Source organism: Salinibacterium sp. NK8237, assembly GCF_015864955.1.
Taxonomy (GTDB): domain Bacteria; phylum Actinomycetota; class Actinomycetes; order Actinomycetales; family Microbacteriaceae; genus Rhodoglobus.
In genome coordinates, this window is record NZ_JADYWE010000001.1 from 1366168 (window position 1) to 1423227 (window position 57060).

The following is a 57060-nucleotide window of genomic DNA, read 5'->3' on the forward strand; positions in this document are numbered from 1 at the left end:
AACTACGACCTTGCCGGTCGTGGTGTCACCGAGTTGGGTGATGAGTTCTTCAGCCTGAGACTGTCCAGATCCTCGGAGGTCCTGGCCCACGAAGCCCATTTGTTGGGAGTCGGGGTTGTCCGTGTTGAAGGAAATGATCGGGATTCCTGCAGCAAAAGCCTGCGCGATCACAGGCTTGAGTGCATCACTCGACGCCGAGGAGACAGCAAGACCGTCAATAGCCTCTTGCTGAATGAGCGTCTGAAGTTCAGAGACCTGTTTTGCTGCATCGCCTCCGGTGGGTCCGACAAGCTGCACATCAACGCCGAGGTCGCTACCTGCACGCTCCATACCTTCGCTGATCGGAGTTGCAAATGCCAACGACGGGTCGTGGTAGCTGAGCTTGATACGCAGCTCGTCACCATTGTCGATTCGTTCTTGAATGTAACCGGCAAGTTCGAAACTGCCGTCTGCGCTCGCGCCATCGTTGGCTGCGGTGATTGCTCCGCAGCCGCTGAGTGCGAGTGCAGCAGTGGCAACGACGGCGCCTGCTGTGAGTAGGCGGTGAGCCTTAGTGCGAATGGACATCAATACTCCTTTGGTTGTGTCCTGATGGATTTCTTGCTGTTGCGCCGAGCGCAGGTGGTAAGCCGCTCAGCTAGGGGAAGACGCGATATTTCACGCCTTGGTTTTACGTTTGCGCTGCCAGGTATCGGCAGCGACTGCTGCGACGATCACGAGACCGGTGACGACGGTCTGCCAGAACGACGAGATGCCATTGATATTGAGGATGTTCTGCAGCAGTCCGATGAAACTGACACCGATGATGGTGCCCCACATCGTTCCGGAACCACCGAAGAGTGCAGCACCACCGATAATCACGGCCGAAATCACCGTGAGTTCGAGCCCGGTTCCCGTAACCCCCTGGACATAGGAGAGGAACGAGAGGCCGAGCACTCCAGCAATCGCGGCAGTGAGACCCGAGAGCACGAAGGCAGTGAGCTTGACTGATTTCACATTGATACCGACGAGGCGAGCAGCTTCTTGGTTGCCCCCGACCGCGTACGTGTTGAAACCGAGGCGTGACCGCGACAGCAGAATGACTCCCACAGCAGCGATAGCAGCGAAGATCAACAGCTGCATGGGAACCACTCCGAAGAGTCGTCCCTGACCCAGCAGCGAAAACTCGGTAACGCCGGGCAGTTTCGCGCTCAATGAAATGGGGGCGCCATCCGAAATCAACAGCGTCACTCCTCGGAACACGCTCAGGCTTCCGAGCGTCACGATAAATGACGGCACACCAAGCAACACGACGGCGAGACCGTTGAGCAGACCAGCGAACGCTCCAACGGCAAGGCCGATCAAGGACGCCACCGGCCAGCTCATTCCCGCCACAATCGCCATACCCGTTGAGACAGCGGCTAGCGCGTAAATTGAACCCACCGAAAGGTCAATCTCGCCGTTCACGATGACGAACGTTGCGCCAATCGCCATGATTCCGATTTGGGAAATCTGCTGCCCGACAGACAGCAGGTTTCCGGACTGCGCAAAGTTCGGGGAGAGCACTGTGCCGAGGATGAAGAGCAGCACGAGCGCGGCGAAGACTCCGGATTCTCTCGCGTGGAGGAGCTTTCGAAAGTCGAAGCGTGCTCGTGGCGCGCTCAGTGTCGATGTGGTCATCGGGTCGATCCAATCGTTGAATCCAGCTGGCTACGTGTGGGAAGTGAGGGAATGACACCCGCGATGGTGACTGCGTGGGCGCCTGCGTCCGCAGCAAAAGCAGCAGCTTCGGAAAGCACACGGCCTTCAGCAAGAGCTACAGCGAGCGCCGCGGTGAATGAGTCGCCCGCACCGGTGGTGTCGACGACGTTTTCCACAGTGCGTGCCGCAATCTCGATGGTCCCGTCGGCATCGGAGGCAAGCGCCCCAGCACCACCGCGGGTGAGAATCGCGACGCCCCCCGTTCGCTGGCGCAGCGCGTTCACGAGTTCTTCGTCCGTGAGCCCGTGATCGGGAGCGAGACCCAACAGCACGGGAGCTTCGGTCTGATTCGGAGTGATGATGTCAATGAGCGGCCAGAACGCATCCGGGAGCTTTTGGGCTGGTGCCGGGTTGAGAAGCGTGCGGGTCCCTGTTTCGCGCCCGATGCGCAAAGCCGCTTCCACAGCCGACAACGGGATCTCCATCGAGATCACCACAATGTCGGAATCAGCGATCGCTGTTCGGAAGGGTTCGACCGAACTCTCATCGAGTTCGTCGAGTGCGCCGGGAGCGATGGAGATGCAGTTTTCGCCAGAGGGATCAACGAGGATGAAGCCAACCATCGTTGCCCCCGATGCGGTGATCACGTGATCTGCGTTCACCCCTTCTGCACGCCAGAGCGAACGAGCCGAAGCACCGAACGCGTCGTCGCCGATGGCGGTGAGGAATGCTACCTCTGCGCCAAGTCTCGCTGCGCCGATGGCCTGGTTCGACCCTTTTCCGCCGGGGCCTTCGTCGAATGTTCCGCCGGAGACGGTCTCGCCGGGGGCGGGAACTCTCGGGACACGCATCGTCAGACCGACGCCGTAGCTACCGACAACTGAAATCTTCATTGATTTAGACCGTACTTCTATGTACCTAGACAACTATGAACATGACGAGCATAGGGTCGCGCTACTGCGGAAGTCAATCCAGCGATCACAATCGATAGGAAGAGATAGTTTCCTCAGTATTCGCAGGCACACCAAGGAAGCCCGGAACCGGGCTGGCCCGACACTCAGACCATCGATCCGCGCACGAAAAAGCCCCACATCACAAGGATGCGGGGCTTTTGCTGGCGGTACCGGTGGGATTTGAACCCACGGTGCGCTTTCACGCACACAACTTTTCGAGAGTTGCACCTTCGGCCGCTCGGACACGGTACCGGGAGAGAGTTTAGTACAGATATCGACGGCGTGCGTTCACGGGTTCCGGCGCATCCAATCGAGGCAGTGCACGAGCAGGGCGCTCGCCACGCAGAATGCGCCAGCGATGATGCACAGCGGTGACGCAGTTTGGGCGAGGTTGAACAACTGCCAGCTGTTTTCGTCGATCGTTCCGCGACCATAAAGTCCCTTGAACGACCACCACAGCCCTCCGACTCCGCTTGCCATGAGGACACCACCAACCGACCACAGAACGTAGATCCAGGGATTGCGAGCGAGACTTGTTGGCGTGCTCGTGACTTCCGGGCCCTCGACGACAGCCGCGCCATCCAGATACTGCGTCTGGGGCGTCGTGGGATCGGAGACGGGCATGGGTGCGACTGCGGATGGGGGTGCAGAGAGTGACGGGCCGCGTTCATCACGCGCGACCTGCGGCGGTGCCGGGGCTACGGAGGTAGCGACGGGCTGGCGGTAACTATCAACTGTCCGTGCGGTGCGAGTGCTCTCTTCTCTCGGGCCACCCTCACCTGCCGCATAACCCCGTTGAAAAACGGGGTCGAATCGGGGGTCAATGCTTTTGTCTGTCGCCACGGTGCTCCCTTGTTCGCCCTCTCATCGTAGGCAGAAAGCATCCAAAAGTCGCGCTTTCCTCATCAATCAATTATCCGGAGCGCTGTTCCGCTCGCGGCGCTGTTCCGCTCGCGGCGCTGTTCCGCTCGCGGCGCTGTTCCGCTACCGGCACTGATCCGCTCGAGGCACTGTTCCGCTCGGGGAGAACACCCACCTGAGCCCATACCCCCCTAGGTATGCTGGGTTGATGAGCTCTTCCCCCACGCACCGCACACGCCGCATCCTCGTTATCGGTGGAGTCGCCGCCGGAATGTCCTTCGCCACGCGCATGCGTCGTCGCGATGAGCACGCCGAGATCGTCATCTTTGAACGCAGCGGTCACGTGTCGTTCGCCAACTGCGGGCTTGCGTACTATCTCGGCGGTGTCATCACCGACCGCGACGAGCTGCTGCTGCAGACTCCCGCAGGCCTCGGCAGCCGCTTCGGCCTCGACGTGCGCGTCAACCACAACGTCACCGCCATCGACCCGACCCAACGCAGCATCACCGTGCACAACCACGTCGACGACACCATCAGCACCGAAAGCTACGACGAGCTCGTGATCGCGACCGGCGCGAGCGCAGTCATTCCTGCCATCCCTGGCAGTGAGCGGATGCTCGTGCTGCGCAATATCGAAGACGTCGACCTGCTCCAGTCCTCCCTCGACGCCCTCGACCCGGCGACCGCGAACGTTGTCGTTTTGGGTGCCGGCTACATCGGCATCGAGATGGCCGAAAATCTTGCCAAGCGCGGCCTCAAGGTCACTCTCGCGCAACGCCCCGCGCATGTGCTCGGAACCTTCGACGCCGAAATGGTCACCCCGATCGAAGCCCACCTTCGCGAGAACGGCGTTGCCCTCCACCTCGCGACGGAAGCGATCGCGATGGATGACACCTCCGTCCAGCTCAGCGACGGCTCCAGCGTTGCCGCAGACCTCGTCGTCGCGGCTGTTGGTGTGCGACCCGACAACGGGCTCGCCGTGCACGCTGGCCTCGCTACCGGGCCAACGGGCGGCATCCGGGTCAGTGCTGGGTATCAGACCAGCGCACCCCACATCTATGCGATCGGCGACGTCGCCGAGAAGGTCGGGGCGATCAGCGGCGAGCACGAACTCGTTGCGCTTGCGGGGCCAGCCAACCGTGACGGCCGCTACCTTGCCGACACGCTCGCCGGGGATCACGTGCACTCGAAGCCCGCACTCGGCACCGCCATTGTCGGCGTTTTCGATCTCACCGCCGCCAGCCTCGGTTCGACCGAGCGCGCGCTGCGTGCTGCCGGTCGCGACATTCGCGTGATCCACACCCACCCGGTGTCTCACGCTGGCTATTACCCCGGCGCCCAGTCGCTGTCACTCAAGCTCATCGTCGACGCCGCCACCGATCTCATCCTCGGCGCCCAAGCCGTCGGGCGCGAAGGTGTCGACAAGCGAATGGATGTGATTGCGACCGCCACGAGCGTCGGCCTCACTGCAAGTGCTCTCGCCGACCTCGAGCTCTCCTATGCGCCGCAGTATGGCTCAGCCAAAGACCCCATCAACCACCTCGGCTACGTCGCCAAAAACCTGCGAGACAACCTCAGCGCCTCGATTCAGTGGCACGAGATCGATGCCGAACTGGAGGCGGGCACGCTGCTGGTGGATGTTCGCACCCCCGCCGAATTCGAAAGCGGCGCCATCCCGCACGCCGTCAACATTCCGCTCGACGATTTGCGCAGCCGCTTCGGCGAGCTCGACGACCGCCGCGTGATCGTGCACTGCCAGGTCGGACAGCGCGGCCACACCGCCGTGCGCATCCTCACCCAGCACGGAATCGACGCCGTCAATCTCGATGGCGGCTACCGCACATGGCTCGCGGCCAACGCCTAATCAACCACTCGCTCATATTCAGCTGACCACTTCACCCCAAGGAATCCCCATGAACACCGTTACACCTCAGACCCTCTCCGAACTCACCAACCCCGTCGTCGTTGACGTGCGCGAACCCGGCGAATACGTTTCGGGGCATGCGCCTGCGGCCGCGAGTATTCCGCTCGGGGAACTCGTTGCTCGTGTCGAAGAACTCGACCGTGACGAGACCGTCTACGTCATCTGCGAGAGCGGTGGACGCAGCGCTCAGGCCGTCGAATGGCTCAACACTCAAGGCTTCGACGCTGTCAACGTCGAGGGCGGAACTTCCGCCTGGCGTACTGCCGGCCTGCCCGTCACGAAAGGCAACTAGTCATGACCGCCTCTGAAGTTGCTACCTCTGAAGTCGCCACCTCCGCGGATGCCGCTACCGGGCACGACCCCGAAGCCATGCGCAAGGTCATGAACCGCCTCAAGCGCGCCGAAGGTCAGCTGCACGCCCTCATCCAGTCGATGGGAGCCGACTCGAACTGCAAAGACGTTGTCACGCAACTCGCTGCCGTCAGCAAGGCACTCGATCGCGCCGGTTTCATGATCATCGCGAACGCCCTGCAATCATGCTCGACGGATGATGCGGATGGCGAGGGCAACCACGATGGAATGTCCCATGCTGACATCGAGAAGCTCTTCCTCACTCTCGCCTAACAGTGTCGGTCGTGCCGCCTAGGGTTGAAGCATGGCCCGAGCTGTAAGTAATTTTCGCTGCACTGAGTGCGGCTGGACGAGCATTAAATGGGTGGGCCGCTGCGGCGAATGCCAGCAGTGGGGCACCGTGACGGATGCTGGCGCAGCAACAGGCATCACCAAGCGCGTGGCCACCGTTGCCGTCTCTAACACGAGCGGCGCACGCTCCATCACCGAGATCGGTGCCGAGTCCGTTGCGCACTGGCCGAGCGGCATCGCCGAGTTCGACCGCGTGCTCGGCGGCGGCGTCGTGCCCGGCGCTGCCATTCTGTTGAGCGGCGAACCCGGCGTCGGCAAGTCAACGCTGCTACTCGAGGTGGCGTCGCGGGCTGCGGCATCCGGTCAGCGTGTTCTGTATGTCACGGCCGAAGAGTCGGTGAGCCAAGTTCGCTTGCGCGCCGAACGCACCAACGCCCTGCACCCGTCGCTGTTCTTGGCCGCCGAGACCGATCTCGGCACGATCCTCGGTCAGATCGATCACGTCAAGCCACAACTAGTGATCGTCGACTCCGTGCAAACGGTCGCCTCTGCCGCAACCGAGGGCATCGCGGGCGGGCCGTCGCAAGTGCGCGAAGTTGCGTCCACTCTCATCCGGGTCAGCAAAGACCAGAACCTGCCCATCCTCCTTGTGGGTCACGTCACTAAAGACGGCACCATTGCGGGCCCACGCCTGCTCGAACACCTCGTGGATGTCGTGCTCCAGTTCGAAGGCGACCGCCAGACGGCGCTGCGCTTTGTCCGCGCCCACAAGAACCGTTTTGGCTCCACCGAAGAAGTCGGTTGCTTCGAGATGACCGGCGAAGGCATCGCCGAGGTTTCCGACCCCAGCGGCCTCTTCCTTTCCCACGCCCGCCAACCCGTGAGTGGCACGTGCGTCACGATCGCCCTCGAAGGTCGGCGTGCTCTGCCCGTTGAGGTGCAGGCGCTGATCGTGAAATCTCAGGCTCCCCAACCGCGCCGCGTCGTCAACGGCGTCGATGCCTCACGAGTGGCCATGCTGCTCGCGGTGCTTGAGCGGCGAGCGGGAATCCCTCTGTCTACCTTCGATGTGTACGTGTCGACCGTGGGCGGCATCCGCGTCACGGAGCCCGGCGCCGACCTCGCGATCGCGCTCGCCATCGCCAGCGCGTATAAGGACAAAGCGTTCTCCGCCACCATGGCCGTCGTCGGCGAGATCAGTCTGGCTGGCGAGATTCGACCGGCATCATCCGCGAAGCAGCGACTGGCAGAAGCAGCACGCCTCGGTTTCGACACCATCATCGATGCCGACGCTGCCCACGTGCGTGAAGCCCTCCGCCTGGCCTTTGCTGGCGCGACCGACGAGCGCGTGCAGATCCCCGAGTTCTAACCACTCGGTTTCGCGCAACTCCCCCGAGAACGAAGCAACGGCGGCTCATCCGAAGATGAGCCGCCGTTGCACTGCTAGGTGGTGAAATGTTGGCTAGCCGAACAGGGTCCAGAGACCCCAGTCCTCTACGCGCCAGCTGATCCAGCCGTTCTCACGCTGCAAGCTGACCAGAATCGAATCGCTCTCACCGCTTGCTGGCTTCACTGCGCGACACGTGAACGTGTCACCGATGAGGACCGGCGGAGTAGAGGGGCACGAAAGCTGAATGTCCGCTCCGAGAGTTGCGGCTTGAGCCTGAATCGAATTTTCAATCTGGTTGCTGAAGGTCTGCGGGATCAAGGAGATGAGCAGTCCGGGAAGAATCAACATTCCGATAACCAGCGACATCATCGAGCCAGTCCAGGTCGCGATTGGTGCGATGCCCTTACCGGTCTCTTTCATGGTGCGAAGGCCGCGAATCACGAGGTAAACAGGTGCAGTGAGGAATGCCCACGCTGCGCTTGCAGGTTCTTCGTGTCCCCACACCTGCAAGAGCAGGTTGTCGTAGGCAGCAAGGCCGAGCACAACAATATAAGGAGCAATCCAGACGACAAGGAGCAGCGGCAAGTTGCTGCCAAGGCCTGCGCCCGCAATCAAGAACATGCTGGTCAAAAGTTGAATCACCGGCAGGATCGCGATGAGCCACACAGCCGCGTTGTAGGTGCGGTGTTGGCGAATCTCGCGCTCAGGCGCAGCTTCTTCTTCGGCGTACGAGCTGAGAGTGGATGCACCGGGCATCGAGTTCGCGTGAGCATTAGCCGACTTCGGCAGCAGCATCGGCTCATCGGCCTGCTGCGCGTCGTCAATGGGTGCCTCGAGTTCACGCAGGGTCATCGCGAGAAGCGGCTGAGCGCTTAGCTCGTCGTGAACCGGAGCAGTCTCGGGCTCGGGCTCGCTGCGCGTCTCCGTTGTGAGGAAGTCGTCGGTGTCGTGGCGTTCGCGATCGCGCTGTTCACGCCGCGACGGAAGCTCATCGACATCATCGTCATAGTCGTCGTCGGCGAACGCAAGCTTCGTCGTCGGCTGCACAACAATAGGGGCACGTGCATCTGAGGTGTGCTCGGTCCAGGCCTGGGCATCCCACCAGCGCAACTGGGGCAAGCCCAGTGGATCTGGGTACCATCCGGCTGGCACACCGAAACTGTTGTCTTCCACGTTGAACAGAGTAACCGTCACAGAGTCGGGATAGAAAGACCTGTTTATAACATTGATGTCGGCGTGAGTCTGGATGTAACCCTAAAGAGTGCCGAAAATGGCCTTAAATGGTCTATTTTCGACCATTTGTCCCCTGAACTGGGTCAGACGCCCGATTTCTCCTGAAGGGCAAAAATCTTTCCACAGGGCGTCAGAGAGAGGGCTACCTAGGAAAGGGTGAGGGCATCGAGAATGTCATCGGGCTCTGCTTGCATCGCGTGGGGGCCAGCGACGTCGAACCAGACCGACTCCAGAACGCCTCGATTGGTCTCCAAAAAGGTGCGCAAGTCATCCGCGCGATAGGCGACGACCTGATGGTCGGTCTCCTCGGGCAGCATCGCAACGTATGCCTCGACCGACGAGAACAGCAACAGCATGTACTTGTCAGCTTCTCCGCGACGAAAGACACGCACTTGCGCTTCGTTCTCGTTCGACGCGCTGCCGTCAGAGGCGGCGCCGTCACTGGCAGTATCCGTGAGCAGCGGCACCATCACGCGGTCGTTACGCAGCGCCAGAGCCACTGCTACCGGGTCGCCAGCTTCCAGAGCTTGAGCGAGCAAGGGCGAGCTGAAGTCGGCACTCTGCGCCGAGGAGGATGAAGAATCCATAACCAATCCGGGTTAGTTCAAAATGAACTGTTTGGTGCTCTCCGACGTGATGTCGCCAACAGAGACCTCGAGGTGATAGCTGGCACCGTCCGCAGTGACAACGGGGCGGTCTGACTCGCATGTGTCTGTGGCCGACCGGGTGCGGTCCCACTCAATTGAGCTCGACTGCACGGAGACGCCAGGCTGCAACGTAATGGTGGCCGGCTCGCCTTCGGTCTGACAGTGCTGCGAGTTCCAGATTTCGTCACTGCCGCTGGTAACCACGAACTGTTGGATGTCGCTTCCGGCTTCGACAACACAGGGTTCCGTCATCGTGCTCTTGATTGAGAATGACAGCTGCGGGTTCTGGTCCTCGCTGTAGCTCGAATCATCGGTGATTGCTTCGAGCGTGAGCTTGGCCGGATCGCAGATGAGCGAGCCAGACGCATCAGTGGCAGCTGGCGTGCTGGATTCCGCGGCCGAGGGATCCGTTTCAGATGCCGATGGCGAGGTGGTTGCGGTATCCGACGAGGCTTTAGGTCCGAAGACAATCAGAAGAATGATGGCGATCACGGCAAGGAGTCCTAGCCCGACGATCAAGCGTCGGCGCCAATAGACGCTGCTTGACTGCGGGCCGACAGGCTTCCTAAACGTCGACATACCGCAAGGCTAAACGTCTGAGGCCGCTAAAGACGCTTCAGCATGCGCGTGTTGCCGAGGGTATTGGGTTTTACACGGGAAAGATCAAGGAATTCGGCGATACCTTCGTCGGGCGAGAGCGCCAGCTGTGCAAACACCGTGGGATCCACGAGATCTTCTTCGACTGGCTCGAAGCCGTGCCGGGCAAAGAACGCGGTCTCAAACGTGAGACAAAACAGGCGCTCGAGGCCGAGCGTCTTGGCGTCCCGCTCGATCTGGTCGAGCAACGCATGGCCGACACCGGTGCCCAACCATTCGGATGCGACAGCAAGCGTTCGCACCTCGGCAAGGTCGTGCCACATCACGTGCAGAGCACCGCATCCGATGACCTCGCCGTCAGCCGATACCGCAACGCGAAACTCTTGCACCGCTTCGTAGAACACCACGAGATCTTTGCCGAGCAGGATGCGCTGATTCACGAGCGGCTCCACGAGCCTCTGGATGACCCGTACGTCGGATGTCGTCGCCGGGCGGATAGTGAATGTGGTCACGCGCTAACGCTACAGCTCAGGGCCGCGCACACCCCGCACTCGCGTGCGGGTTTCGCCGAACGTCCGCCGACCGTCTGCTGGTCGGCTGCTGACCACGTTGGGCGTGCGCGTTAACGACGAAGTGGCTGGGCCGACACCTCGCGGTGCGGCCCAGCCACTTATCGTCTGCGGTGAGGTTTAGGCCTCGACCTCAGCCGGCTCCTTTTCGGGGAGACCGGGCTGGCGGCTTGTGACGAACACGAACTTGTTGTCAACGAAGTCAACGTGAACGTGGTCGCCCGCGTTGAGTTCACCGTGAAGGATCTTCTCGCTGAGCGCGTCTTCGACTTCGTGCTGCACTGCGCGGCGAAGCGGTCGTGCACCGAGGGTGGGGTCGAACCCAACTTCGATGAGACGCTCCTTGGCAGGAACAGTGATCTCGACGGTGAGGTCGCGATCCATCATGCGCTCAGAGAGACGCTTGATGAAGAGGTCAACAATCTGCAACAGTTCTGGCTTGCTCAGCTGAGGGAAGACGATGGTCTCGTCAACACGGTTGAGGAACTCAGGCTTGAAGTGCTTCTTGAGTTCTTCAACAACCTTGCCGCGCATGCGGTCGTAGCTTGTTGCCGAGTCACCTTCCACCTGGAAGCCCATGGGGCCAGCGGTGATGTCCTTCGTGCCGAGGTTGGTGGTCATGATGATGACGGTGTTCTTGAAGTCCACCACGCGACCCTGGCCATCGGTCAAGCGACCCTCTTCGAGGATCTGCAGGAGCGAGTTGAAGATATCGGGGTGAGCCTTCTCGATCTCGTCGAACAGCACAACGCTGAACGGCTTGCGGCGCACCTTCTCGGTGAGCTGGCCACCCTCTTCGAATCCTACGAATCCGGGAGGGGCACCAAACAGTCGCGAAACGGTGTGCTTCTCGCCGTATTCACTCATGTCGAGCGAGATCATGGCCGACTCATCGTCGAATAGGAACTCGGCAAGAGCCTTCGCGAGCTCGGTCTTACCCACACCGGTCGGACCGGCGAAGATGAACGAACCACTCGGACGGTTGGGGTCCTTGAGGCCTGCACGCGTGCGGCGGATGGTCTTGGAGAGAACCGAGATGGCTTCTTCTTGACCAATGACGCGCATGTGGAGCGCCTTCTCCATGAAGATAAGGCGGCTGGACTCTTCTTCGGTGAGCTTGAAGACGGGGATGCCGGTTGCTGCTGCCAGAACTTCGGCAATCAGACCTTCATCCACGATTCCGCTCGCGCCGACGTCGCCAGACTTCCACTGCTTCTCGAGGCGCAGGCGCTCTCCGAGCAGCTTCTTCTCTTCGTCGCGCAGGCTAGCGGCCTTCTCGAAGTCTTGATCCTCGATAGCGCCTTCCTTACGCGAGCGAACGTCGGCGATCTTGTCGTCGAATTCGCGCAGCTCAGGAGGTGCCGACAGGATCGACAGACGCAGACGCGCGCCAGCTTCGTCGAGCAGGTCGATGGCCTTGTCTGGCAGGAAACGGTCGGCGACGTAACGGTCGGCGAGGTTCGCTGCGGCAACAATGGCACCGTCGGTGATGGATACCTTGTGGAACGACTCGTACTTGTCGCGCAGTCCCTTGAGGATGTTGATGGTGTGCGGCAGGTTAGGTTCGTGCACCTGCACGGACTGGAAGCGGCGCTCAAGCGCGGCATCCTTCTCAAAGTGCTTGCGGTATTCGTCGAGGGTCGTCGCACCAATGGTCTGGAGCTCGCCACGAGCCAGAAGCGGCTTGAGGATGGAGGCTGCATCGATGGCACCTTCAGCAGCGCCGGCACCGACGAGGCTGTGGATCTCGTCGATGAAGACGATGATGTCTCCGCGGGTGCGGATCTCCTTGGTTACCTTCTTGAGGCGCTCTTCGAAGTCACCGCGGTAACGGCTACCGGCGATGAGGCTTCCGAGGTCGAGTGAGTAGAGCTGCTTGTCTTTCAGCGTCTCGGGAACGTCGCCAGCAACGATCGCATTGGCGAGGCCTTCAACAACAGCAGTCTTACCGACACCGGGTTCACCGATGAGTACGGGGTTGTTCTTGGTGCGGCGGGAGAGGATCTGCATAACGCGTTCCATCTCCTTCTCGCGACCAATAACGGGGTCGAGCTTGCCATCGCGAGCCGCCTGAGTGAGGTTGCGGCCGAACTGGTCAAGAACCTGCGATCCCTTGTCGGGCGCAGACTCGTTGCCACCAACGGCAACCGCCTCTTTGCCCTGGAAGCTACCGAGGAGCTGGATGACCTGCTGGCGAACCTTGTTGAGGTCAGCGCCGAGCTTCACGAGCACCTGAGCGGCAACGCCTTCACCCTCGCGGATGAGGCCCAACAGGATGTGCTCGGTGCCGATGTAGTTGTGGCCGAGCTGCAGCGCTTCGCGCAGGCTCAGTTCAAGTACCTTCTTGGCACGCGGCGTAAAGGGGATGTGGCCGGTCGGCTGCTGCTGACCCTGGCCAATAATGTCTTGCACTTGCTCGCGCACGGAGTCGAGCGAAATACCCAAAGACTCAAGCGCCTTTGCGGCAACGCCTTCACCCTCGTGGATGAGGCCAAGCAAAATGTGCTCTGTGCCGATGTAGTTGTGGTTGAGCATCTTGGCCTCTTCTTGGGCCAAAACGACTACACGACGGGCGCGGTCGGTAAATCTCTCAAACATCTCTTCACTCCTTAGATACCGCTACAGATTCGGTACCGATGTAAAGAGACTAACCAGAGAAATCACGAAATAGGCCCCTGTTCGCCCTAGGCGTGACTGTGCACGGCTAGCGCTAAGAAACGCGCAGACCAGCTCCCGACGTTCAGCGCGAAGGCGTGGGCTAGCGGCTAGTAGTAGTCGGGGGCGCAGAACCCGGGAGCGATGTCTTCCACCGACGCAACGCCGCTCACGGACAGTGCATCGAAGAGTAATTGGTCGTCTGCGGTCTGCTCGATCGTTCCGTCACACGGAGAGACATGAAATTGAAATTCGCGTTCGAAAGAGAAGTACCGAAAATCAAACCCGGTCAGAGTGGTGGCGCCGGCTGCAGCAGCCACGATCGCTGGCCAGTCCTCCTTTCGATATTCAGCAGAGAAGATCGAGACATCCCGGCCCTGCACTACCGTGTCGTCATCCGTCCAGCGCACCGTCGCACCCTCCGGCGAATACTCCGGGAGGTCTTCACCGAGGTCGTACCAGGAGTGCTGCTGCAGCGGATAAATCTGGCCGATCTCCTCGAGGAGCTCAATAACTTCCCTCGGCGGAAGTGGACCGTTGACATTTAACCCAGGCAGCGACCACGCTTCGTGGCCGCTGTTGCCGACAGCGGAGAACAAGTTGCCGTCGCTCGCCTGAATCGGAACAATCGCAGCAAGAGCGTCGTAGTTGTCAATGAAGTGGGAGATCGTGTCTTGCGAAGGCGCTCCGTCGGGCGCTGAGACTATTCGCGAATAGAAACCGTCATCGTGACCACTGGGCAAGAGGATCATGTTGAGCTCGATACCGGCCGCCTCCTCAAGCGCTTGCCAGTAGGTGAAGTTGTCGGCAACCACAGCCGCATCAAGGCCGAGGTTTGCCACCCGAAAACGTCCAGCAGCATCCCCCGCTAGTCGAATGGTGAACGCCGCAGGCAGCCCAGGTTCGCTGTCATGGCCGGATGCACCATTCATCGTTGCGGCAATGGCTCGCGTCTGTTCCGATGCAAAGCCTTCGCTCACATCGACTTGGACCATGACGGCGCTCTCCCACAGCTCGCTCGATATCGCAGTGGCAGACACTTCACCAATGCCCGCAATCTGCCGCACGCTCGCGATGCTCTCCACGAGAAGCTGTTGTTGCGAAGGGGTGAGTTCGTCGATGGGGAGTCCGCTCTCTCCATCACCGAAAGGCGTGCAGCCTCCCAGCGCCGGCGCAAGCAAAGCGGCCGCCACAATGGCGCCCATGACCCGCCGCTGAAAATTCATGACTCAACCTTACGTTTCGTCTGCCCGCAATGAGCGCAGATCGAGAGAGCCCGTCATGAGGCGCACAAGTGGCCCTTGCGTGCCATATCGATAAGCATTATGTTAACGATTATCGTTAGTATCGATAAACGTTGGGAAGCTGATCATGAAGAAATCAACAGACGCGGCCAAGCGTCTCGAAGTTCTCGACGGACGCGGGCTCCGTGCAATCACTTTCGGCGCGCTCCTCGTCGGAATCGCGAGCTTCATCCTGCTGATAGCTCGGTCGGTGCACCTGCTCACCGCCAACGAAATTACTGTTGACGGACTTGAAATCGCAAACTCCCGCTCCCCAGAATTCGCCGACGGAATTGCCGCCATCAGCAAAGCTGAGTACGAGTCCGTGTCGCTGGTGATCGAAGGTCTCCCGGCCGGAATCCGCGTGCTCCTGGTGTCGCAGGAGACCGTAGGCTCGATGCTCGGCATTGGGCTCTCTCTCATTGTGTTTGTGCTCGGCACGAAGCTCCTAAAGAAGCGGCCCTTTGCCCGCTCCGCCACGTGGTCAGCCCTTACAGCGAGCGTGCTGGTGATGGCAGTCGGAATGTTATCGCCCCTGCTTCAGGGCATCGCGAACGCGGAAATCGTCCAGTTTCTGGGAGACGCCGTGCTCGCACGTGGCGACACCGGTATCGGTGAAGAAGGCTTGCTTATCTTCGGCGTACTCATCGACTTCGCTCCCCTCGCCTGGGGACTCGCCCTCGGCGTCGTCGCCGCCGCATTCGAATTCGGCGAGCGCCTCCAGCGCGACACCGACGGACTCGTCTGATGGCGCCTGCGGACGAGAACGACGCCACCGGCATCCACTGTCGGCTTGATGAACTGCTCGAGCAACGGGGGATGACGCTCACACGGCTGAGCGAAATTGTGGGCGTGAGCGTCGTGAACCTGTCGATTCTGAAGAACGACCGGGCCCGCGCCATCCGATTCTCGACGCTGTTTGCGGTGTGCGAAGCTCTCGAATGTGAAGTTGGCGAGCTTCTCGTGGCTGCTGAACGCTAAGCAACGCAGCGGCTAATTCGGGAAGCACGCGCCAGGGCCCGCACCCTCAAACAGCTTCGCGCCGGAGGCTGCGACATCTTCGAAGAAGAGGTCATCGTCGGCGGTGACCACTACCGAATCGTTGCAGGCAGACGTGTGCATCCAGAAAACCCGATCGCTCATGGCGAATTGAAAGTTGACTCCCTCAATTTCGCTCGTGCGAGTCGCAGCCCGAATGGCGTTGCTGCGCGATTCATCGGTGTATTCGTTGCTGGAAACGATGACCGATGTTAGACCGTAGTCCGCGCCAGGTGGCCCCCAACCAACTTGGAACCCTTGCGGAAAGTCCGCATCGCCACTGACGGCATCCGACTCCACCTGGTAATAGAAAAGCGGCATGATCGTGCGCAGATCGCTCACGAGCTCGACGAACCTCAGTGGCGCAAGCTCCCCCACCGATTGGATGCCCGCAAGCTGCCAGTAATTCTGGCGATCATCCTCGACAAGCTCCACCTCTTGGAGAGCGCCGTAGTTCGCAATCGCGCGATCAGTTGCCTCCTCGAAATCTGCCTGATCCGGAATCGCGATCGACCGAACCCCCAGCGTCCAGCCATCGCCCGGAAGAATTTCAAGCCATAGCTCGGTGTCGACCGCTGCTGACGCGGCCCGCCAGAATTCGAAGTTCTCAACAAAGCTCTCATTCGATTCCGGAACCTCCCAGAGGTCGAATTTTCCTGTGGCGTCGCCCGTGAGAGTCAGACTGAAGTGGGGCTCAACCGCCACCCGTTCGATCGCGGTATAGCCGTCACGAAACTGTTCCGAGAGCTGGCCTAATTGAGCACCGTCGATGGTCGACGTAGCGATCACGCTGACCCTGCCAATGTTCCCGAGATAAGCGTCGGCTTGGAGCTCGTACGACGCCGCTTCCACCCCATCAAGACTCTCGAGTTCGGCAACTGTCGCGGCGAGCACAGCATGAGCGAGCACATCACCCCCTGCTGAAGCAACTACGTCAGAAGCGTGATCGACGAGCGAGCAACCGCTCACAACGAGGGAAAGAGCTACGGCGCCTGAGATGAATGCGGGCAGGCGTCGAGAACTTGTCATGATTGAAGAGTACTTTTGCGTCCGCAATTCAGCCTGCCCCCGAAAGGGTTGCTCCGGGCCGCATAGCCAAAGTTAATCATTCTGTAACGTTATGCAGGTGGCGTTTGCCCATAAGGTGTCGTTATGCAGGACGCACCGCAGGAATCCGCCACCCTTGACGAACTGACGCGCGCGCTCGACCTTCACATGCTGCGCATCCTCGTCGCCATCCAAGAGACCGGCAGCGTTTCTGCCGCCGCTCGCCGACTCGGTTTCAGCCAGCCCGCCATCACCCAACATCTCAAGCGCAGCGAAGCCCGCCTGAACATCGCCCTCGTCGCACGCACCCCGCGCGGCATGGAACTCACCGAAGCCGGCTCCCTGCTCGCCCGCCACGCACCCCGCATCGATGCCGCCGTGACCGCCGCCGCGAGCGACCTCACCGCGCACCTCGGTCTCGACCGGGGCGCTGTGCGTCTCGCCGCGTTCCCCGCCGCCGTCGCGAGCATCATCGCGCCACTACTCTCGCGTCTCGATCGCGAGTTTCCGGGCATCCACGTCGAATTCAGCGAAGCAGCACCGGATGCCGCCCTCAGCGCCGTCGCCGAAGGTCGCGCCGACATCGCCCTCGACTACCGCTACGCAAGCGACCACACCATCGCGTCTAGCTCGCACACGAGCCCGGAGGGACTGCGCTCGCGCTTTCTACTCTCCGAAAATGTGCTCGCGATCGTGCCTCGGGCCACCGCCGATCAGCTCGGCGCGTCAGCGAGTGTCGCGGGGCTTCTTCCATTTACGTGGATCGGCGGCCCGGCTACCTGCACCGAGCAGCTTGTTGCCGTCGCGACCGCCCTCGGCGAAAAACCCACCCTGCGGCACGATGTGACGACCGTCGGCGCAGCACTCGCGCTCGTGGCATCCGGCATCGGCGTCACCTTTCTCTCCGAACTTGCTCTCGCCACCACAACCCTGCCCGATGGCGTCGTCGCCCTCGAGTTGCAGCCCAAACTTCGTCGACGCATCTATGCGACAACGCTCGACGACTCCGCCGACACTCCAAGCATCGCCGTAGCCCTGCGGCTATTGGCCATGCGTGAGGTGGCCCGGAAAACCAGCAGTGATCGCGCGGCACTGTCACAGCACTCGCACCTCCAACGCGCGAAATTTGCATCCCCTCCCTTTACACCTCCTGTAACGCTCACCGAAAGGCACGAACTTCGCATGAGATCTACTAACTCCACCCTGGCAAAGGGGGCTCGGGCATCCACGGTCGCCGTCGCCGCCTCGGCCCTACTGCTCGCGGGCTGTGCCACATCGAGCACTCCCACCGGCGACGGCAACATCGACACCATCACGGTTGCTCTGCCCGGCTCACTCTCGAGCCTCTATGTGGGCGCCGAAAGCGGCATCCTCAACTACTACATCGCCTCCATCACTCAAGAAGGTCTCGTCTCGATCGACGCCGACGGCGCCCTGCAGCCCGGCCTCGCCGAATCGTGGGACCAGCCGGATGACGTGACCTACGTCTATGAGCTGCGCGACGATGCGATGTTCCAAGACGGCACCCCGGTGACCGCCGACGACGTTGTGTTCAGCTTGGAGCAGGCGCGCGACGAAACCAGCTCGCCCGGCCTTTCGTACTATTTGGGTGGCGTGGAGAGCGTCGAGAAGACCGGCGACCTCGAAGTCACCGTGACCCTCTCGGCCCCTGATGCAGCATTCGCCGCCAACATGAGCACGGGTGGCGCGGCCTTCATCACGTCACAAAAGTTCTGGGAAGAGAACAACGGCGAAGTCGGCACCAGCAGCGCCCTGCTTCTGGGCTCGGGCCCCTACAAGGTCACCGAGTTCGTGCCCGACTCGCACGTGAACTTCGAACGCGTCGACACCTGGTGGGGCGACCTTCCCGAGGTGAAGAACATCAACGTGAAGTTCATCCCGGATGAGGGAACTCGCCTTCTTGCCGCCCAGTCTGGCGACATCGATGTGGCGTTCAACGTTCCGCTCGCGCAGTCGACCCAGTGGGAAGACCTCGACACCATGCGTGTCGATTACGTCAACGACCTCTCCTATGTCGGCATGTACTTCAACACCGCCCTTGAGCCGTTCAACGACCCGAAGGTGCGCGAAGCATTCGCCCACAGCGTTGACCGCACCACGATCGTCGACAAGCTGCTGCGCGGCCACGGCGAAGTAGCGACTGCCATCGCGACCCCCGAATCCCTCGGAAGTGTCTACAGTGCCGACGATGCCCGCGACCTGCTTGCGACCATCCCGCAGTACGACTTCGACCTCGATGCGGCTGCGGCAGCACTCGCGGCATCCGATCACCCGGATGGCTTCGAGACCGACATCCTGTTCCCCTCCACGGGACCGCAGCTCGGCACCGCCGCTCAGTCGCTCGCCGAGAACCTCTCCAAGATCGGCATCACGCTGAACGTGCGCGAAGTTCCCATCGAGGAATGGCTCGCGAGCCTCGAACAAGACAGCAGCTACGGCGTTGGCCTCATGTGGTACTTCTCCACTCTCGGCGACCCCGCCGAAGTGTCGACCTACATGCTCGGCGACTACAACATCTCGAACTACGAGAACCCCGAAGTTCTCTCGCTGTTCGAGCGCATCGGCGCCGAGACTGACCCCTCTGCCCGCATCGACCTCCTCATCGAGGCCGAAACGCTGCAGGCAGAAGACATCATCAGCGTTCCGCTCTGGTGGGGACAATCCGCAACCGCGTTCTCGAACGACATTGACATGAGCAGCTACAGCTCATTCGCGTTCATCTCGTCCTGGCCGACCCTGCTCACTCCGGCTGGATAATTTGTGACAACCACCCCGATCGCACGCGCATCACAAGCACGGTCCTTGGGCCGCATGCTTGTGGTGCGCGTGCTCGGCACCATCGGCATCCTGCTGGTGCTGTCCATCATCGTGTTCTCGATGCTGCACCTCGCCCCCGGCGACATCGTCAAGAACCTGCTCGGCAACCGGGCATCATCGCCGGAAGCCATCGCCGCCATCCGCGCGCAATACAACCTCGATCAGCCGCTGTACATGCAGTACCTGATCTGGTTGGGCAACACCCTCACCGGCGACTTTGGGCAGTCCATTCGGCTGCAAGATTCGGTATCGAACGTGATTGGCTCGCGCCTGGGCATCACTGCCGCCCTCAGCGGACTCGCGTTCCTCCTTGCCGTGATCGTCGCCGTTCCGCTCGGTGTGCAGAGCGCCGTTCGTTCGGGAAGCTGGATCGACCGCTTCGCGACCGGCTTCGGAATCGTCGGCCTCAGCGCCCCCACCTTCGCCGTCGGCCTCCTCCTTCTCTATACGTTCGCGTTCTATCTGCCGATCTTTCCGGTCTACGGATCGGGCGACGGTGGCCTCGACACCCTCTGGCACCTCGTACTGCCCGCCATCACCCTGGCGCTCGGACTCGGCGCTATCATCCTCAAGCTCACCCGCACCGCCATGCTGCGCGAACTCGAGAGTGACTACGTGACCTTTGGTCGCGCGCGCGGCCTGCCCGACCGCCAAGTGCACCTGATCGCCCTGCGCAACGCCACGATCCCGATCGTGACCGGCGCCAGCCTCGTACTGACCTTCTTGGTTGGCGGTACCGTGCTCGCCGAAACGACCTTCGCACTGCCCGGGCTCGGCACCCTGCTGCAAGGCTCCGTGCTGTTCAAAGACATCGCCGTCGTGCAAGCGCTCACCCTGCTGGTGGCCGTGACGATTGCAATCATCGCCCTGCTGGCCGATCTCGCCTACATCTTCCTCGATCCCCGCATCCGCGCCAAGGAGAGTGCTCAGTGAGCAGCACCGAAGCTATCGTCTTAGCGAAACTTCCACGGTCGCGCCGCCGTCATCCGGTGGCAGTGTGGTTATCGCTCGCTCTGCTCGGCGTCGTCGCCTTCTTGGTGCTCTTCGGCAACCTCATTGCCCCGGATGCCACGGCCCAGTCCATTCTCGATTCCTTGCTGCCCCCGGGCAGCCCTGGTCACCTTCTCGGCACCGACGAACTCGGTCGAGACGTGCTTGCTCTGACGATCGCGGGAGCGGCATCCGCCCTCGTTGGTCCGGTGTGCGTTGCACTCGGGTCGATGCTGCTCGGGATTCTGCTCGGCACCGTTGCGGGCTATTTGCGCGGCCCCATCGACTTCATCATTGGCCGCTGGACCGACCTGCTGTTCTCGCTTCCGCTGCTGCTAGCCGCGATCGTGGTCGCAGGCGTGTTTGGCGCCGGCTACTGGATGACCGTGCTGCTGCTGATCTTGCTGTTCTCGCCCTCGGACATCCGCATTGTGCGCGCCGGGGTCATGGAGCAGGCCGCGCGGCCGTTCGTGGAGGCAGCGCAAATGCTGTCGCTCTCCAAGACCCGCATCATGTTCACGCAGGTGCTGCCCAACGTGTGGTCGCTCATCATCACCAACTCCATGCTCAACGTGGCCTTCGCGCTCGTGGCGTTCTCGTCGCTGTCGTTCTTAGGCGTCGGCGTTGCCCCCGGCACGGCCGATTGGGGACGTCAGCTCACCGATGGTCGCGCCATCATGATCGACAACCCGGCCGCCGTGCTTGTGCCGGCGCTGCTCATCATTGGTGTCGCGTCAGCAGCCAACCTCGTGGGCGACTGGCTCGGCCAAACCTTGACCAGAACGGGACGCTCATGACCGAGACCGACATGACGAACGTGCCCGCGTCGGGTGCCGGTGTGGGCGTCGCGGGCACTGGCCCCGGCCCAAGCTCAGGCCTCGGCACTGGCCCCGGCATCGACTCGACCACTCAGGTGGCCGTTACCGGGCTCACGATCGACGGGCCGTCTGGCGTTGTTGTCGCCCCCTTCGACTTCTCCATCGCGCCAGGTGAAACCCTTGCGCTCATCGGCGAATCGGGCTCGGGCAAGACGCTCTCCGCCAAAGCAATCGCCGGGCTCTTGCCCGCGGGCTTCAGCGCGCGCGGCACCATCGTGCTGTCGAGTGCCACCATCGAACTGCCGTCAACGGATGCCGTGTGGCGTGCGACCCGAGGTCGCCGCATTTCACTGCTGCTGCAAGATCCGTTCACGAGTCTGAGCCCCGTACACCGCTGCGGCACCCAGATCGGGATGACGATCGATGCCGCGAGCACGACCCGCCTCAGCCGCGACGAACGCACGGCTCGCATCACGCGAAGCCTGGCCGAAGTGAACCTGCCCGCGGATGTCGCCCGCGCCTACCCGCACGAACTCTCCGGTGGAATGCGGCAGCGGGTTGCTATCGCTGCGGCCCTCGCCACCGACCCCGAACTGCTCATTGCCGACGAGCCAACCACGGCTCTCGATGCAAGCAACCAGGGCGAGATTCTCGACCTCCTTCGGGGCCTGCAAGAGAAGCGCGGCATGGCTGCCCTACTCATCTCGCACGACCTCGGCATGGTGCGCGGGCGTGCCGAGCACGTGCTCGTCATGCGCCACGGCGAGATCGTGGAGCGCGGTGTCACGAGCTCCGTGCTCAATACACCAAGCCACCCCTACACTCGGGCGCTGATCGAAGCCGACCCCTCGCTCACCGATCGCTCGGCCGGGGTCGTGCGTACGGCATCCGGTGTCGGCGTGACCGCTGCGGCGGCAGATGCCGACTCGGCAACCGGCGACCTCGTGGTCGCTACCGACATCACCAAGAGCTTCGGCGACAAAACTGTGTTGCACGGAGTGAGCGTCACCGTGGGCCGCGGCGAGACCGTCGGCATCGTCGGCGAGAGCGGTTCGGGCAAGACCACGATCGCGCGCTGCATTGCCGGGCTCGAGCACGAGACCAGCGGGGTGATCGAGTTCGACGGCGTTGCCCTCGCCGCCGGCCGCGCTTCACGCACGCCGAAGCAAATGCAGATCGTGTTCCAGGATCCGTACTCGTCACTCAACCCGATGATCAGTGTTGGACGGTCGCTGAAGTTGGCGTTGCGGGTGGCGGGTCGTCCGGTATCCGACCTCAATGGCCTGCTGAAGTTGGTTGAACTGCCCACCGACTTCGCGAGCAAGCGACCAGCAGAGCTGTCGGGTGGCCAACGTCAACGCGTCGCCATTGCTCGCGCGCTGGCTGTTCAACCACAGCTACTCATTTGCGACGAATCAGTCTCAGCGCTCGATGTGTCGGTGCAGAAGCAGATTCTCGACCTACTCGCCAAACTGCGCGTTGAACTCGGCCTCTCGATCCTGTTTATCTCGCACGACCTCGCCGTGGTGCGCCAGCTTGCCGACCGCGTGTACGTGCTGCGACACGGCGAAGTCGTCGAATCTGGTCAGTGCCACGACGTGCTCAACGCCCCGACTCACCCTTACACTCAGTCGCTCGTCGCAGCGTCGATTCACGAAGCACCCACTCACTGAGCTCGGCGCCACAAGCGCCCGACCTCGCCCCGAAAGGACCCCGTGGACACCTCCACTCCTGCTGACTCTGCCGCCACAAACACCACCGACGCTGCCGCCTCGAACACCACCACCGCTGCCGTTGCCGTTGCCGTTGATGCAACAATCGGCACCGCCGTTGTTCAGCTCGCGCCCACCGAGCTTCCCCCGCACCTCACAGAGGCTCTCGGCGCCGAGCGTGCCGCCGAATGGCAACGCGATCGCGAGCCCTATAACCCGCGGGTCTGGATGCTCGACTCCCCCACCGGCAGCGCCGCCGCTCTCACTTCCGGTCGCCCCAATACGCGCTACACGAAGCTCGTTGACCTCTGGGCCGACAGCGATGCTGCCGCCCAGAGCCTTCTCGGCGAACTGATTGCGGCTTCCACGGAGCGTGGCGATGCCGCCCTCAAGTGGCAGCTCCCGCTCGACGCCGCGCTCCCCGCCTTCGCCGCCGACCTCGGCTTCGCCGAACTACGTACGCCGATCTCTTCGGCTGATGGCACTCAGGGCGTTCGCGGCTTCGTGCTGTGGCACGACGTCTGGCCGCACGAGCAACTGCGCTATTACGGCCAGACCACGCTGTTCACGTGTGGTGCGGTCGCCGCAATGACCGCCCTCAGCCACCTCGGCCTGGAGCCTTTCGCTGACACCGAAGACGAGGATGCCCGCGAGCGCGAACTCGCTTTCTGGCGTTCCGCTACCAACTTCCCCGCGTGTGAACCCCTCGGTCTCGCCGTCGCCGTTCACGACGTGATCGCGCAGTCGGCATCCGGCATCAGTCTCGAACTGCACCTCGACACGACCGAACCGACGCTCCTCGAAACCTACGAGGGCGAAGAGCGCGTGTTCCGCGAGCAGTTGCAGGAACAGTCTCGGGCCGAAGCGGCGAGCCGCGGCATCCAGCAGCACACCGCCCCACTGTCGATTGAGCAGATCACCGAGCGCGTTGCCGGTGGCGAGCTGGCGATCTTGTTGATCGAAGAAGAACCCATGCACGATGCCTCGACCCCGCACTGGGTCGTAGCGCACTCGGTGAAGGGCGACACCATTCTGCTGAACGATCCGTGGATCACCGCCGAGCAGGGCGAGACCTGGGTTGACTCCCACGATCTGCCCGTCTCGATCGCGGTGCTCGACCAGATGGTCGCGTTCGGCGACCCCACTTATCGCGGGGTCATTTTTGTGGCACGCTAGCACTCACTGAGGTGAGGGGCCGCCGTGAGCAACCCGGAGAAGAACCCGGCCGAGGTCGCCTACCAAGCGCAGCCACGACGAGATCGTGGAGTTCCGCGCGAATAGCGCTACCCGTGCGGCGAAGTTAGAGCGCCCCGCCGTTGTTCGCCGCCGCTGCTGCTGGCACCGCAGTAACGCGCAGCACCAGCGCCTCATCCGGATGCAGAATCGGCAACGTGAAACCAACCGACCCGAGCGCTGCGCCCGACAGCGTGAGCTCGCCGTCGTGCCACCACGCTGGCGCAGTGCCCGGGTAGGTTGCCGCTTCCGCACCCACATCTACGGGGGTGATGCGGTACATACGGTGCGGGTCAAGCCCGGGCAAGCGCCGGGCGGTAGGTACAGAGTCGGTGGGGGTCACGAGGTTGGTCACCCAGAAGACAGCATCGGCGGCAGAGCCCGGGGCGTCATCCGCGACGATGCCGGTGACGATCGGGTCTGCACTGAGTTCGCTGCGCACCACTCGCCCCGAATGGATGAGTCCGCGCAGTGAACGGTAAACGCCCGCCCACGTACGCAGCGCATCTCGCTCTTCGGAAGTCGCGGCGGTGAGATCCCATTCGATACCAGAGTGCCCCATGAGCGCGGTTGCGAGCCGGAAGCTCAGAGACAGCGAACGCCCCGAGGTGTGCGCGGGCGACGAGCCAACGTGCGATCCGAGGTACTCGAACGGCACGAGCAGGTTGGTCCAGCGCATGATCGAGAAACGGTCGTGCGCATCATTGGTGTCGGATGGCCAGACGCGCTGAACGCGCTCGAGCACTCCGGCATCCACTCGGGCACCACCCGAAGCACAGGACTCGATTTCGACGTGCGGGTAGCGCTCGCGCAGTTCGTCCATGAGCAGATACGTTGCGGCGACATGGCGGTGCACCGAGCCACCGAGCAAATCACGGTTCATGTCCCACTTGAGGTAGCTGATCGCGTACTCGTCGAGCAGCGCCGCAATCGCATCGCGCACATGCTCACGCGCGGCAGGGTTATCAAGATCGAGCACGTGCTGGTTGCGCCACGACTTCGGCAGCGGCCGGTCATCGTCGCGCAAAATCCACTCCGGATGCTCGCGCGCAAGATCGGAGTCGAGCGACACCATCTCGGGCTCGACCCACAACCCGAATTGCATCCCGCTGGCTGTCACTCGGTCAACGAGTGGAGCGAGACCCTCGGGCCATGACGCGGCATCTACCGTCCAGTCGCCGAGCGCGCGCTTGTCGTCGGTGCGGCCGGTCATCCAGCCGTCGTCGAGAACGAAACGCTCGACACCGACATCGGCTGCGGCATCCGCAAGTGCTGCGAGCTGATCAAAGTTGTGATCGAAGTAGACGGCCTCCCACGTGTTGAGGGTGAGCGGGCGCGGTGTCGAAGGATGCGCGGGGAGGCCACGGAACCACTCGTGGAAACGGTCGCTCAGCCCGTCGAGGCCGGCATCCGACCACGCGGCGTAGGCCCACGGAGTTTCGTGGGTGTCGCCCGTCGCGAGACGCACTTCGCCGGGAGCCAACAGTTCGGCGACGCCCACCGTGGTGTAGCCGAGCGCAAGGCGATCAATCCAAACGCGGGTATCACCGCTCGTTCCGGCGTGCACTGCCCAAACCTCACCGTGGCGGAAACCAAAGCCGGGTGTTCCCGACACGGTGAGGAAGGAATCGTTGTGACCGCGGCGACCGTGGCGCGACTCGCGCAGCCAGGTTCCGTAGTCGATAGCGGAACGCTGGGGTTGGCGTTCTGCCGCCCAAATTCCGCTGAAGTCGAGTCGCTCGCGCGCAACCGGCGGGAGTGGAAGAACAGTGGCCAGCGATGAAAGCTCGAAAGCCTCGGTAGCGGTGTTGGTCAATCGTGAACGGCTGCGCAGCACTCCGGCGGCGGAAAGTTCAAAGTCAATGGTGAGGCTGAGGGCATCGTCGTCGACCAGCGTGACCGAGATGCGGTCAGGGGTCGGATGCTCGATGCTCGCGGTCTGCAAAGACGGCCGGCGCACACGCCCGCCGCTCGCTCCGGCGGCCCGGTCATGGCGGCCTTCGAGACCGGGCAACCCGGTCCAGCCCTCGGCGAGCAAGGGAACGATGCTCAGCCGGAAAGGTTCGTCGATGGAACTCGGCCCGAGGGCACGCTCGCGCGAATCTGCGAGCGCCACGAGCTGGTCGTGGTCAAGTTCTCCGAGGTCTGCACCCCAGTGCGTGATCGACGGCACGCCCGTGCCGCGAGCATCCAGCACGAAGCTGGTGCCCGCGGCGCGGAGGTGAACGATGTCGTTCGTGTTATTCGTTGACAGCAATCGCGGCAGCCTTCATGGCGTCGATTGTCTTCTGCTGACCGTCGGTCAAGGCATCCGTGAGGGTGCCTGAACCGGAGATGGCGCCAGAGAATCCGTCAGCAACATCCGTGTACACCTGCGTCATAGTCGGGCCCCACGTGAAGTCAGGGTTAACTTCTGCGCCGGCAGCGGCGAAGACGTCGTAGATGTTCTGTCCGCCGAAGAAGTCAAGACCTTCGGAGAAGGCCGGCAGGTCGCCACCGGTCTTCGTTGCGGGATAGATGTTCGCCGTTGCGTTCATGCTGGCGAGTGCCTCAGGGTCGGTGTTCAACCAGAGAGCGAACTGTGCAGCCTCGTAAGGGTGTTCGCTTCCTTTGAGAACTGCGGTGCTCGATCCGCCCCAGTTGCCGGCAGCAGAGTCGCCTTCGTTCCACTGCGGCATCGGAGCTACAGCCCAGTTACCTGCGGTGTCAGGTGCACCACTCGTGATGGAGTTTGCACCCCATACTGCAGAAACCCAGCTCCAGACTTCACCGGAGTTGTAGCCGTTGTTCCACTCATCGGTCCAAGCCGGGAGGGTTGCAACGAGGTCATCGTCAAGCAGTCCCTGCCAGTAGTCAGCAACCATGAGCGACTCGGGCGAGTCAAGGGTTACGTCCCAAGCTTCGCCGTCGTTTTCGAACCACTGGCCATCTGCCTGCCAGACGAGTCCGGCGAAGGCGTTGATGTCGCTCTGCGAGAAGTTGGTGATGTAGCCACCCTCTTCACGAATTTGCGCGGCTGCCTCAGCGTATTCGTCCCACGTGGTCGGGATGTCGATGCCAGCGGCTTCGAACAGGTCGGCACGGTAGAACAGAGCCTCGGGGCCGGTGTCCTGCGGAATTGCGTAGACCGAGTCTTCTTCACCGAAAGTGACCTGGCTCCAGGTCCAGTCGATGAACTCGTCCTGCGCGTCCATTACTCCCTCACACGAGGCGATGTTGACAACGCCGTCTTGTACACGGAAGTTGGGCAGTGCATCGTATTCAATCTGACCGAGGTCGGGCGCGTTGCCGGCTTCGATCTGGTTGAAGAAGTTGTTGTACGTTCCACCAAGACCGTTGGGTCCGGTCTGAACTTCAACTTGGATGTCGGGGTTCTGTTCGTTCCAGATTGCTGCGGCATCTTCCATGCCGGGCAGCCACGTGGTGAAGCTGAGCGTTACGGGTCCGTCAGACGGGGTGCACGCGTCAGCGGCGTCAGTGCCACCGTCTGTGCCTGCACCGGTGGAGCATGCTGAGAGTGCGAGCGCGGAGACGAGCACCAATGCTCCTCCAGCGCGAGCTATGCGATTAGCCATGCGATTACCTTCCTAGTGATTGTGATTGTGATGCGGGGTTTCCCTCGGGGGTAGTCCGAGTGGTCGTGCGGGCGACTACTTGAGTGCGCCGGTTCCTAGGCCACTGCGCCAGAAGCGCTGCAGGCTGAGGAAAGCAATGATGAGCGGGATGATCGACAGCAGTGCGCCGATGATCACGTACGCCCGGATTTCGGGGATCTGGTTGACCTGGCTGTTCCAGATGTAGAGGCCAAGGGTCACAGGGAACAGCTTCTCGTCGCGCAGCATGATGAGCGGCAGGAAGAAGTTGTTCCAGATGGTGACGAATTGGAACAGGAAGATAGTGACCATTGCCGGCGTCATGAGCCGGGTAGCGACGGTAAAGAAGGTGCGCACTTCTCCGGAGCCATCGATGCGTGCGGCCTCGACGAGCTCATCGGGCACGCTCGAGCTCGCGTAGATACGAGCAAGGTAGACACCGAACGGGCTCACGATGCTCGGCAAGAACACCGACCAGAATGTGTTGGTTGCGCCGACCTGGCTAAAGACCAAGAACAGCGGAAGCGCAAGCGCCGTTGCGGGAACTAGCACGCCACCGAGCACGACGTTGAAGAGCGTTTCGCGGCCGCGGAAGCTGTACTTCGCTAGCGCGTACCCCATCATCGTCGCGAAGAGCGTCGCTACTGCGGCACCGGCTCCGGCGTAGAGGATGCTGTTGAGCATCCACTGAAAGAAGAGGCCCTCGCGGTAGTTAGCCAGATTGACGATGTTGTCAATCAGGTTGAAGTCAGCGAACCACAGCGGCGCAGATGACGTGAAGTCGCCACGGTCTTTCGTCGCTGCGACGAACAGCCACCAGATCGGAATCAGGAAGTAGAACGTGCAGATTGCCATCACGAGCATGGCGCCCGAACGCGAGAAGAGGCTTTCGCGAGGACCGTTGTGCTTCTTCACGGGAGCTTTGGTGGCACTCATCAGTCAGCCTTTCGCTGGGTGAACTTGAGCACGGTGAACGAGAGCGCGAAGGTGAAGAGCGCGAGAACCACCGAGAATGCTGCGGCAAGGTTCACGTTCGGCACCGAAGCTGTCGAGTAGATGAGCAAGTTGGGGGTGTAGGTGCTGGTCACGGCCGATGTGAAACTCTTGAACACTTGAGGTTCGGCGAGCAACTGCAGGGTGCCGATGATCGAGAAGATGGCGGTGAGCGTAATAGCCGGCGTGATCAGCGGAATCTTGATCGACCAAGCAATTCGAGCCTGTGATGCACCATCGAGGCGAGCCGCTTCATAAATCTCACTCGGGATCGCCAGTAACGCCGAGTAGATGATGATCATGTTGTAGCCGACGAAGACCCAGGTGACCACGTTCGCGATCGACCAGAGCACAAGGTCAGCGCCCAAGAAGTTGATCTCTTTCGTGATCGCAGTGAACGGCGACAGGTTGGGCGAGTAAAGAAAACCCCACATGACAGCGGCGATGACGCCGGGAACCGCGTAAGGAGCAAAGAAGGCAAGGCGGAAGAATCGCTTGCCCTTGACCAGCGGCGAGTCCAACAGCAGGGCCAGCAGCAGAGCCAGACCGAGCATGATCGGAACCTGTACGACGCCGAAGCCGAGAACCCGAAGAATGGAATCCCAGAACGAGGAGTCTTGGAAGACCCGGGCGTACTGCACGAAACCGCCGAACACCTCAGTTGGCTTGCCGAAAGTACCTTCGCGCTCGACCGTCAGCAGCGACTGATAGATCGCGACCAGAATCGGCAGAATATAGAACAGGCTGAAAAGCACGGAGAACGGCGCGATGAAGAACAGCACCGCTCCACGGTTATTAGTGGCCTTAGTTTTCACTCGGATCTTCTTCGTCACCGCCTTGTTAGGTGTAGCGGGCTTAGCAATGTCTGTAGTCATCGCGTTGCTCCTTCTTCGACAGTCAGGCGGATGACGCGAACGCCACCAGCGGGAACAGCCACCGAACCTGCGACTGTAGTTTCCGTCAACAATTCTGCGCCGTCGGCGGGGAAAGAAATTTCATTCGCACTGTGATTGATCACAAAACGGAACCGGTCGGTGTCGTTCGACCGTGTCACAACTTCAACACCGGCGGGGAGTTCGAGTTGTTCGACACCGGCCTCGTTGAGCGCGCGGCCCATAAGGTCAGCAAAACTTGGCTCGTCGAGCGCGGTCGCCACGTACCACGCAGCACCCGAACCGAAACGATTGCGAGTGACGGCCGGACCGCCAGGAATGGGGCCCGACGCGAACTCAGCAACAACATCCGCTGTGGTGGGGCGCACGTGCTCAGCCCAGATGCTTGCCGCGCCGCCATCGTTGAGAACGAGACGGGTATCAGGGGTGACGGGCATGAACTGCTCGGTCCACACGCCAAGCATGTCGCTGAATGCACCAGGCGGTGTCTCGCCCGTGACATCGAGGCGGATGCCGTCAGTCTCGTCCACGATGCCGGAGAAGAAGGTGACAACCGCGTTGCCACCGCCGGCAACGAAGTCGCTGATAACAGCCGCGCTGGCGTCATCAACGAGGTAAAGGCTAGGAACCACGACAAGCTTGTAGGCGTCGAGCGCGGCGCCGGGCGCAACAACATCCACCGTCACGCCGTTGGCGCGCAGCGCTTCGTAGGCGGCATGCACTTGCTCGAGATAGCGAACGGCAGACGATGGCTGCGAGTCGCCCTCGGCAGCCCACCATGCTTCCCAGCTGAACACGAGTGCAACGGACGCTTCGACCCGAGTGCCCGCGAGAGGCTCGAGGGAGTGGAGTTTCTCACCAAGGTCGAGGGTCTCGCGCCACACAGTAGTGTCAGTACCAGCGTGAGGAAGCAGGGCCGAATGAAACTTCTCGGCGCCTTGGCGCGACGCTCGCCACTGAAAGAAGCAGACGGTGTCTGCTCCCCGAGCAACGTGCGTCAACGTGTTGCGAAGCATTTCGCCCGGCTGCTTGGCGAGATTGTATGGCTGCCAGCTCACGGCGCTGCTTGCCTGCTCCATCAGCACCCACGGAGCACCCTGGGCGAGACCACGAGTGAGGTCGGCGGCAAAAGAAAGTTCGCTAACCGGATGCGGCAGCCGGTGGTCGAGGTAGTGATCGTTAGCGATGACATCCATTTCGCTCGCCCACTGCCAGTAGTTCTGGCTGCGGATGTGCGCGGTCACCATGAAGTTCGTGGTGACGGGGATGTCGCTCTTCGAGCGCAACAGCGCCGCTTCGGCTTTGTAGTAGCCGAGCAGTTCGTCTGAGCTGAAGCGTGAGAAATCGAGTCGTTGCGACGGGTTCGCCGAAGAAAGGGTGACGCGGGGAGGCAGAACTTCGTTCCAGTCGCTGTAGCGCTGGCTCCAAAAGGTGGTGCCCCAGGCGGCGTTCAGGCCATCGATGGTGTCGTAGCGCGACTGCAACCAGACGCGGAACGCGGCAGCAGAAGTGTCGCAGTAGCAGTGCGCGTTGTGGCACCCGAGTTCATTGGAGACGTGCCACATCGCGAGTGCAGGATGGCCGCTGTAGCGCTCGGAAACTTTCTCAACGAGGCCGAGGGCTGCAGAGCGGAATTCGGGAGAGCTCGGGCACCAGCCTTGGCGGCCACCCTGCCAGCGGCGGGTGCCGTCGGCTGCGGTGGGCAGAATGTCGGGGTGTGCGGTGGTGAGCCACGCGGGCGGCGATGAGGTGCCGGTGCCAAGGTTTACACGGATGCCAGCAGAGTGCAGCAGATCCATGATGGCGTCGAGGCGCGTGAAGTCGTACTCTCCCGCTCGCGGCTCGATCTCGGCCCAGCCGAAGATGTTGATCGCGACGAGGGTGACGCCGGCCTGCTGCATGAGGGCGACATCCTGCTGCCACACATCTTCGGACCACTGCTCGGGGTTGTAATCACAACCGAGCACGAGGGAATCGGGTGACCAGCTCGCGACGCGATCTGCGCGGGGTGTGGTCACGCGTGCCTCCTTTGGCAATGGATGCGGCTGCAGTGCTTGCAGTCCAACTCGCAATTGTTCGATTTCTGTGAGCGTGCACAGAACCAGACCCTCAAAAACTGACGACAATCTCTGGGAGCGTTCACAGGCTAAACGAGCCTTATTCGTTGTGTCAAGCAGTCGGCGTGTCTGTGAGCGTGAACAGTCCCACGAAACGGGGCAAGCGACCGGCAGGCGGGGCGCTAGCATGGGGGTATGGCAACCCCTGGGACACGACCACGCCGCGCGACAATCTTTGACGTCGCGGCTGAGGCTAATGTCTCCCGGGGCACCGTATCCCGCATGCTCAACGGCGAACCGTACGTTTCTGACTCCGCGCGAGAGGCCATCGAGAAGGCCATCGCCAAGGTCGGCTACGTGCGCAATATGGCGGCCCGCAACCTCGCAACCCAGCGATCCAAAGCAATTGCGCTCATCGTGCACGAGCCCCACTCGGTCTTTCTCGAAGACCCCAACATCGGCGCCATTCTGCTCGGCACCAATGATCGGCTCTCTGAAGACGACTACCAGCTCGTCTGCCTCATCATCGGCTCCGACCGTGACAGCGCTCGCATCGCCGACTACCTTCGCGGCGGTTTCGTCGACGGTGCCGTCATCGTCTCGGCCCGCGAGCACGATCCCATCGCTGACGCCATCGCCCACATCGGGCTCCCCGCCGTCTTCGTCGGACACCCCATGAGCACGCCCGATATGCCCTACGTTGGCATCGATAACCGCGGCGCTGCCCGCGACATCACTCGCGAGCTGCTCTCCACCGGCCGCAAGAAAGTCGGCATGATTGCCGCCGCCCTCGACCGCGACTCCGGTAGCGAACGACTTGCTGGTTTTCGGGATGCCCTGGGCGACCAGTTCGACGAGAACCTCGTTGTCGACTTTCCGCTTTACTCGCGCAACAGCGGCGTTGAGGGAATGAAGGCCCTCCTCGACCGTGCCGGCGACATCGACGGAGTCTTCGCGGCATCCGATGCTCTCGCGGCTGGCGCCATGGATGTGCTGCGCGAACGCGGTCGTTCCGTACCGGGCGACATCGGCATTGTCGGCTTCGATGACAGCGACTGGGCGATGCGGTGCCAGCCCCAACTCACGACGGTGCGCCAACCTGCCGACCTTTTGGGGCGCGAAGCGGCATCCATGGTGTTGGAACTCGTGAATGGCATTACACCCGAGACTCCCGGTCGCATTCTGCCCACCGAAATCAAGCTTCGCGGGTCGGCCTAAAGCAGAGCCGCTTCTCGCGGACGCAGAACTTCTTCCCGCGGACTCGGGGCTTCTTCAGTCCGCCGCAGAAAACCTCTGTGGCGTCGCTGAGGTTTACGCCGAAGGGGTTGTCGTGGCCTGAGCGGCTACTTTGGCACGCTCTTCGGCTTCGATCTTGGCGTAGCTGTCACGTTCGGTGCGGTCAGAGCGAATAATGGAGGCCATAACGAGCCAGAAAATTCCGCCGATAGCAATCGTCGGGATGACGGAGAAGAGGGCGTTTGACCAGTATTCTTGAGGCACGTTTCTAGCCTAACCGTTCGCGAAGGTGACGATGGCGATGAGAATGACAAGTCCCACGAGAGTCACAGTCATGATGAGCCGTGAAGATTTGCGATCCATTACTGCGCCTTCACTAGAACGCCGACAATGCCGGTAATAACCATAAAGAGTCCTGCACCGGTCACGAGCACCCAGAGCACCGCACGCATCACAGTGATGCGGGGTGCACGTAGCGCCTCGATTGGCGCACTCGCCTCAGCAGGGTCAACCACGAACGACCCCTACTTAACTAACGGAAAGAGGATGGTTTCGCGGATGCCGAGGCCAGTGATGGCCATCAGCAAACGGTCAACGCCAACACCGATTCCACCGCTCGGCGGCATGCCGTGCTCGAGGGCGCGGATGAAGTCTTCGTCGAGGCGCATCGCTTCGACGTCGCCTTGGCTAGCCAAGAGTGCTTGCTCAACGAAGCGTTCACGCTGGATAACCGGGTCGACGAGTTCGGAGTAGCCGGTGGCCAGCTCGAACCCACGAATGTAGAGGTCCCACTTCTCCACAACACCCTCGATGGTGCGGTGGTCGCGCACGAGCGGGCTCGTGTCAACGGGGAAGTCCATGACGAAGGTCGGGCGGTCGAGGCCCGGCTTGACGTAGTGCTCCCACAGCTCTTCAACGTACTTGCCGTGGGTGGGCTGCGTGACCTCGATGTCGACGGCATCCGCCAGCACCTTTAGCTCGGCGGCGGGCGTCTGCGGGGTAATGCTGAGCCCGGCTGCCTCGTTGAGGGAGTCGTACATGGAGATGCGCGCCCAGTCGCCGCCGAGGTCGTATTCAGTGCCATCGGAGAGCGTGACGAGCGTGGAACCGGTGACAGCAACCGCCGAGTTCTGAACGAGCTCCTGAGTGAGGTCGGCCATCTGGTTGTAGTCGCCGTAGGCCTGGTAGGCCTCGACCATCGCGAACTCGGGCGAGTGGGTGGAGTCTGCGCCCTCGTTGCGGAAGTTGCGGTTGATCTCGAACACGCGCTCGATGCCACCGACGACGGCACGCTTCAAGAACAGTTCCGGCGCGATTCGCAGGTAGAGGTCGGTGTCGAACGCATTTGAGTTCGTGATGAACGGACGAGCGGATGCCCCACCGTGCATCGTCTGAAGCATCGGCGTTTCGACTTCGAGGTAGTCGTGCGCGGCGAACGTTGCGCGCAGGCTCGAGTTGACCTTGGCGCGGGCACGCACCGTGAAGCGGGCCTGTTCGCGCACGATGAGGTCGAGGTAGCGGCTACGAACGCGCTGTTCGTCGCTCAAGTCTTTGTGGAGGTTCGGGAGGGGCAAGACGGCCTTGGCGGCGATCTTCCAGTCCTTGACCATGACCGACAGCTCACCGCGGCGGCTCGAGATGATCTCGCCGCTCACGAAGAGGTGGTCACCGAGGTCAACTAGTTCTTTCCAGAGAGCGAGCGACTCGTCGCCCACTTCGCCGAGTGACACCATGACCTGGATGCGTTGGCCGTCGCCCGACTGCAGCGACGCGAAGCACAGCTTGCCCGTGTTGCGGAGGTGCACGATGCGACCAGCAAGGCCGACAACATCGCCCGTAGTGTCATCCGCTTCAAGCGAGGGATACTTCTCGCGAACAGCCGGAATGCTCGTGGTGATGGCGACCCCAACCGGGTACGCCTCAGCGCCCGAATCGATCAGTCGCTGGCGCTTCTCTAACCGAACAGCTTTCTGTTCAGAAACTTCGGCCTCGGTAGGGTCTGGAGCGTTGGCGGCGTCATTCACGCCCTCAATCGTAGCCGGGATACGGCAGCGCTGCCGCGCCCTCAAACACACACCACAACGCGGCCTGCTGTCAGGCGCTCGATGTCTGCGTCACACTAGCGTGATGAACATCCGCACGCTGACCTCTGCCGAATTCGACGCCACCGCCGCGCTGTGGGAATCGGCTGGACTAACCCGACCGTGGAATCCCCCACAGCGTGATTTTGATCGCGCGCTTGCCGGGGCAACGTCCACCATTCTCGGAGCCTTCGACGGAGACGCGGTGACTGGAACGGTGATGGCCGGACACGACGGCCATCGCGGCTGGGTCTACTACCTCGCCGTCGCTGACAGCAGTCGAGAAAGCGGAGTGGGGCGAGCGCTCATGGACGCGGCCGAAGAGTGGCTGCATGAGCAGGGCGCCGTAAAAGTTCAACTGATGGTGCGCTCTACTAACAAGCAAGCGACAGGTTTCTACGAGCACCTCGGCTACGAAGACGCCGACGTTCGCGTGCTAGCGAAGTGGCTTCGCTGACGCTGTCGCAGCAAGGAGCGAAAGCTACCCGACGTAAAGAGTCCAGTTGTCGATCAAACGAGTGTCGCCGACGCGTGCGGCAATGAGCGCGATTGCCGGGCCACGGTAGCCGTCGGGCACGGGCATGAACGTTTCGGTGTCGACGATCGTGAAGTAGTCGAGCTCGACCCCAGACTCCCCCATGAGAGCTCCCTGCGCTGCAGCAATGACCGCATCGAGGCCGCTATCGGCGGCCGAGCTTGCAGCCTTCAACGCGGTCGACAGGATGACGGCCGCGTGGCGCTGGCTGGCATCCAAGAACTGGTTGCGACTCGAGAGGGCTAGACCGTCTTCTTCTCGCACCGTTTCGATGATTTCGACCTGCACGGGGATGTTGAGGTCGGTGATCATGCGGCGAACGAGAAAGAGCTGTTGGGCATCCTTCTGGCCGAAAGTCACGAACTGGGGAGTCGTGATCGCGAGCAGTTTGGCGACTACCGTAAGCACGCCGTCGAAGTGGCCAGCGCGGCTCTTGCCCTCGAACATGGTGCCGATCTGACCGGCGGACACCGTTGTGGTTGGCGCGGATGGGCCCTTCGGATACATCTCCTCCACGCTGGGCGCGAAGACGTAAGGAACACCCAACTCGCCGAGCATATCGAGGTCTTGGTCCATCGTGCGCGGGTACTTATCGAGGTCTTCGTTAGCACCGAACTGGGTGGGGTTTACAAAGATCGACACAATGCGAACATCGGCAAGTTCAGCGGCACGCTCAACGTGAGCGAGATGCCCTTGGTGAAGAGCGCCCAGCGTTGGCGTCAAAGCAATGGTGCGGCCAGCGGCGCGTTCGTGCGCGACAACATCGCGCATACCCGCGACTGTCTCAATGACTTGCGGGCGGGGGTGTGAACTCACGAGGGGTCCTCCTGTGAATGGGGCCTCGACTCGGGGTCGAGCAAGGAAACATCGATGCTAGTCGCAGTTGCACGCGCGAGCGCACTCTCGACCGAGGAACGCAACAGCGGGCCAAGAACACGAGCGGGGGCATCCACCCCGACGCTACCGAGCAAATCTAAGGACTGTCCGACGATCGCGGCCGAGAAACTGGTCGCGATACTGACCGCCTCCGCCCACGCCGCGCGCTCGTCTTCAGCGATCACAATCGGCTCGGCACCCATCTCAACGACGAGTGCTTGCGCGATCGGCAATACCGGGGTTGGCGCGCTGACAGCGCAATACGCTTCGTGCAAGCGAGTGAGATCGAGACTCGTTCCCGTGAAGACCATGGCCGGGTGCAGCGCCAGCGGAATCGCTCCCACCGCCAGCACCGACGCCAGCGCTCGATAGCCGAGCCCGGGCGCGGTGTGCAGCACAAGTTGCCCCGGCTGCCACACTCCCGCATCGGCGAGACCCTTGGCAAAGGACTCAATTTCAGCCTCAGGAATCGCCAGAATCACGAGCTCACTGCGTTCAACCAGAGTCGGGATGTCGAGCACGGGAACATCGGGAAGGATCGCGCTCGCGCGCTCAAGATTGCGCTCGGACGTCGCGGCGATGCCCACAATCGCATGCCCAGCACCCGCGAGCGCCGCACCAAGAATCGGGCCTACTTTGCCCGCGCCAATGATGCCGATTCCGAGCCGGCCCGCTGCCTGTGCCATTACGCCTGTTCCTCGGGGGTTGTTGGTGTCGGAGACTCGGTTCTCGCACCAGCACTGCGCCAGCGGTGACTCGTGTCTACACCGGCGGCGTGCACAGCGGCATGCTCGACCTCATCGAAGAACCGCACAACATCGGCGCGATCGAGTGCTCCGATGGTGGCAGAAATCGGGCCGGCGACAGTGTGAATTCGCAACTCGGCGAGCCCCATCCGCCGCAGCAACGGACCCTCGTGCATGCTGACGCTCTGCATGCGCGCTTGCGGAACCAGAATGAGCGAACGCCAGATGGCTCCCTTGCGCAGCGCTACGGCATCCGAAATCAGCACGAAACCGTTGCGGCGCCACGAGAACCAGCGCAACCACGCCGCACGCTTGGGCGAGGTGACGTATTCGTCGTCGTGGGCTCCAGCGGCGAGCCCGCACTCGAGCAGTTCCCGCGATTTGGCATCAGCGAGGCTCGGCAGGATGAGTTGAAGCACGCGGTGCACGTCGGCCATATCTCCGACCGGGAGCAGTGTGGTTTTCGCGGTTGCGCCGCTTGAGCTTGCCGCTTGCGAGGCAGTGTTGATCTTGATTTCCCACCATCCGGCAGGGCGCCACAACAGCGGCTGCGAAACCTCAACAGCGTGGATCCGGCCGGGCGGGAGTGTCTCGTTTGTTGTCGAGAGCAAGCCGTAGCCGACTCGGATGCCGTCATCCGTTGACGCGATCGAGTAGCGAAGCGACCGCGTGAGTCTCGATGCCAAATAGCCACCAAGACCGAGCAGCCCGGGCAGAAGAGCAAAGATCCAGCCGTAGTCACCCGTGACGATGATCGTCGTGATGATGCCGATGCCCGCCAGAATCGCGATGATGGTCGCTTCGCTGAGCACGAGGGATCCGATGAGCCGCGGGATGCTGATGCGCACAATCGACTCGGGCGGGGCCGCGTTGGGGTCAAGTTCGGGCGCCAAGAATTCGTTGACGCGCGACCCCACTAGACCGGTGACGCCGGTCTGGGTTCCCGATTCTGCAGCGGCAGCAGCCTCGGCCGCCCGCGTGCCCGACGCGAGCTGCAAAATCGCGACCCGCAGATCATCAGCCCCAGCAGACCTCAGATAAGCCAACTCAACGTTCGCGTCCTGACCGGCGACATTCACTTCAAGTTTGGCTGCGCCGAACAGACGGGCCAAGAACGGCCGTGAAATATTGATGCCCTGGATACGGTCGAGTCGACCGCGACGATTGGTGCGGAACAGCACGCCGCTGCGCACTTCGACAAGCTCATCAGTGATGCGGAAGGTGTGCATCCGCCACGACAAGTAAAAGCCGCCAACGCTCAGCAGAAGAATGACGATGACAGCGAGAATCGCTAAAAGGATCAGGCTGGACTCGGCAAAGCGTTCAAAGAACCGCAGCTCGCGACTGCCGCCACCAAAGATGGTGTCGATAAAAATATCGCGGGCATTCACGATGACGACACCGATGATGGCCACGAAGGCGATGCCTCCACGCAAGAACGGAGTGGCCGGGTGCAGGCGATGCCATTCGCCATCGGCGAGCCGGCGCGCGCTTTCGGGAACGTTCAGCTCAACGGGGTCGAGCGGTTCGCCGGGCTCCAGCGGGACGCCGGGCTCGCCGGGTTCGAGGGGTTCGCGTGGTTCGCTCACAGTCCGGCCCTGCGGCTTTCGGCTAGGGCGACGAGCGTGTCTCTCAACTCCTCAGCATCCTGCTCGGGCAGGCCGGGAATGACGACTCCGGTGGATGCCGCTGCCGTCACGAACTTGAGTTCGCTGAGGCCGACGGCGCGATCGAGGGGTCCGCGGTTGATGTCTACGAGCTGCATGCGGCCATAGGGCACGGCAACCACGCGGCGGAACATCAGTCCGCGGCGAAAGACCAGATCATCTTCACGCAGCATGTAGGCAATTGCGCGCACGCGTCGCGGGGTGAGAGCGATGTTGATGATGAAGATGATGCCAAGCGAAACGGGAATCACGGCAAGCCACTGAATCCCGGTCAGGACGGTGGGAATCGAGGTGGCGACGGTGAGCACGATGCCCGTAATCAGCAGCCCGACCGCTTCCACGATCGTGTACTTGCGGGAGACGCCGCGCCACTCGGCGCCGGGGAGATCGAGTCGCTCGGTCACGCTGCTCCTTGAGGGTCCATCGGGTTCCGCGATGACGGGTCGTCATCATCTGGCGGGATGGTGCACAAATATTCGGCAACCAATCCTGCGATCAGCAACACTATCGCGCCAGCCGAAACGACAAAGCTCGTGGCGATGGCGCCAGTTTCGGGAGAAACGGTGCGACTCAGCAGGTAGACCGCGATGCCGAGGGCGGTTCCCCCGAGCAGAGCCCCAGCGAACGCTGATGCTTTCGCGAGCACGACGACACGCAGCGCGAAGAAGGGATTCACGCGTTCTTTGCGCAGTCCGCGTGATGAGCGGTAGATCGGTACTGCCAGAACGACCACGATCACGGCGATCAAGAAGAGCGACACCGCCAATGCGACCGAGGGAGTCACAATGGGATTTCCGGATGCCGTGAGCACGACTTCGAGCAACCAGCCGACGACTGCTCCCGCCGCGGCTATCGTCACCAAGTGCACGGCTGACGTGCGGGCTACCACAGTGGCGCTGCCTCAAACTCGGTGGCGTCATTCTCGATGCCAGCGAGGGCGTCTGCCGCGCTTCCGACTCCGGCGAGCTGCGTGTGCGGGTCGAGCTGCAGCAGCGGCACAAGCACAAACGATCGTTCGGCGGCGCGCGGATGCGGAATCGTCAGCAGCTCATCGTCCACCTGCAGGTGCGCGAAAGAAATGATGTCGATATCGAGCGTGCGGTCGCCCCAGCGTTCATCGCGCACGCGGCCATGCTCGGCTTCGACGCGTTGCAATTCGGCGAGGAGGGCGTGGGGCTCCAGCGAACTGCGCGCTAACACCACCGCATTGAGATACGCGGGCGCAGAGTGGTCGACGCCGGAGAGTTTCAGAGCCGGCGTCTGCACAATGCTGGAGGCGGCATCCACTGTCACACCGTCGATGCGGTTGATGGCGTGCACCGCGTCGCGCAGAGTGGTTTCGCGGTCGCCGAGATTACTGCCAATGGCGAGCATCACCGGCAACTCGACGTGGAGTCGTTGCTGGCGCATCATCGCAGTGGCTGCGGTTCTGCGCTAAAACCGGCAGCCTGGGCACGGGCGGCGCGCTGGCGGGTGATCGTGACCGAAACATCAGTGAACGGCACGGTGATGGGCGCTTCTGGTTTGTGCAGCGTGATCTTGGTGCTCACCGCAGCCTCGTGCGCGAGCACTACGGCGGCGATGCGTTCGGCAACCGTCTCGATGAGATCAACGGGATTGCTCTCGACGGCGGCCACGATCTCTTCGGCTAAAACACCGTAGTGAATCGTGCGGTCAAGGTCGTCGGTGCGCGCAGCGGCGGCGAAGTCGAGATACACGGTCGCGTCGATCACGAAGACTTGGCCGTCGCGACGCTCGTGGTCGAAGACGCCGTGGAAGGCGGTGGCACGCAGGCCGGTGAGAGTGATTTCGTCCAGTGCGGGATTCATCGTTTCTTGCCCTTCTGCATCGCTCGATAGACGGAAAGAGCCACCTGCGTAGACGGGACATCGTGCACGCGCACGGCCCACATCCCCGCTTCGGCGGAAACGTTGCTGATCACTGCGGTTGCAAGATCGCGGTCGGCCGGTGGCGCATCGGTGGGGAGCATTTTGGCGAGAAAGCGCTTGCGTGATGCCCCGATGAGCACCGGATGCCCGAGCGAAGCAATCTCGTCGATGCGCGCTAACAGCGCCCAGTTGTGGCGGGCGTCTTTCGCGAAACCGAGACCCGGATCAAGCACGACCCGTGTGGGCTTCACTCCCCACACCATCATCTCGGCCAGTCGAGCCTTTAGCTCACGGCGCACATCCGCGACAACATCGTCATAGTGCGCGAGCTGCCCCATCGTGGTGCTGTGCCCCCGCCAGTGCATCGCAATGTAAAGCAGATCCGTTTCGGCAACCGTGCGGTACATGTCCGGGTCAGCAAGCCCACCAGAAACATCGTTGATGATGGATGCTCCCGCCTCCGCCGCGGCCAGTGCAGTCTCGGCATTCATAGTGTCAACGCTCACGGTCACGCCTTCAGCCGTGAGGGCCTTGATCACCGGGATTACGCGCTGCTGTTCCGCCGCGGCCGACACCCGTTCGGCACCGGGGCGAGTCGATTCGCCGCCGACATCGACGACATCCGCGCCCTGATTGCGCAGTTCGATGCCGCGCGCGATTGCGGCGTCGACGTGTTCGAACTGCCCGCCGTCGCTAAAAGAATCAGGCGTGACATTCAGGATGCCCATAACTTGGGGAACCGCCACGCGAGGGTTTCTACGCATCGCCACCTCGGCCGATGAGCGCCATTACTTCAGCGCGCTCTACCGGATCGCTGAGAACTCCACGAGACGCCAAGGTCACAGTGGAGCTAGCGGTCTGGCGCGGTCCGCGAGCGGACACACAACCGTGAACGGCATCGATAACAACGAGCACGCCCCGCGGCGACAACCCCGTATTGATCGCGTCGGTGATCTCTTCGGTCAGCCGCTCTTGCAGTTGGGCACGCGCGGCAATCGTCTCCACGACCCGGGCAATATTGCCCAAGCCGATGATGCGTTCGTCTGGAACGTAGGCGACATGCGCGACGCCCAGAAACGGCAACAGGTGGTGTTCACACATCGACCGAAACTCGATGTCGCGCACGAGCACAAGCTCGCCCGTTTGATCCGCTTTCGCGGTGAATTCGATGCTGTCGGAGAGGTGCACGAGGGGGTCGATCGTGTTGCCCGCGAAGAACTCGGAGTACGCCTCGGCGACCCGACGCGGGGTGGCGGTGAGGCCTGCCCGCGTGGGGTCTTCGCCGACGGCATCCAAAATCTCGGCTACCGCAGCTTCAATGCGTGCGAGGTCGATCGACATGGTGTCCCTAGGCCGTTGCTACCCCGGGCGACTTACGTGGCCGTGGGGTGCGTGCCGGCTTCGAAGGCGTGGACTCGTCGCTGTCGCTCGCCTCAGCCTCCGCGACCTTCTTCTTGGGCACCGTGATGGGAGGTAACTGCGAGACAGGGCGCGCGTCGCTCGAGAGCCACTGGGGGCGCTCAGGAAGCTTGGCCATTCCCTCGAAGATTTTGTCGAGCTCAACGTGGTCGAGGGTCTCTTTCTCCATCAGCTCAAGCGCGATCGTGTCGAGCACCTTGCGGTTCTCGTTGAGCATCTGCCAGGCCTCGTCGTGAGCTTTCTCGATCAGCAGACGGACTTCTTCGTCAATGATCTTGGCCAGCTCATCGGAGTACTCGCGGCTCGAACTCATGTCGCGACCCATGAATGGTTCGCTCGATGCACTGCCCAGCTTCACGGAACCGACTCGGGCACTCATGCCGTATTCGGTAACCATGCGGCGGGCGATCGAGGTGGCCTTCTCGATGTCGTTGGATGCCCCGGTCGTCGGGTCGTGGAACACGATTTCTTCTGCAACCCGGCCACCCATCGCGTAGGCGAGCTGATCGAGCAGCTCGTTACGCGACACGGAGTACTTGTCTTCGAGCGGCATGACCATCGTGTAACCGAGGGCACGGCCGCGAGGAAGAATGGTGATCTTCGTGACGGGGTCGGTGTTGCGCATCGAGGCGGCAGCCACCGCGTGACCACCCTCGTGGTATGCCGTGACGAGCTTCTCTTTGTCGTTCATGAGACGCGAACGACGCTGTGGGCCAGCCATGACTCGGTCAACGGCCTCGTCGAGGGCACGGTTGTCGATGAGCTGCGCGTTGGAGCGCGCGGTGAGCAAGGCTGCTTCGTTGAGCACGTTCGCGAGGTCAGCACCGGTGAAGCCTGGCGTCTTGCGAGCGAGCACTTCGAGGTCAACGCCCTCGGCCATGGGCTTGCCCTTGGCGTGCACTTCGAGAATCTGTTTGCGGCCGATCTTGTCGGGAGCATCCACACCGATCTGGCGGTCGAAACGACCGGGGCGCAGAAGCGCGGGGTCGAGAACGTCAGGGCGGTTTGTTGCGGCGATGAGGATGACGTTGGCGTTCACGTCGAAACCATCCATCTCGACCAGCAACTGGTTGAGGGTCTGCTCGCGCTCATCGTTACCGCCACCGATTCCGGCACCACGGTGACGACCGACAGCATCGATCTCATCGATAAAGATGATTGCGGGAGCATTCTGCTTGGCCTGCTCGAAGAGGTCGCGAACACGGCTTGCACCGACACCCACGAACATTTCAACGAAGTCAGAACCAGAGATTGTGTAGAACGGCACGCCAGCTTCACCCGCAGTGGCCTTGGCCAGCAGGGTCTTACCCGTTCCGGGAGGGCCGTACAGCAGTACGCCCTTCGGGATGCGGGCGCCAACAGCCAAGAACTTGGCCGGTTCTTTCAGGAAGTCTTTGATTTCTTCGAGCTCTTCGATGGCTTCGTCAGCACCAGCGACATCCGCAAAAGTGGCCTGCGGGGTGTCTTTACCCACGAGCTTGGCCTTCGATTTGCCGAACTGCATGACCTTGCCGCCGCCACCCTGCATGCGGCTGAAGATGAAGAAGAAGATGATGCCGATGATGAGGAACGGCAGCATGATCGAGAGGAAGGAGACGAAGAAGTTCTCTTGAGGAACCTGGTCGTTGAACTCGGAGACGTCAGCACCGTTGATCGCCGAGACAATCTCGGTGCCACGGGGCGCTACGTAGTAGAACTGCACCTTCGTGCCATTGTCGCCGTCGGCTTTGGAAAGCTCGAGGTCTACACGCTGCTCGCCGTCAATGATCGTGGCGGAGGACACCGTCGATCCCTGAAGAAGGTCGAGACCTTCTTGCGTGGTGATCTCTTTGTAGCCCTCGCCGAGGAGAAAGCTCGCGGCGATGGAGACGGCGGCGATACCGATGATGATGTACGGAATGGGGCCGCGGAAAATGCGCTTAAAATCCATGATGTTCCGGGTCGGGCGACCCAGTGCCTCTCTCTGAAGAAACGTGGTGCAAGGTTACCGTTATCGCGCTGCAAGACCACTGCATGTTTGCCCTCGGCGTAATGCGGTCTACGCGGGGTTGCTGCGGTTAGTCAGTTTCGGTGGTGACGGCGAAGGTCTGCACGCGCGGTGGCAATTCAGGGCTCATCAAGATGTGGCACTTGATGCGACCGCGTTCGCCATTGATTGTCCAGTTGGTCACGGCAGGGGTGTCGCTGAGCGTGCGGGGCAATTCGGTGAGCGGCGCACCGGTCAGCGGGCCAACGTCTGCAATCGCTTTAGCAATGCCCGCAATACGCTCTGGCCACGGAACATCGAGCGCAAGGTTCACGGCCGCGAGTGCCTCTGCGGTCGGGGTGTCCCACTCGCGAACGAGGCCATCGAAGACGGCGCGGGCTTCGAGAGTTTCCGGCCACGCCGGTGCCGGAGTTGTCAGCTCGCCATACGCATTCAATGCGGCCTGCAAAGCCTGAGTAGCCGGGGTCGAGGATGCCGCAAAGGTGCCGTTCTCGAACGCCACAATGCCGAGCCCGGTCGGGGCGTGCCAGCGCATGTGAGCGCTCACTCCGGGGTAGCCGCCCGAGTGAGACACGATCTTCGTCGTGCCCTCATCGATAAACAGACCGTAGCCATAACCGTGAGCGGTCGGCTCCGAGAACTCGGCGACCTTCGACTTGCCCTCGGGCACAACCCGCTGAATCTGCTGCAATTCGCGACGGCTGGCGGCTGACAGCGGTCCGTCTGAGGTGTCGTCAGGGTCGAGGGCACCAGCGAGCCACAGCGACCACCGCACCAGGTCGGTCGCGCTAGAAAATAGGCCACCCATGGAAGAAAAGACTCCAGGGCCAGTGAACGGCTGAACCTGCCACTGCCCATTCGCGAGCCGGTAGCCGCGGGCGACATCGGCATCCGCGTCTTCCTCGAAGCGTGTCGAGGTGAGGCCAAGGGGTTCGAGAATTTCGGCAGCAATCGCCTCGATGTAGGGACGACCCGTGATCTCGGCGATAACCTCACCGAGCAGAGCGTAGCCAAGATTCGAGTACTCAAAGCGAGTACCGGGCAGGCTTGAGTAACGGATGCCCGCCGCCATGAACTCGTCGAGCTCGGCTCGCGTCATTTCTTCCACGCGGTCACCCCACGGGTTATCGGTGGGGAACCCGGCCGACATCGTCATGAGCTGCCGCACACTCGGAGTCACGGGAGCAGCCGCGGGCTCGAGCGCCGTGAATGCCGGAACAAAGTCAGTGATCGGCGCATCGAGGGTGAGCTGGCCACGATCGCGCAGCATCAAGAGCATCGTGCACGTGAAGCTCTTGGTGCACGACGCGATGCGGAACACCGTGTCGCGATCGGGAGCATTGCCCTCGCCGAGAACCTTCTCGCCGTAGCCACCCTCCAGCACGATGCCATCGGGCCCGAACACCGCGAAGAACGACGCTGGTGCCTTCTGCTCCGCTACCCGATTCTCAAACAGACCAACAATTTCATCGGTCGCCTGATCGATTGCTGCCTTCGCCCTCATTCAGCGAGCCCTAGGCGTAGACGTGGGGTGCGAGCACTGCGACGCCGCGCAGGTTGCGGTACTTCTCGGCATAGTCGAGGCCGTAGCCGATCACGAACGCGTTGGGGATGTCGAAACCGACGTACTTGACGTCTACTTCGACCTTGGCGGCATCCGGCTTACGCAGCAGGGTGCAGATCTCCACCGAGGCAGCGCCACGGCTGCGCAGGTTGCCGAGCAACCACGAGAGCGTGAGGCCAGAGTCGATGATGTCTTCAACGATGAGCACCTTGCGGCCCTCAAGGTCGCTGTCGAGGTCTTTGAGGATGCGAACGACACCCGAGGACTGCGTGCCGGCGCCATACGAGGAGACGGCCATCCAATCCATCTCGATGGGAAGAGCAAGTTCGCGAGCGAGGTCAGCCATCACCATGACGGCACCGCGCAGCACCCCGACCAGCAGCAGCTTCTCGCCGGCATAATCGGCCTCGATCTGACGCGCCATCACGGCGATCTTCTCGTGGATCTCTTCCTGGGTCAGAAGGACCTCGCTGAGGTCTCCTTCGACATCGCTAAACTGCATCGCGTTCCTCACTGTGGGCCGAAAAGTGGAGAAGGTTCTCTCGTCGTTCAACCCTAACGCCGGGAACGTCGATCGGTCCCTGCCCCCTCCAGTCGGTGACGAGGCGTGCGATCTCCAGAGTGTGGGTGCGGCTGAGTGAGACATGGAACTCGCTGGCCACCGCCAACCTAATCAAACGCTGGCGAAGAGCGGCCGGATTCGCTGCAAGCGCGCGCACCGGCAACGAGATTCCTGCCTCCGAAATCTCGGCTAAATCTTCCGCGATTTCTTCGGCAAAATGATCGAGCGCTTCGGCATCTTCGCGCGCTTGATCGGCGGTGCGCACGAGAGCGTCACGGATGCCGGGGCCAAGCTCACTCTCCAGCAGCGGCAAAACAGTCTGCCGAACCCGCACTCGCGTATACGAGGTATCGAGGTTGTGCGGGTCGTTCCACGGAACGATTCCGGAGTCTTCGCAGCACTGAACGGTCGTGGTTCGCGGCACTGCCAGCAGCGGCCGCAAGTACTGGCCGGTATCGACCGCCATCCCTTTGAGGCTGCCCGCTCCGCTGCCGCGGGCAAGGCCAAGCAGCACGGTTTCGGCCTGGTCGTCGAGGGTGTGACCGAGCAGCACCCGGATCGCGCCATGCTCGGCGGCGGCTTCAGCGAGCGCCGCGTAGCGCGCGTCACGGGCGGCAGACTCGGGGCCTCCGGCGTCTCCGACGAGAACCGAGCGGATGTCGACGGGATCGAGCCCGAGGTCGCGAGCTTTCTGCGCGGCGGCGGCGGCGACATCCGCTGACCCGTCTTGAAGGTTGTGATTGACGATCACGGCGCCGGCTCGCAGGCCAGCCTTGGAGGCTTCGAAGGCCGTCGCGGCCGCCAGCGCGAGAGAGTCGGGGCCTCCGCTGAGGGCGACAAGAACGAGCGGTTCTGAACCAGAAGTTGAGGGCAATGAGGCAAGCGCAGTGCGCACAGCACGCCGAACATCAGCAATTGCGGGCGTAAGACGGGGGCGTCTGTCGGAGTGCATCCAGTAACGTTATTGCAGCAACCCCACATTTTTCTTAGGAGCACCTAGATGGCCGCATACGACGTTGTCGTTGAGATTCCGCGCGGAAGCCGGAACAAGTACGAAGTTGACCACGTAACTGGTCGTGTTTATCTTGACCGCTACCTCTTCACGACTTTCGCCTACCCCACCGATTATGGCTTTTTCGAGAACACTCTCGGCCTCGACGGTGACCCCGTAGACGCCCTGATTCTGCTCGACGCCCCCACCTTCCCCGGTGTTGGCATCTCGGTTCGCCCGGTCGCTGTGCTCAACATGAGCGACGACGGCGGAATCGACTCCAAGGTCATTTGCGTTCAAGCCAAGGACCCGCGCTGGTCGCACATTCAGGACCTGGGCGATGTTCCTGAGTTCACGCGCAAGGAAATCGAGCACTTCTTCGAGCACTACAAAGACCTCGAGCCCGGCAAGTGGGTCAAGATCGATGGCTGGGGCGACGCAGCAGAAGCTGACGCGATCGTTCAGGCTGGCTTCGAAAAGCTCAAGGCCGAAGGTCACTAAGAACTTCTGTCGCGCTTAACGCGCTAAACGCCAATGGCGGATGCTCGAGAGCATCCGCCATTGGCGTTTAAGAGTGACGAACGGGGCCGCAGCCCGTGGCTCTAGCCGAGGCTGACGCCCTTGGAAGACATGTACGACACAGGGTTGGTGGTGTCCCAGCCGTTGGGGCGCACTTCGAAGTGCAAGTGGCAACCGGTGGAGTTTCCCGTTGAGCCGACCTGGGCAATACGGGTTCCGACGGTCACTGATTGACCGGTTGAGACCTTGATGCCCCCGGCCACGATGTGGCCATAAGCGGTTCGTACTCCGCCGGCGTGTTCGATGATGATGTAGTTTCCGTAGCCGCCGTTCCAGCCATAACCGGCGTAAACCACGGTTCCGCTCGATGCCGCATAAATATCTGAGTAGCAACCCGCACCGATATCGGTTCCCTTGTGGAAGCTGGAACCGTAGTTCGAGCTGTACCCATACACCGACGTGATGTAGCCGTAGGCAGGTTTGGTCCAACCGTTAGCGCTTGAGGAGCCTGAGCCTGCCGCTGGCGAACTTGGGTTGGCCGCTGCGGCTGCTGCCGCAGCAGCCGCCGCGGCTTTGGCGGCTGCCGCAGCTTTAGCAGCAGCAGCCTTTTCTGCAGCGATGCGCTCTTCTTCGCGCTTCTGCACGCCCGCTTGGTAATCAGCTTCTGTCGTTACGCGTTCAGAGGTGAGGGCGGCGAGCTGAGCGTCGAACTCGATCTCGCGCTCCTGCTGTTCCGCAACCGCTGCTTCAGCCGCCACGGCAGCCGCTTGAGCCTCCTCGAAGGCTTCTTCCGCAGCGATCTTCAGCAATTCGAGCTCTGCACGAGCCACTTCGGCAGCGTCAGAGAGCGACTGCGCCGTGTTGCGGGCTTGAACAGCGTTATCGAAAAGCGCGGATGTCTGCTGCGAGATCTTCGACGACATCCCGAGGTTGTACAACAGCGCGTCGGCATCTTCGGAGTTAGCGAGAAGGTTCGTGGTCACATCGCCGCCGCCGCCACGGACCAGACGCGCGGCAAGCTCACCAATTCGTTGCTCAGCTTCTTCCGCTTCAGTGTTGGCGGTATCCGCTTGCTCTTGCAATGCGTCAGTCTGGGCAGACTTAGCTTGGTAGGCGGTATCGGCGTCTTGCCAGATGTTGCCCTTTTCCTCTGACTCCCTTTGGGCGTCAGCGGCCTGAGCTCCAAGCTCAATGAGAGCAGCCTTGATGCGGTCGACAACCTTTTGCGTCGCAGCCTCGTTGTTGCGGGCCTCAGTGACGTCACTCCACGTGGGGTAGTCATCAGCGAAGGCTGGTTGATTGCTTCCGGCATACAGACTGCCGCCAACGACAAGGCTGAGCACGGCTGTGAAGCCAACAATTCTGAAAGTGAGTGAGCGAAGCGCGAGCTTCGTTGCGGTCCCCCGACGCGCATGCGTGACGTTCATTAGTCCCCTAAGCAGGTGTTGAGCGTGAACCAATGGCCATTAGTCACACGAATAACATTGACCACACTAACAACACGCGGCCCAAAAGTCTCAACCTTTTGTTGAATGCGCACTTCGCTAGGTTTTCCTCAGCGCGAGCGCGATCTCAGGCTTTAGCCGAGTTGGATGCCTTGACCCGCCATGAACGGCACCGGGTTCGTCGTATCCCAACTATTCGGGCGCACCTCAAAGTGAAGATGGCATCCGGTGGAATTTCCGGTCGAACCAACGCTGGCGATCTTCGTACCGACGGCCACACTCTGCCCAGAAGAGACCTCAATGCCGCCGTCGACGATGTGGCCATACGCGGTTCGCACACCGCCAGAGTGCTCGATGATGATGTAGTTTCCGTAGCCGCCATTCCAGCCATAGCCGGCATAGACAACGGTGCCGCTCGACGCAGCGTAAATGCCAGCGCCGCAACTGGCACCGATATCGGTTCCCTTATGGAAGCTGGAACCGTAATTCGAGCTATAGCCGTATACCGAAGTGATATATCCACCCGCGGGCCGCGCCCAGCCACTCAGGCTGATCTCACCAGCATCCAAGTTCGGAACCTGCGCCGCTGCCTCTGCAGCAGCGCGCGCAGCTTCGCGCTTGCGTACGCCCTCCAGATAGCTATCTTCCGTTGCCTCGCGAGCGGAAGTTAACGCGGCAAGCTGAGCGTCGAATTCGATCTTGCGCTCCTGCTGCTCGGCGAGAGCATCTTCGGCAGCCTGGGCCGCAGCTTGGGCCTCAACGAAAGCCGTTTCAGCGGCGATCTTGAGAACCTCAAGCTCCGCGCGAGCCACTTCGGCAGCATCGCTCAGTGACTGAGCAGTGTTGCGAGCCTGAACGGCACTCTCGAACAAAGCGGATGTCTGCTGCGAAATCTTCGACGACATCCCCAGGTTGTAGAGCAGCGCATCCGCGTCCTGCGAGTTGGCCAAAAGGCTCGTGGTTACGTCGCCTCCGCCGGCACGCACGAGCCGCGCAGCAAGCTCACCGATGCGCGTCTCAGCTTCATCGGACTCGGCGCTTGCGGCATCCGCTTGCTCTTGTAATGTCGCGGTCTGGGTGGCCTTGGCCTGGTACTTCGTGTCAGCCTCTTGCCAGATGTTGCCTTTTTCTTCAGCCTCTTTCTGGGCGGCTGCGGCGTCAGCCTCGAGCTGAACGAGTGCTGCCGTGATCCGCTCTACAACCTTTTCGGTTGCAGCCTCGTCATCGCGGGCTTCGGTGACGTCGCTCCAGGTGGGGTAATCATCGGCGAATGCCGCCTCGCTGGAACCGGCAACGACGCTCGCGCCAAGAACGAGGCTCAGCGCTGCAGCGAAGCCAATGACACGGAAAACTCGAGTGCGCAGAGTTCGTTGTGCCACGGCCTTCCGACTTGCCTGCATGACCATCGTTATTCCCCTCGGCACCAAAGTCTCAACCACTTACTGAACGTAGTATCTGGTGACGCAAAAGTCGGGTACATTTGAGCCTGTTGGAAAAAGCGTTTCGCGAGATACAAAATAGTTTGCTTCTCAGTTTGGTAAATTGCGAAACGCACCGTATGCTTTTCCCTCGGTAGCTAAGAAGTTCTGTGACTTCGAGGCCCCATCGTTTAGTGGCCTAGGACACCGCCCTTTCACGGCGGCAGCACGGGTTCGAATCCCGTTGGGGTCACCAGACACACACAGAATTTAATAGCTTGGCCCTGTAGCGCAGTTGGTTAGCGCGCCGCCCTGTCACGGCGGAGGTCGCCGGTTCAAGTCCGGTCAGGGTCGCAAACAGAATGCCTCTTCGAAAGGAGGGGCTTTTTCTGTAGTGGAGGGAAACCTTCACGAGTAGGAGGAAACTCTTACGGCTCTGTAGCTCAGTTGGTAGAGCGCACGACTGAAAATTGTGAGGTCACGGGATCGACGCCCGTCGGAGCCACTTGACCCTTTCCCGGGCTTCTACTGGGCGAGGGTCATTTTTTTGCCCTCTGTGCGCCTTCTCAAGCCCCACTCGACGGCGTTGCAACACCCGGAAAAGGTGTTCCTCCGGAGCGCGCTCTGAGCGACATGTACGCGCTTAAACACGTGTGCGATGCGCCAGCCACCACGACTGGCGCACCGCACACGGTCCATTGCCGCCTGCCTACACTCCTCAATTGCGCGTGTAGGCAAAGAGGGTGGACGGGATTCTTGAGCGAGCCCCGTTCACCCGCAGAGCGCTATTCGGTCAGCGGTGCAAGCGAAGGGTTCTCTGCATACACTTCAGCAGCGTTGTCCTTCGTCACGGCCACCGGTGCGAGCAGGTACGAGGGAACGACCTTTACGCCGTTGTCGTACGTCTCGGTGTCGTTGATCTCGGAGATCTCGTTTCCAGCCTGCAGTTCCGAGACCATGTCAATGACCGCTGCTACGAGGGCACGGGTGTCCTTGTAGACCGTCATGTACTGCTCACCGGCGACGATCGACTTGACCGACTCGACCTCGGAGTCTTGACCGGTCAGGATCGGCAGATCCTTTCCGGCACTACGAACAGACTCAAGGATGGCGCGAGCCAGAGTGTCGTTCGGGGAGAGAACTCCGTCAAGGTCGGTGCTCTGGTAGTAGCCGGCAAGGAGTGTGTCCATGCGGCTCTGGGCGTTCTGTGCAAGCCAGCCCTGAGTCGCGGTCTGAGCGAGCTCAGTCTCACCGGAGACTACGACGAGAGTTCCGTCGTCAATCTTTGGCTGGAGCACGCTCATGGCCCCGTTGAAGAAGACACCCGAGTTGTTGTCGTCAGGCGAACCAGAAAACAGTTCGACGTTGTAAGTCGACTTATCTGGGTACGTCGCCGCGAGACCCTCAAGCAGTGCTTCGCCCTGCAGCACGCCTACGGCGTACGGGTCAAACGAGATGTAGTAATCAACAGCGTCGGTGTTCAGGATGAGGCGGTCATACGCAATGACGGTGATTCCGGCGTCGCGGGCAGTCTCGACCTGGGCTGCGAGTTGAGCGCCATCCTTGGCGCCGATGACAATCACCTTCGCACCGTTGGTGATCATTGACGTGATCTGGTTTTGCTGTTCGGCCACCGTGTTGCTCGCAGGCGCGTACTGCACGTCAGGCGTGAAGCCGGCTTCGGTGAGGCCGTCGGTGAACAACTCGCCGGCAAGGACCCAGTTCTCCGACGTCTTGTCTGGCAGTGCGATACCGATTGATGAATCCGCGTCGAAACCAGCTCCAGCTTCGGTCGAACTAGTGTCGGAGCGAGCAGAGCAACCTGACATGGTCAGCGCTAATGCTGCAGCAAGGGCCATCGCCCCGATAGTGAGTTTCTTCATTGATCTCTCTTCTCTGGTGCATTACTTGGGGTGGAGGGTGGCGCGATTCAGTCCTCGCTATCAGAGGACTTCGGTCGCGCCTTTTCTCGTGACCCACCCGTGGGGGTGGGGGGCTTGGAGTCGCCGGAAAGGCCATCCGGCGACTTTCTGTTACGTGTCAGAAGACCGATAATCGACGGCTTTCCTTGGCGGTTGGAATAGACGTCGATTCCGACCGCGATCAGCAATACGAGGCCCTTGATCATCTGCACTCGATCGGCGCCGACTGAAAGGAGTTGGAGTCCGTTGTTGAGCACCGCAATGACCAAGCCGCCAATAATGGAGCCAACGATGGTGCCGATTCCACCGGATACCGCCGCGCCGCCAATAAAGACCGCGGCGATTGCGTCAAGTTCCCAGCCGACGCCATCACCAGGGCCGGACGCCACTGAGCGTGCGATCCACAGCATGCCCGCGATCGCGGCAATGATCGACATGTTGACCATGACAAAGAAGTTGACCCGGCGGATATTTACTCCAGAGAGCTCCGCAGCACGCCAGTTGCCGCCCAGCGCGTAGATATGCCGGCCAATCGTGGTGTTGTTGGTCAGGAACGAATAACCAAGCACCAACACCCCGAGGACCACACCGGCGATCGGATAGCTGGTTCCCACACGGCCGGTGGCGAAGAGCACCGTCGCAAAAACAACTACCGCGAGCAGCAACGAGACTTTCACTGCGGACACCCAGACTGGGGCGGGCGTCGCCCCCATCTTGCGCTGGGCACGACGCGCGGCGCGCTCCTGCCAGACGACAGCGACTGCGACGATCGCGCCAAGGAGAAGGGTTGGATTGGAAAAGCCGAAGTCGGGGCCGAAATCCGGAAGGAAACCGCCGCCGATGAAGGTAAATTCACGAGGCACTGGAATGGAAGTCGAATTGCCCACGAACTGGTTCGCCCCACGGAACAGCAACATACCCGCGAGCGTCACGATGAAGGCGGGCACCCCGACATAGGCGACCCACCATCCCTGCCACGCACCGACGAGGGCGCCAACAACGAGTCCCAGCACCATAGCCAGAGGCCACGGCAGATTGGTCACATACATAGATTGGGCCACGACGATGCCCACAAACGCGGCGACCGACCCGACCGACAGGTCGATATGGCCAGCGACGATCACCATCACCATGCCAACCGCGAGAACCAACACATAGGCGTTGCCGTTGATCAGATTGATGAGGTTGACCGGGTCGAGGGTCTTTCCGCCGGTCAGCACCTGGAACAGGACGATGATCACGATAAGGGCACCCAGGATGCCAAACTTTCGCCCACTCGACTGGTCACTGCCGAACATCTTGCTCAGGTCGCGGAACCGGAAGGGAGACTTAACAGGGGTATCTTTGTCGGTCATAGCTACGAGGCCTTCTTGATTGAGGAGGTCATGCTGCGCATGAGGGATTCAGGGTTTGCGTGCTCCGCCGTCATCTCGTTCGTGATGGCGCCTTCGAAGATCGTGTAGATGCGGTCGGAGACACCAAGGAGTTCGGGGAGTTCCGACGAGATCATGATGACGCCCTTGCCCGAAGCCGCGAGGTCTCGGATGATGCCGTAGATCTCAGTCTTAGCGCCGACATCGATACCTCGCGTGGGCTCGTCGAGAATCAACAGATCGGGGTCGGTGAACATCCATTTGGCTAAAACCACCTTCTGTTGGTTCCCGCCCGAAAGTTTGTTCACACCCTCGTTCACTGTCGGGGTTTTGATCCGGAGACTCTTGCGATAGCGCTCAGAGACTATGAACTCCTCGACCTTGTCGACAACGCTGAGCTTTGCGATTTTCGAAAGCTTGGCGGCAGTGACCGAAGTCTTGATGTCGTCAAGAAGGTTGAGGCCGAGAGCCTTGCGATCCTCACTGACGTAGGCGATTCCATTGTCGATAGCGTCACTCACGCTGCGGTTACGGATCTCCTTGCCATCCTTGAAAATCTGGCCGGCGAGGAACGTTCCATAAGAACGGCCAAAGAGGCTCATCGCGAGTTCGGTACGACCGGCGCCCATGAGCCCGGCAAACCCGACAACCTCCCCGCGTCGCACCGTGAAGCTCGTGTTCTTGACGACCAAGCGGTCGGCTGATTGCGGGTGTTGCACCGTCCAGTTCTTGACTTCGAAGAAGACTTCGCCGATCTCCGACGTGCGTTTCGGAAACCTATTCTCAAGCACACGGCCAACCATGCCGCGAATGATGCGATCCTCGTCCACTCCGTCGTGAGCCACGTCGAGCGTCTCGATCGCCCGGCCGTCCCTCAAGATCGTGATGGAATCAGCAACCGCTTCGATCTCGTTGAGCTTGTGCGAGATCATGATGCTTGTGATGCCGCGCCCCTTGAGTCCGCGCAGCAGATCTAGCAGATGCTGGGAATCGGTCTCGTTCAGGGCAGCAGTCGGTTCGTCCAGAATGAGCAGCTTTACGGACTTGTTGAGCGCCTTCGCGATTTCTACAAGCTGTTGTTTACCGACGCCGATGTCCTTGACGAGAGTATCGGGGTCGTCATCGAGGCCGACTCGCGCCAGCAACTGAGTTGCGCGCCGCTTCACTTCGACCCAGTCGATGGCACCCCACTTGGTGGGTTCATTGCCGAGGAAGATGTTCTCGGCGATCGAGAGAAGCGGGATAAGAGCGAGCTCCTGATGGATGATGACAATTCCGGCATCCTCGCTCTGTCGGATATTGCCGAATCGCACGACGGAGCCCTGATAGAGAATGTCCCCGTCGTAGCTACCGAACGGGTAGACGCCAGACAGAACCTTCATCAAGGTTGATTTGCCTGCGCCATTTTCTCCACAGATTGCATGGATTTCGCCAACGTGGACTTCGAGCGAAACACCCTCAAGCGCCTTGACCCCCGGAAATTCCTTGGTGATGGAACGCATCTGGAGGATCGTCGGGGCGTCTTCGGCGCTCACTTCGCCACCTCACATTGCCCTGCGAGGCGAAAGCCCTGTTCTACAAATTCCACGATGGCTCCTTTGCCATAGAAAGTAGTGGTGTTACAAGAAAGTTCAGTTCAGAGGGTGATCTAGGTTGGTTTGAGCGGCACTCGAGCAGCCACGATGGTCGGATCACTAAGCACCTTGCCCTGAGCCATCGGAGACCACGCTTCGGTGGCGATGTCATGAGCGGTGTCGATGTGACGGTAGCCCAGCTCGAGCGCAGCGAGGGTGGCCCCTTTCGCCTCCTTCGGCTCAACGTGAAACACGCCGAACCCGAGGCTCGGGATCGTGATTCCGTTGTTCAGCACGACGCCTGGAACAGGGGAAGAAGTGTGCATGGCTGAACACTACATTAAGAAAAGTAGTAAGACTACCTTTTGATTCGTTTAACTGAGAGAGCCTCTGAACTGCGCGAGGCCTTCCTTCATGCGGGTGAGGCGATCCATGTGCTTCTGCCCGCGACGAAGCGTGACGGCCGTCGCCAAGATGTCGACGACGACGAGTCCAGCCAAACGGCTGACCGTCGGTGTGTAGACATCGGTGTCCTCGATAGTGCGAACGATGATCGGAATTTCGCAATATTCCAGCAACGGGCTCGCGTTGCCCGAGATGCCAATGACACACGCCCCGTTGGCTTGGGCAAGCGCGGCTACCTGCACGATCGACGACGTTCGGCCCGTGTTGGAGATGGCGATGACAACATCGCCCGGCTTACTCATCGCCGCTGCGATGAACTGCTGATGAGGATCGACCGGCGCCGAGGTCGGCATGCCGAACAACGCGAACTTCTGTTCGGCATCCTGGGCGATGATCGCGGACGCGCCCAGCCCCAGCAATTTTAGGGACGTACCGGCCACAATCGCATCGACAGCCCTAGCAATCTGGACAGGATCAAGATGTCTCCGCGCGCGATCAAGGCTGCTAATCGTGTGATCAAACACTTTGGTGGAAATCTGCTCGAGAGTATCGTCGCGACCAATTGTCGAGAGGGTTGCCGGGATGCCAAGGGCCAGCGTCTGCGCAAGCGACATTTTGAATTGTTGGAATCCCCCGAACCCCAAACTCGTGCAGAACCTCATCACAGTGGGTTCGCTCACCCCAGCGGAACTTGCCACACTCGCCATCGTGGCGTTCATGACAAAGTTGGGATCGTCAGCGACTAGCTCGGCAACCTTGCGCTCTGACTTGCGCATGCCGGCCATGGCCTCGCTGAGGCGTTCCAACAGTGACGCTGATTGGTTGTGATCCATACGCTCTCGCTAACTTCGCCTGAGGGCTAAACCCTCAGCATATCGAGCATGATGCTCACAGCATGTTGCATCGCGCGTTGCTGAGCACGCTGGAACTAGGCGCGTAGAACGTTGGCCGAGGCGTCGGGGTGAGGGTTTCGGCAGTGATAGTGGTGTTCACGCTCCTGCTTTCTCGGTCGAGCTGGTCGTGTGAGACACGTCGCTAGCTGCTTGTCGTGACTAGCGAGGAGCACGGTGACCTCAGGAATGCTTCAGGAGCGCAAATCGGTCTCGTCGTAGCCGGTGTGCTTCGGGTTTTCCACAGCTCGCCATCCTTGCTCCGACTCATCCGCAACAATCAGTTGTTTCATTCCGCCGGCGCGCGAGATTACA

54 protein-coding genes and 4 tRNA genes (2 of these 58 cut by a window edge) are annotated in these 57060 nt (G+C 61.4%); 17 read left to right on the forward strand and 41 right to left on the reverse strand.

The features are described from left to right. The 5 genes from I6E56_RS06630 to I6E56_RS06650 all read right to left on the reverse strand — a co-directional run. A protein-coding gene (locus I6E56_RS06630) for a substrate-binding domain-containing protein (protein ID WP_197136869.1) crosses the window boundary here: on the reverse strand, window positions 1–567 show its 5' portion. It extends 462 nt beyond the left edge of the window; the window shows 567 of its 1029 coding nt (coding positions 1–567); its start codon is at window positions 565–567; its stop codon lies beyond the left edge, outside the window. A 90-nt stretch (window positions 568–657) separates the two neighbouring features. Continuing rightward, entirely contained in the window at window positions 658–1659 is a 1002-nt protein-coding gene (locus I6E56_RS06635; protein ID WP_197136871.1) for an ABC transporter permease, read from the reverse strand. Beyond that, window positions 1656–2573 carry a ribokinase gene (locus I6E56_RS06640; protein WP_197136873.1) on the reverse strand — a complete coding sequence of 306 codons (918 nt, stop codon included), beginning with the start codon at window positions 2571–2573 and terminating at the stop codon, window positions 1656–1658. The genes I6E56_RS06635 and I6E56_RS06640 overlap by 4 nt, the downstream gene beginning before the upstream one ends. 222 nt (window positions 2574–2795) lie before the next feature. Further along, window positions 2796–2885, reverse strand: a tRNA-Ser gene (locus I6E56_RS06645). 36 nt (window positions 2886–2921) lie between these two features. Beyond that, a complete protein-coding gene (locus tag I6E56_RS06650; protein WP_197136875.1) occupies window positions 2922–3476 on the reverse strand; it encodes a hypothetical protein in 555 nt (184 codons plus the stop codon). Between the two features lie 226 nt (window positions 3477–3702). Between I6E56_RS06650 and I6E56_RS06655 the strand changes: the two genes are divergently transcribed. Genes I6E56_RS06655 through radA form a run of 4 tightly spaced genes read left to right on the forward strand, consistent with a single transcriptional unit; the run spans window position 3703 to window position 7429 of the window. After that, window positions 3703–5358: an FAD-dependent oxidoreductase gene (locus I6E56_RS06655; RefSeq protein WP_197136876.1), complete on the forward strand. Its 1656-nt coding sequence runs from the start codon at window positions 3703–3705 to the stop codon at window positions 5356–5358. A gap of 49 nt (window positions 5359–5407) precedes the next feature. Further along, window positions 5408–5710 (forward strand): rhodanese-like domain-containing protein, encoded by a 303-nt coding sequence (locus tag I6E56_RS06660; RefSeq protein ID WP_197136877.1) that lies wholly within the window; start codon window positions 5408–5410, stop codon window positions 5708–5710. A gap of 2 nt (window positions 5711–5712) precedes the next feature. Further along, window positions 5713–6042 (forward strand): metal-sensitive transcriptional regulator, encoded by a 330-nt coding sequence (locus tag I6E56_RS06665; protein WP_197136878.1) that lies wholly within the window; start codon window positions 5713–5715, stop codon window positions 6040–6042. 31 nt (window positions 6043–6073) lie between these two features. Next, entirely contained in the window at window positions 6074–7429 is a 1356-nt protein-coding gene (gene radA / locus I6E56_RS06670) for a DNA repair protein RadA (RefSeq protein ID WP_197136879.1), read from the forward strand. Window positions 7430–7522: 93 nt separating this feature from the next. On the opposite strand, the gene I6E56_RS06675 is transcribed toward radA, so the two are convergent. The 6 genes from I6E56_RS06675 to I6E56_RS06700 all read right to left on the reverse strand — a co-directional run bounded on the left by I6E56_RS06675 (window position 7523) and on the right by I6E56_RS06700 (window position 14377). Further along, window positions 7523–8644: a DUF2510 domain-containing protein gene (locus tag I6E56_RS06675; RefSeq protein ID WP_307842796.1), complete on the reverse strand. Its 1122-nt coding sequence runs from the start codon at window positions 8642–8644 to the stop codon at window positions 7523–7525. A 185-nt stretch (window positions 8645–8829) separates the two neighbouring features. Beyond that, window positions 8830–9270: an SseB family protein gene (locus tag I6E56_RS06680; RefSeq protein ID WP_197136880.1), complete on the reverse strand. Its 441-nt coding sequence runs from the start codon at window positions 9268–9270 to the stop codon at window positions 8830–8832. Between the two features lie 12 nt (window positions 9271–9282). Then, a complete protein-coding gene (locus I6E56_RS06685) occupies window positions 9283–9909 on the reverse strand; it encodes a hypothetical protein (protein ID WP_231606263.1) in 627 nt (208 codons plus the stop codon). Window positions 9910–9935: 26 nt separating this feature from the next. Continuing rightward, entirely contained in the window at window positions 9936–10439 is a 504-nt protein-coding gene (locus I6E56_RS06690; protein WP_197136882.1) for an amino-acid N-acetyltransferase, read from the reverse strand. A gap of 177 nt (window positions 10440–10616) precedes the next feature. Further along, window positions 10617–13094, reverse strand: coding sequence for an ATP-dependent Clp protease ATP-binding subunit (locus I6E56_RS06695; RefSeq protein ID WP_197136883.1), 2478 nt, complete (start codon window positions 13092–13094; stop codon window positions 10617–10619). A 167-nt stretch (window positions 13095–13261) separates the two neighbouring features. After that, window positions 13262–14377, reverse strand: a complete 1116-nt coding sequence (locus I6E56_RS06700) for a hypothetical protein (RefSeq protein ID WP_197136884.1) — start codon at window positions 14375–14377, stop codon at window positions 13262–13264. A gap of 145 nt (window positions 14378–14522) precedes the next feature. On the opposite strand from I6E56_RS06700, the gene I6E56_RS06705 reads away from it, so the two are divergent. Next, a complete protein-coding gene (locus I6E56_RS06705) occupies window positions 14523–15182 on the forward strand; it encodes a hypothetical protein (RefSeq protein ID WP_197136885.1) in 660 nt (219 codons plus the stop codon). Next, window positions 15182–15415 (forward strand): helix-turn-helix transcriptional regulator, encoded by a 234-nt coding sequence (locus tag I6E56_RS06710; protein WP_197136886.1) that lies wholly within the window; start codon window positions 15182–15184, stop codon window positions 15413–15415. Before I6E56_RS06705 ends, I6E56_RS06710 begins: the two co-directional genes overlap by 1 nt. A 12-nt stretch (window positions 15416–15427) precedes the next feature. Here the strand turns inward: I6E56_RS06710 and I6E56_RS06715 are convergent, their stop codons facing one another. Further along, complete coding sequence (locus I6E56_RS06715; RefSeq protein ID WP_197136887.1) at window positions 15428–16501, reverse strand: hypothetical protein; 1074 nt, start codon at window positions 16499–16501, stop codon at window positions 15428–15430. A 123-nt stretch (window positions 16502–16624) separates the two neighbouring features. On the opposite strand from I6E56_RS06715, the gene I6E56_RS06720 reads away from it, so the two are divergent. The 5 genes from I6E56_RS06720 to I6E56_RS15180 are packed head-to-tail and all read left to right on the forward strand — an operon-like array spanning window position 16625 to window position 24053. Further along, window positions 16625–19297 (forward strand): ABC transporter substrate-binding protein, encoded by a 2673-nt coding sequence (locus I6E56_RS06720; protein WP_197136888.1) that lies wholly within the window; start codon window positions 16625–16627, stop codon window positions 19295–19297. Between the two features lie 3 nt (window positions 19298–19300). Further along, window positions 19301–20290: an ABC transporter permease gene (locus I6E56_RS06725; RefSeq protein WP_197136890.1), complete on the forward strand. Its 990-nt coding sequence runs from the start codon at window positions 19301–19303 to the stop codon at window positions 20288–20290. After that, the gene (locus I6E56_RS06730; RefSeq protein WP_197136892.1) at window positions 20287–21144 is read left to right on the forward strand and encodes an ABC transporter permease; all 858 of its coding nucleotides are present in this window, start codon (window positions 20287–20289) and stop codon (window positions 21142–21144) included. Before I6E56_RS06725 ends, I6E56_RS06730 begins: the two co-directional genes overlap by 4 nt. Continuing rightward, entirely contained in the window at window positions 21141–22838 is a 1698-nt protein-coding gene (locus I6E56_RS06735) for an ABC transporter ATP-binding protein (protein ID WP_231606264.1), read from the forward strand. The genes I6E56_RS06730 and I6E56_RS06735 overlap by 4 nt, the downstream gene beginning before the upstream one ends. Before the next feature lie 42 nt (window positions 22839–22880). Beyond that, a complete protein-coding gene (locus tag I6E56_RS15180; protein ID WP_307842797.1) occupies window positions 22881–24053 on the forward strand; it encodes a peptidase C39 family protein in 1173 nt (390 codons plus the stop codon). A 124-nt stretch (window positions 24054–24177) separates the two neighbouring features. Here I6E56_RS15180 and I6E56_RS06745 read toward each other — a convergent pair whose 3' ends face one another. The 5 genes from I6E56_RS06745 to I6E56_RS06765 form a co-directional block, all read right to left on the reverse strand. Next, window positions 24178–26367, reverse strand: a complete 2190-nt coding sequence (locus tag I6E56_RS06745; RefSeq protein WP_197136893.1) for an alpha-galactosidase — start codon at window positions 26365–26367, stop codon at window positions 24178–24180. Then, window positions 26351–27685, reverse strand: a complete 1335-nt coding sequence (locus I6E56_RS06750; protein ID WP_197136894.1) for an ABC transporter substrate-binding protein — start codon at window positions 27683–27685, stop codon at window positions 26351–26353. Before I6E56_RS06750 ends, I6E56_RS06745 begins: the two co-directional genes overlap by 17 nt. Window positions 27686–27760: 75 nt before the next feature. Then, window positions 27761–28639 carry a carbohydrate ABC transporter permease gene (locus I6E56_RS06755; RefSeq protein WP_197136895.1) on the reverse strand — a complete coding sequence of 293 codons (879 nt, stop codon included), beginning with the start codon at window positions 28637–28639 and terminating at the stop codon, window positions 27761–27763. Next, window positions 28639–29571 (reverse strand): carbohydrate ABC transporter permease, encoded by a 933-nt coding sequence (locus I6E56_RS06760; RefSeq protein ID WP_197136896.1) that lies wholly within the window; start codon window positions 29569–29571, stop codon window positions 28639–28641. Before I6E56_RS06760 ends, I6E56_RS06755 begins: the two co-directional genes overlap by 1 nt. Beyond that, window positions 29568–31607 carry a beta-galactosidase gene (locus I6E56_RS06765; protein WP_197136897.1) on the reverse strand — a complete coding sequence of 680 codons (2040 nt, stop codon included), beginning with the start codon at window positions 31605–31607 and terminating at the stop codon, window positions 29568–29570. The genes I6E56_RS06760 and I6E56_RS06765 overlap by 4 nt, the downstream gene beginning before the upstream one ends. Before the next feature lie 234 nt (window positions 31608–31841). Here I6E56_RS06765 and I6E56_RS06770 point away from each other — a divergent pair, with 234 nt between their 5' ends. After that, window positions 31842–32864: a LacI family DNA-binding transcriptional regulator gene (locus I6E56_RS06770; RefSeq protein ID WP_197136899.1), complete on the forward strand. Its 1023-nt coding sequence runs from the start codon at window positions 31842–31844 to the stop codon at window positions 32862–32864. Between the two features lie 93 nt (window positions 32865–32957). Here I6E56_RS06770 and I6E56_RS06775 read toward each other — a convergent pair whose 3' ends face one another. The 3 genes from I6E56_RS06775 to lysS all read right to left on the reverse strand — a co-directional run bounded on the left by I6E56_RS06775 (window position 32958) and on the right by lysS (window position 34906). Continuing rightward, entirely contained in the window at window positions 32958–33146 is a 189-nt protein-coding gene (locus tag I6E56_RS06775) for a hypothetical protein (protein WP_197136901.1), read from the reverse strand. A 98-nt stretch (window positions 33147–33244) separates the two neighbouring features. Beyond that, window positions 33245–33397: a hypothetical protein gene (locus I6E56_RS06780; RefSeq protein WP_197136903.1), complete on the reverse strand. Its 153-nt coding sequence runs from the start codon at window positions 33395–33397 to the stop codon at window positions 33245–33247. 9 nt (window positions 33398–33406) lie between these two features. Beyond that, window positions 33407–34906, reverse strand: coding sequence for a lysine--tRNA ligase (gene lysS, locus I6E56_RS06785; RefSeq protein WP_197136905.1), 1500 nt, complete (start codon window positions 34904–34906; stop codon window positions 33407–33409). Window positions 34907–35009: 103 nt separating this feature from the next. Between lysS and I6E56_RS06790 the strand changes: the two genes are divergently transcribed. Further along, window positions 35010–35420, forward strand: a complete 411-nt coding sequence (locus tag I6E56_RS06790; protein ID WP_197136907.1) for a GNAT family acetyltransferase — start codon at window positions 35010–35012, stop codon at window positions 35418–35420. A gap of 24 nt (window positions 35421–35444) precedes the next feature. Here I6E56_RS06790 and panC read toward each other — a convergent pair whose 3' ends face one another. From panC to tilS, 13 genes are all read right to left on the reverse strand, one after another. Further along, window positions 35445–36314, reverse strand: coding sequence for a pantoate--beta-alanine ligase (panC, locus tag I6E56_RS06795; protein ID WP_197136908.1), 870 nt, complete (start codon window positions 36312–36314; stop codon window positions 35445–35447). After that, window positions 36311–37060: a Rossmann-like and DUF2520 domain-containing protein gene (locus tag I6E56_RS06800; RefSeq protein ID WP_197136909.1), complete on the reverse strand. Its 750-nt coding sequence runs from the start codon at window positions 37058–37060 to the stop codon at window positions 36311–36313. The genes panC and I6E56_RS06800 overlap by 4 nt, the downstream gene beginning before the upstream one ends. Continuing rightward, window positions 37060–38709 carry a PH domain-containing protein gene (locus I6E56_RS06805; protein WP_197136910.1) on the reverse strand — a complete coding sequence of 550 codons (1650 nt, stop codon included), beginning with the start codon at window positions 38707–38709 and terminating at the stop codon, window positions 37060–37062. Before I6E56_RS06805 ends, I6E56_RS06800 begins: the two co-directional genes overlap by 1 nt. Next, window positions 38706–39191: a PH domain-containing protein gene (locus tag I6E56_RS06810; protein WP_197136911.1), complete on the reverse strand. Its 486-nt coding sequence runs from the start codon at window positions 39189–39191 to the stop codon at window positions 38706–38708. The genes I6E56_RS06805 and I6E56_RS06810 overlap by 4 nt, the downstream gene beginning before the upstream one ends. Beyond that, window positions 39188–39676 carry a DUF3180 domain-containing protein gene (locus I6E56_RS06815; protein WP_197136912.1) on the reverse strand — a complete coding sequence of 163 codons (489 nt, stop codon included), beginning with the start codon at window positions 39674–39676 and terminating at the stop codon, window positions 39188–39190. The genes I6E56_RS06810 and I6E56_RS06815 overlap by 4 nt, the downstream gene beginning before the upstream one ends. Next, window positions 39670–40197: a 2-amino-4-hydroxy-6-hydroxymethyldihydropteridine diphosphokinase gene (gene folK / locus I6E56_RS06820; RefSeq protein WP_231606266.1), complete on the reverse strand. Its 528-nt coding sequence runs from the start codon at window positions 40195–40197 to the stop codon at window positions 39670–39672. Before folK ends, I6E56_RS06815 begins: the two co-directional genes overlap by 7 nt. After that, a complete protein-coding gene (gene folB, locus I6E56_RS06825; RefSeq protein ID WP_231606267.1) occupies window positions 40197–40616 on the reverse strand; it encodes a dihydroneopterin aldolase in 420 nt (139 codons plus the stop codon). Before folB ends, folK begins: the two co-directional genes overlap by 1 nt. Continuing rightward, complete coding sequence (gene folP / locus I6E56_RS06830; RefSeq protein ID WP_307842798.1) at window positions 40613–41422, reverse strand: dihydropteroate synthase; 810 nt, start codon at window positions 41420–41422, stop codon at window positions 40613–40615. Before folP ends, folB begins: the two co-directional genes overlap by 4 nt. 10 nt (window positions 41423–41432) lie before the next feature. Continuing rightward, window positions 41433–42017 carry a GTP cyclohydrolase I FolE gene (folE, locus tag I6E56_RS06835; RefSeq protein WP_197136916.1) on the reverse strand — a complete coding sequence of 195 codons (585 nt, stop codon included), beginning with the start codon at window positions 42015–42017 and terminating at the stop codon, window positions 41433–41435. Between the two features lie 7 nt (window positions 42018–42024). After that, window positions 42025–44025, reverse strand: coding sequence for an ATP-dependent zinc metalloprotease FtsH (ftsH, locus tag I6E56_RS06840; protein ID WP_197136917.1), 2001 nt, complete (start codon window positions 44023–44025; stop codon window positions 42025–42027). 127 nt (window positions 44026–44152) lie between these two features. Next, window positions 44153–45586 (reverse strand): serine hydrolase, encoded by a 1434-nt coding sequence (locus I6E56_RS06845; protein WP_197136919.1) that lies wholly within the window; start codon window positions 45584–45586, stop codon window positions 44153–44155. A gap of 10 nt (window positions 45587–45596) precedes the next feature. Beyond that, window positions 45597–46148: a hypoxanthine phosphoribosyltransferase gene (hpt, locus tag I6E56_RS06850; protein ID WP_197106572.1), complete on the reverse strand. Its 552-nt coding sequence runs from the start codon at window positions 46146–46148 to the stop codon at window positions 45597–45599. Then, a complete protein-coding gene (tilS, locus tag I6E56_RS06855; RefSeq protein WP_197136920.1) occupies window positions 46138–47160 on the reverse strand; it encodes a tRNA lysidine(34) synthetase TilS in 1023 nt (340 codons plus the stop codon). The genes hpt and tilS overlap by 11 nt, the downstream gene beginning before the upstream one ends. Before the next feature lie 48 nt (window positions 47161–47208). On the opposite strand from tilS, the gene I6E56_RS06860 reads away from it, so the two are divergent. Next, window positions 47209–47700, forward strand: coding sequence for an inorganic diphosphatase (locus tag I6E56_RS06860; RefSeq protein ID WP_197136921.1), 492 nt, complete (start codon window positions 47209–47211; stop codon window positions 47698–47700). Between the two features lie 101 nt (window positions 47701–47801). On the opposite strand, the gene I6E56_RS06865 is transcribed toward I6E56_RS06860, so the two are convergent. Then, entirely contained in the window at window positions 47802–49145 is a 1344-nt protein-coding gene (locus I6E56_RS06865; protein WP_197136922.1) for a M23 family metallopeptidase, read from the reverse strand. Between the two features lie 152 nt (window positions 49146–49297). Continuing rightward, window positions 49298–50542, reverse strand: a complete 1245-nt coding sequence (locus tag I6E56_RS06870) for a M23 family metallopeptidase (protein WP_307842799.1) — start codon at window positions 50540–50542, stop codon at window positions 49298–49300. Between the two features lie 219 nt (window positions 50543–50761). On the opposite strand from I6E56_RS06870, the gene I6E56_RS06875 reads away from it, so the two are divergent. The 3 genes from I6E56_RS06875 to I6E56_RS06885 all read left to right on the forward strand — a co-directional run bounded on the left by I6E56_RS06875 (window position 50762) and on the right by I6E56_RS06885 (window position 51086). Next, window positions 50762–50837, forward strand: a tRNA-Glu gene (locus tag I6E56_RS06875). 24 nt (window positions 50838–50861) lie between these two features. After that, window positions 50862–50935, forward strand: a tRNA-Asp gene (locus I6E56_RS06880). 78 nt (window positions 50936–51013) lie between these two features. Next, a tRNA-Phe gene (locus I6E56_RS06885) sits at window positions 51014–51086 on the forward strand. 280 nt (window positions 51087–51366) lie between these two features. Here I6E56_RS06885 and I6E56_RS06890 read toward each other — a convergent pair. The 6 genes from I6E56_RS06890 to I6E56_RS06915 form a co-directional block, all read right to left on the reverse strand. Then, window positions 51367–52464, reverse strand: coding sequence for a sugar-binding protein (locus I6E56_RS06890; RefSeq protein ID WP_197136924.1), 1098 nt, complete (start codon window positions 52462–52464; stop codon window positions 51367–51369). 47 nt (window positions 52465–52511) lie between these two features. After that, window positions 52512–53858 (reverse strand): multiple monosaccharide ABC transporter permease, encoded by a 1347-nt coding sequence (gene mmsB / locus I6E56_RS06895; RefSeq protein ID WP_197136925.1) that lies wholly within the window; start codon window positions 53856–53858, stop codon window positions 52512–52514. A gap of 2 nt (window positions 53859–53860) precedes the next feature. Beyond that, a complete protein-coding gene (mmsA, locus tag I6E56_RS06900) occupies window positions 53861–55378 on the reverse strand; it encodes a multiple monosaccharide ABC transporter ATP-binding protein (protein WP_197138181.1) in 1518 nt (505 codons plus the stop codon). 146 nt (window positions 55379–55524) lie between these two features. Beyond that, a complete protein-coding gene (locus tag I6E56_RS15315; RefSeq protein ID WP_197136926.1) occupies window positions 55525–55776 on the reverse strand; it encodes a hypothetical protein in 252 nt (83 codons plus the stop codon). Between the two features lie 48 nt (window positions 55777–55824). Beyond that, a complete protein-coding gene (locus I6E56_RS06910; RefSeq protein WP_197136928.1) occupies window positions 55825–56688 on the reverse strand; it encodes an SIS domain-containing protein in 864 nt (287 codons plus the stop codon). A gap of 251 nt (window positions 56689–56939) precedes the next feature. Continuing rightward, on the reverse strand, window positions 56940–57060 hold the 3' portion of the coding sequence (locus I6E56_RS06915) for a glucose-6-phosphate isomerase family protein (RefSeq protein WP_197136929.1). It continues 506 nt past the right edge of the window; only the last 121 of its 627 coding nucleotides appear in the window; its start codon lies off the right edge, out of view; the stop codon is at window positions 56940–56942.

Bases quoted from the DNA above. Each gene is read 5' to 3' on its own strand.
- folE (WP_197136916.1), bottom strand. From the start codon at position 42,017: ATGTCGATCGACCTCGCACGCATTGAAGCTGCGGTAGCCGAGATTTTG.
- radA (WP_197136879.1), top strand. From the start codon at position 6,074: ATGGCCCGAGCTGTAAGTAATTTTCGCTGCACTGAGTGCGGCTGGACG.
- I6E56_RS06755 (WP_197136895.1), bottom strand. From the start codon at position 28,639: ATGAGTGCCACCAAAGCTCCCGTGAAGAAGCACAACGGTCCTCGCGAA.
- I6E56_RS06720 (WP_197136888.1), top strand. From the start codon at position 16,625: ATGCAGGACGCACCGCAGGAATCCGCCACCCTTGACGAACTGACGCGC.
- I6E56_RS06700 (WP_197136884.1), bottom strand. From the start codon at position 14,377: ATGAATTTTCAGCGGCGGGTCATGGGCGCCATTGTGGCGGCCGCTTTG.
- I6E56_RS06760 (WP_197136896.1), bottom strand. From the start codon at position 29,571: ATGACTACAGACATTGCTAAGCCCGCTACACCTAACAAGGCGGTGACG.
- I6E56_RS06860 (WP_197136921.1), top strand. From the start codon at position 47,209: ATGGCCGCATACGACGTTGTCGTTGAGATTCCGCGCGGAAGCCGGAAC.
- I6E56_RS06865 (WP_197136922.1), bottom strand. From the start codon at position 49,145: ATGAACGTCACGCATGCGCGTCGGGGGACCGCAACGAAGCTCGCGCTT.
- I6E56_RS06635 (WP_197136871.1), bottom strand. From the start codon at position 1,659: ATGACCACATCGACACTGAGCGCGCCACGAGCACGCTTCGACTTTCGA.
- mmsB (WP_197136925.1), bottom strand. From the start codon at position 53,858: ATGACCGACAAAGATACCCCTGTTAAGTCTCCCTTCCGGTTCCGCGAC.
- I6E56_RS06910 (WP_197136928.1), bottom strand. From the start codon at position 56,688: ATGGATCACAACCAATCAGCGTCACTGTTGGAACGCCTCAGCGAGGCC.
- hpt (WP_197106572.1), bottom strand. From the start codon at position 46,148: ATGCAGTTTAGCGATGTCGAAGGAGACCTCAGCGAGGTCCTTCTGACC.
- I6E56_RS06790 (WP_197136907.1), top strand. From the start codon at position 35,010: ATGAACATCCGCACGCTGACCTCTGCCGAATTCGACGCCACCGCCGCG.
- I6E56_RS06640 (WP_197136873.1), bottom strand. From the start codon at position 2,573: ATGAAGATTTCAGTTGTCGGTAGCTACGGCGTCGGTCTGACGATGCGT.
- I6E56_RS06890 (WP_197136924.1), bottom strand. From the start codon at position 52,464: ATGAAGAAACTCACTATCGGGGCGATGGCCCTTGCTGCAGCATTAGCG.
- I6E56_RS06770 (WP_197136899.1), top strand. From the start codon at position 31,842: ATGGCAACCCCTGGGACACGACCACGCCGCGCGACAATCTTTGACGTC.
- I6E56_RS06660 (WP_197136877.1), top strand. From the start codon at position 5,408: ATGAACACCGTTACACCTCAGACCCTCTCCGAACTCACCAACCCCGTC.
- tilS (WP_197136920.1), bottom strand. From the start codon at position 47,160: ATGCACTCCGACAGACGCCCCCGTCTTACGCCCGCAATTGCTGATGTT.
- I6E56_RS06685 (WP_231606263.1), bottom strand. From the start codon at position 9,909: ATGTCGACGTTTAGGAAGCCTGTCGGCCCGCAGTCAAGCAGCGTCTAT.
- I6E56_RS06710 (WP_197136886.1), top strand. From the start codon at position 15,182: ATGGCGCCTGCGGACGAGAACGACGCCACCGGCATCCACTGTCGGCTT.
- I6E56_RS06680 (WP_197136880.1), bottom strand. From the start codon at position 9,270: ATGGATTCTTCATCCTCCTCGGCGCAGAGTGCCGACTTCAGCTCGCCC.
- I6E56_RS06750 (WP_197136894.1), bottom strand. From the start codon at position 27,685: ATGGCTAATCGCATAGCTCGCGCTGGAGGAGCATTGGTGCTCGTCTCC.
- I6E56_RS06695 (WP_197136883.1), bottom strand. From the start codon at position 13,094: ATGTTTGAGAGATTTACCGACCGCGCCCGTCGTGTAGTCGTTTTGGCC.
- I6E56_RS06800 (WP_197136909.1), bottom strand. From the start codon at position 37,060: ATGGCACAGGCAGCGGGCCGGCTCGGAATCGGCATCATTGGCGCGGGC.
- I6E56_RS06705 (WP_197136885.1), top strand. From the start codon at position 14,523: ATGAAGAAATCAACAGACGCGGCCAAGCGTCTCGAAGTTCTCGACGGA.
- I6E56_RS06845 (WP_197136919.1), bottom strand. From the start codon at position 45,586: ATGAGGGCGAAGGCAGCAATCGATCAGGCGACCGATGAAATTGTTGGT.
- I6E56_RS15315 (WP_197136926.1), bottom strand. From the start codon at position 55,776: ATGCACACTTCTTCCCCTGTTCCAGGCGTCGTGCTGAACAACGGAATC.
- mmsA (WP_197138181.1), bottom strand. From the start codon at position 55,378: ATGCGTTCCATCACCAAGGAATTTCCGGGGGTCAAGGCGCTTGAGGGT.
- I6E56_RS06735 (WP_231606264.1), top strand. From the start codon at position 21,141: ATGACCGAGACCGACATGACGAACGTGCCCGCGTCGGGTGCCGGTGTG.
- I6E56_RS06665 (WP_197136878.1), top strand. From the start codon at position 5,713: ATGACCGCCTCTGAAGTTGCTACCTCTGAAGTCGCCACCTCCGCGGAT.
- I6E56_RS06655 (WP_197136876.1), top strand. From the start codon at position 3,703: ATGAGCTCTTCCCCCACGCACCGCACACGCCGCATCCTCGTTATCGGT.
- I6E56_RS06715 (WP_197136887.1), bottom strand. From the start codon at position 16,501: ATGACAAGTTCTCGACGCCTGCCCGCATTCATCTCAGGCGCCGTAGCT.
- folB (WP_231606267.1), bottom strand. From the start codon at position 40,616: ATGAATCCCGCACTGGACGAAATCACTCTCACCGGCCTGCGTGCCACC.
- ftsH (WP_197136917.1), bottom strand. From the start codon at position 44,025: ATGGATTTTAAGCGCATTTTCCGCGGCCCCATTCCGTACATCATCATC.
- folK (WP_231606266.1), bottom strand. From the start codon at position 40,197: ATGCGCCAGCAACGACTCCACGTCGAGTTGCCGGTGATGCTCGCCATT.